General features: G+C 71.0%; 50 protein-coding genes and 1 pseudogene (1 of these 51 running past the window's edge). 32 read left to right on the top strand and 19 right to left on the bottom strand.

Features of this window, described 5'->3' with window-relative positions; all coding sequences use genetic code 11:
• The 3 genes in view from thiD to AXW62_RS11945 are tightly spaced (each overlapping or abutting the next) and all read left to right on the top strand, a layout consistent with a single transcriptional unit that may run on beyond the window.
• On the top strand, positions 1-725 hold the 3' portion of the coding sequence (gene thiD / locus AXW62_RS11955) for a bifunctional hydroxymethylpyrimidine kinase/phosphomethylpyrimidine kinase (protein WP_060944486.1). The gene continues 202 nt to the left of window position 1, outside the view; the window shows 725 of its 927 coding nt (coding positions 203-927); the start codon falls outside the window, past its left edge; it ends in the stop codon at positions 723-725.
• Positions 722-1855, top strand: coding sequence for an NAD(P)/FAD-dependent oxidoreductase (locus AXW62_RS11950; protein ID WP_060944485.1), 1134 nt, complete (start codon positions 722-724; stop codon positions 1853-1855). Before thiD ends, AXW62_RS11950 begins: the two co-directional genes overlap by 4 nt.
• Complete coding sequence (locus AXW62_RS11945; protein WP_060944484.1) at positions 1852-2577, top strand: TenA family protein; 726 nt, start codon at positions 1852-1854, stop codon at positions 2575-2577. The genes AXW62_RS11950 and AXW62_RS11945 overlap by 4 nt, the downstream gene beginning before the upstream one ends.
• Here AXW62_RS11945 and AXW62_RS11940 read toward each other — a convergent pair.
• From AXW62_RS11940 to AXW62_RS11930, 3 genes are all read right to left on the bottom strand, one after another.
• Positions 2538-3875, bottom strand: coding sequence for an amidohydrolase family protein (locus tag AXW62_RS11940; RefSeq protein ID WP_060944483.1), 1338 nt, complete (start codon positions 3873-3875; stop codon positions 2538-2540). The genes AXW62_RS11945 and AXW62_RS11940 overlap by 40 nt on opposite strands.
• Before the next feature lie 317 nt (positions 3876-4192).
• On the bottom strand, positions 4193-4576 hold the full coding sequence (locus tag AXW62_RS11935) for a hypothetical protein (RefSeq protein ID WP_060944482.1): 384 nt from the start codon (positions 4574-4576) through the stop codon (positions 4193-4195).
• A 408-nt stretch (positions 4577-4984) separates the two neighbouring features.
• Positions 4985-5323, bottom strand: a complete 339-nt coding sequence (locus tag AXW62_RS11930; protein WP_030822610.1) for a helix-turn-helix domain-containing protein — start codon at positions 5321-5323, stop codon at positions 4985-4987.
• Positions 5324-5954: 631 nt separating this feature from the next.
• Between AXW62_RS11930 and AXW62_RS11925 the strand changes: the two genes are divergently transcribed.
• Complete coding sequence (locus tag AXW62_RS11925) at positions 5955-6329, top strand: GvpU-like protein (protein ID WP_060944481.1); 375 nt, start codon at positions 5955-5957, stop codon at positions 6327-6329.
• A 302-nt stretch (positions 6330-6631) separates the two neighbouring features.
• Here AXW62_RS11925 and AXW62_RS11920 read toward each other — a convergent pair whose 3' ends face one another.
• The 3 genes from AXW62_RS11920 to AXW62_RS11910 all read right to left on the bottom strand — a co-directional run bounded on the left by AXW62_RS11920 (position 6632) and on the right by AXW62_RS11910 (position 9416).
• Positions 6632-6940 (bottom strand): SCO5918 family protein, encoded by a 309-nt coding sequence (locus AXW62_RS11920; RefSeq protein ID WP_030822616.1) that lies wholly within the window; start codon positions 6938-6940, stop codon positions 6632-6634.
• A gap of 456 nt (positions 6941-7396) precedes the next feature.
• A complete protein-coding gene (locus tag AXW62_RS11915; RefSeq protein WP_079115577.1) occupies positions 7397-8947 on the bottom strand; it encodes a DEAD/DEAH box helicase in 1551 nt (516 codons plus the stop codon).
• A 265-nt stretch (positions 8948-9212) separates the two neighbouring features.
• A complete protein-coding gene (locus AXW62_RS11910; protein WP_030822622.1) occupies positions 9213-9416 on the bottom strand; it encodes a cold-shock protein in 204 nt (67 codons plus the stop codon).
• A gap of 457 nt (positions 9417-9873) precedes the next feature.
• Between AXW62_RS11910 and tatA the strand changes: the two genes are divergently transcribed.
• From tatA to AXW62_RS11895, 3 genes are all read left to right on the top strand, one after another.
• The gene (gene tatA, locus AXW62_RS11905) at positions 9874-10176 is read left to right on the top strand and encodes a Sec-independent protein translocase subunit TatA (RefSeq protein ID WP_060944511.1); all 303 of its coding nucleotides are present in this window, start codon (positions 9874-9876) and stop codon (positions 10174-10176) included.
• Positions 10177-10328: 152 nt separating this feature from the next.
• Positions 10329-10904: a TerD family protein gene (locus tag AXW62_RS11900; RefSeq protein ID WP_060944479.1), complete on the top strand. Its 576-nt coding sequence runs from the start codon at positions 10329-10331 to the stop codon at positions 10902-10904.
• Between the two features lie 413 nt (positions 10905-11317).
• Positions 11318-12844: an LCP family protein gene (locus AXW62_RS11895; RefSeq protein WP_060944478.1), complete on the top strand. Its 1527-nt coding sequence runs from the start codon at positions 11318-11320 to the stop codon at positions 12842-12844.
• Between the two features lie 54 nt (positions 12845-12898).
• Here the strand turns inward: AXW62_RS11895 and mgtA are convergent, their stop codons facing one another.
• Together mgtA and AXW62_RS11885 are read right to left on the bottom strand one after the other, a co-directional pair.
• Entirely contained in the window at positions 12899-15544 is a 2646-nt protein-coding gene (mgtA, locus tag AXW62_RS11890; RefSeq protein WP_060944477.1) for a magnesium-translocating P-type ATPase, read from the bottom strand.
• Positions 15537-15902 carry an ArsR/SmtB family transcription factor gene (locus tag AXW62_RS11885; protein ID WP_060944476.1) on the bottom strand — a complete coding sequence of 122 codons (366 nt, stop codon included), beginning with the start codon at positions 15900-15902 and terminating at the stop codon, positions 15537-15539. Before AXW62_RS11885 ends, mgtA begins: the two co-directional genes overlap by 8 nt.
• Positions 15903-16168: 266 nt before the next feature.
• Between AXW62_RS11885 and AXW62_RS11880 the strand changes: the two genes are divergently transcribed.
• The 6 genes and pseudogenes from AXW62_RS11880 to AXW62_RS11855 all read left to right on the top strand — a co-directional run bounded on the left by AXW62_RS11880 (position 16169) and on the right by AXW62_RS11855 (position 23780).
• Positions 16169-16795, top strand: a complete 627-nt coding sequence (locus AXW62_RS11880) for an NAD(P)-binding domain-containing protein (protein ID WP_060944475.1) — start codon at positions 16169-16171, stop codon at positions 16793-16795.
• A gap of 310 nt (positions 16796-17105) precedes the next feature.
• Complete coding sequence (locus tag AXW62_RS11875) at positions 17106-17858, top strand: GntR family transcriptional regulator (RefSeq protein WP_060944474.1); 753 nt, start codon at positions 17106-17108, stop codon at positions 17856-17858.
• A 234-nt stretch (positions 17859-18092) separates the two neighbouring features.
• Entirely contained in the window at positions 18093-19796 is a 1704-nt protein-coding gene (locus AXW62_RS11870) for an APC family permease (protein ID WP_174556382.1), read from the top strand.
• 146 nt (positions 19797-19942) lie between these two features.
• Positions 19943-20128 (top strand): SPOR domain-containing protein, encoded by a 186-nt coding sequence (locus tag AXW62_RS11865; protein ID WP_030822649.1) that lies wholly within the window; start codon positions 19943-19945, stop codon positions 20126-20128.
• 86 nt (positions 20129-20214) lie between these two features.
• Positions 20215-20604, top strand: a pseudogene (locus AXW62_RS11860) ((deoxy)nucleoside triphosphate pyrophosphohydrolase); the annotation flags it as partial.
• Positions 20605-21059: 455 nt separating this feature from the next.
• Positions 21060-23780, top strand: coding sequence for a SpoIIE family protein phosphatase (locus tag AXW62_RS11855; protein WP_079105500.1), 2721 nt, complete (start codon positions 21060-21062; stop codon positions 23778-23780).
• A gap of 401 nt (positions 23781-24181) precedes the next feature.
• Here AXW62_RS11855 and AXW62_RS11850 read toward each other — a convergent pair whose 3' ends face one another.
• The 4 genes from AXW62_RS11850 to AXW62_RS11835 form a co-directional block, all read right to left on the bottom strand.
• The gene (locus AXW62_RS11850; RefSeq protein WP_060944471.1) at positions 24182-24952 is read right to left on the bottom strand and encodes a succinate dehydrogenase/fumarate reductase iron-sulfur subunit; all 771 of its coding nucleotides are present in this window, start codon (positions 24950-24952) and stop codon (positions 24182-24184) included.
• Positions 24949-26904 (bottom strand): fumarate reductase/succinate dehydrogenase flavoprotein subunit, encoded by a 1956-nt coding sequence (locus AXW62_RS11845; protein ID WP_060944470.1) that lies wholly within the window; start codon positions 26902-26904, stop codon positions 24949-24951. The genes AXW62_RS11850 and AXW62_RS11845 overlap by 4 nt, the downstream gene beginning before the upstream one ends.
• Positions 26905-26919: 15 nt before the next feature.
• Positions 26920-27765, bottom strand: coding sequence for a succinate dehydrogenase subunit SdhC (sdhC, locus tag AXW62_RS11840; RefSeq protein ID WP_060944469.1), 846 nt, complete (start codon positions 27763-27765; stop codon positions 26920-26922).
• Between the two features lie 75 nt (positions 27766-27840).
• Positions 27841-28125, bottom strand: a complete 285-nt coding sequence (locus AXW62_RS11835) for an Rv0250c family protein (RefSeq protein ID WP_060944468.1) — start codon at positions 28123-28125, stop codon at positions 27841-27843.
• A 307-nt stretch (positions 28126-28432) separates the two neighbouring features.
• Between AXW62_RS11835 and AXW62_RS11830 the strand changes: the two genes are divergently transcribed.
• The 7 genes from AXW62_RS11830 (at position 28433) to AXW62_RS11800 (ending at position 39108) form a co-directional block, all read left to right on the top strand.
• Positions 28433-30460: an ABC transporter family substrate-binding protein gene (locus AXW62_RS11830; protein WP_060944467.1), complete on the top strand. Its 2028-nt coding sequence runs from the start codon at positions 28433-28435 to the stop codon at positions 30458-30460.
• 301 nt (positions 30461-30761) lie between these two features.
• Entirely contained in the window at positions 30762-32657 is a 1896-nt protein-coding gene (gene typA / locus AXW62_RS11825) for a translational GTPase TypA (RefSeq protein WP_060944466.1), read from the top strand.
• Between the two features lie 538 nt (positions 32658-33195).
• Complete coding sequence (locus tag AXW62_RS11820; protein WP_060944465.1) at positions 33196-34839, top strand: peptide ABC transporter substrate-binding protein; 1644 nt, start codon at positions 33196-33198, stop codon at positions 34837-34839.
• Positions 34840-34988: 149 nt separating this feature from the next.
• Positions 34989-35915 carry an ABC transporter permease gene (locus tag AXW62_RS11815; protein ID WP_060944464.1) on the top strand — a complete coding sequence of 309 codons (927 nt, stop codon included), beginning with the start codon at positions 34989-34991 and terminating at the stop codon, positions 35913-35915.
• Positions 35908-36888: an ABC transporter permease gene (locus tag AXW62_RS11810; protein ID WP_060944463.1), complete on the top strand. Its 981-nt coding sequence runs from the start codon at positions 35908-35910 to the stop codon at positions 36886-36888. The genes AXW62_RS11815 and AXW62_RS11810 overlap by 8 nt, the downstream gene beginning before the upstream one ends.
• Positions 36889-36899: 11 nt before the next feature.
• Positions 36900-37958 (top strand): ABC transporter ATP-binding protein, encoded by a 1059-nt coding sequence (locus AXW62_RS11805; protein WP_060944462.1) that lies wholly within the window; start codon positions 36900-36902, stop codon positions 37956-37958.
• The gene (locus AXW62_RS11800; protein WP_030822690.1) at positions 37951-39108 is read left to right on the top strand and encodes an ABC transporter ATP-binding protein; all 1158 of its coding nucleotides are present in this window, start codon (positions 37951-37953) and stop codon (positions 39106-39108) included. The genes AXW62_RS11805 and AXW62_RS11800 overlap by 8 nt, the downstream gene beginning before the upstream one ends.
• 152 nt (positions 39109-39260) lie before the next feature.
• Here the strand turns inward: AXW62_RS11800 and AXW62_RS11795 are convergent, their stop codons facing one another.
• Positions 39261-39695, bottom strand: coding sequence for an ATP-binding protein (locus AXW62_RS11795; RefSeq protein WP_030822696.1), 435 nt, complete (start codon positions 39693-39695; stop codon positions 39261-39263).
• Between the two features lie 102 nt (positions 39696-39797).
• Here AXW62_RS11795 and AXW62_RS11790 point away from each other — a divergent pair, with 102 nt between their 5' ends.
• The 3 genes from AXW62_RS11790 to AXW62_RS11780 all read left to right on the top strand — a co-directional run bounded on the left by AXW62_RS11790 (position 39798) and on the right by AXW62_RS11780 (position 41259).
• On the top strand, positions 39798-40745 hold the full coding sequence (locus AXW62_RS11790; protein WP_252368574.1) for a helix-turn-helix domain-containing protein: 948 nt from the start codon (positions 39798-39800) through the stop codon (positions 40743-40745).
• A 12-nt stretch (positions 40746-40757) separates the two neighbouring features.
• Positions 40758-40958: a DUF397 domain-containing protein gene (locus tag AXW62_RS11785; protein WP_060944461.1), complete on the top strand. Its 201-nt coding sequence runs from the start codon at positions 40758-40760 to the stop codon at positions 40956-40958.
• Between the two features lie 100 nt (positions 40959-41058).
• Positions 41059-41259, top strand: coding sequence for a DUF397 domain-containing protein (locus AXW62_RS11780; RefSeq protein ID WP_060944460.1), 201 nt, complete (start codon positions 41059-41061; stop codon positions 41257-41259).
• Between the two features lie 106 nt (positions 41260-41365).
• Here the strand turns inward: AXW62_RS11780 and AXW62_RS11775 are convergent, their stop codons facing one another.
• Positions 41366-41656: a hypothetical protein gene (locus tag AXW62_RS11775; protein WP_060944459.1), complete on the bottom strand. Its 291-nt coding sequence runs from the start codon at positions 41654-41656 to the stop codon at positions 41366-41368.
• 288 nt (positions 41657-41944) lie between these two features.
• Here AXW62_RS11775 and AXW62_RS11770 point away from each other — a divergent pair, with 288 nt between their 5' ends.
• The 8 genes from AXW62_RS11770 (at position 41945) to AXW62_RS11735 (ending at position 49493) form a co-directional block, all read left to right on the top strand.
• On the top strand, positions 41945-42220 hold the full coding sequence (locus AXW62_RS11770; protein ID WP_143712703.1) for a hypothetical protein: 276 nt from the start codon (positions 41945-41947) through the stop codon (positions 42218-42220).
• A 37-nt stretch (positions 42221-42257) separates the two neighbouring features.
• A complete protein-coding gene (locus tag AXW62_RS11765; protein ID WP_060944457.1) occupies positions 42258-42659 on the top strand; it encodes a type II toxin-antitoxin system VapC family toxin in 402 nt (133 codons plus the stop codon).
• Positions 42660-42841: 182 nt separating this feature from the next.
• On the top strand, positions 42842-44479 hold the full coding sequence (locus AXW62_RS11760; protein WP_060944456.1) for a peptide ABC transporter substrate-binding protein: 1638 nt from the start codon (positions 42842-42844) through the stop codon (positions 44477-44479).
• Positions 44480-44482: 3 nt separating this feature from the next.
• Positions 44483-45406 (top strand): ABC transporter permease, encoded by a 924-nt coding sequence (locus tag AXW62_RS11755; protein ID WP_060944455.1) that lies wholly within the window; start codon positions 44483-44485, stop codon positions 45404-45406.
• Complete coding sequence (locus tag AXW62_RS11750; RefSeq protein WP_060944454.1) at positions 45399-46424, top strand: ABC transporter permease; 1026 nt, start codon at positions 45399-45401, stop codon at positions 46422-46424. Before AXW62_RS11755 ends, AXW62_RS11750 begins: the two co-directional genes overlap by 8 nt.
• 13 nt (positions 46425-46437) lie before the next feature.
• Positions 46438-47547 (top strand): ABC transporter ATP-binding protein, encoded by a 1110-nt coding sequence (locus AXW62_RS11745; protein WP_060944453.1) that lies wholly within the window; start codon positions 46438-46440, stop codon positions 47545-47547.
• Between the two features lie 82 nt (positions 47548-47629).
• Entirely contained in the window at positions 47630-48679 is a 1050-nt protein-coding gene (locus AXW62_RS11740; RefSeq protein ID WP_060944509.1) for an ABC transporter ATP-binding protein, read from the top strand.
• Positions 48680-48710: 31 nt separating this feature from the next.
• Complete coding sequence (locus tag AXW62_RS11735) at positions 48711-49493, top strand: GNAT family N-acetyltransferase (RefSeq protein ID WP_060944452.1); 783 nt, start codon at positions 48711-48713, stop codon at positions 49491-49493.
• Between the two features lie 106 nt (positions 49494-49599).
• On the opposite strand, the gene AXW62_RS11730 is transcribed toward AXW62_RS11735, so the two are convergent.
• The 5 genes from AXW62_RS11730 to AXW62_RS11710 all read right to left on the bottom strand — a co-directional run bounded on the left by AXW62_RS11730 (position 49600) and on the right by AXW62_RS11710 (position 55793).
• Positions 49600-50733, bottom strand: a complete 1134-nt coding sequence (locus AXW62_RS11730; protein ID WP_060944451.1) for an ABC transporter ATP-binding protein — start codon at positions 50731-50733, stop codon at positions 49600-49602.
• Positions 50734-50743: 10 nt separating this feature from the next.
• A complete protein-coding gene (locus AXW62_RS11725; RefSeq protein ID WP_060944450.1) occupies positions 50744-51829 on the bottom strand; it encodes an ABC transporter ATP-binding protein in 1086 nt (361 codons plus the stop codon).
• A 19-nt stretch (positions 51830-51848) separates the two neighbouring features.
• Positions 51849-52826: an ABC transporter permease gene (locus tag AXW62_RS11720; RefSeq protein ID WP_030822748.1), complete on the bottom strand. Its 978-nt coding sequence runs from the start codon at positions 52824-52826 to the stop codon at positions 51849-51851.
• 98 nt (positions 52827-52924) lie between these two features.
• Positions 52925-54715, bottom strand: coding sequence for an ABC transporter substrate-binding protein (locus AXW62_RS11715; RefSeq protein ID WP_060944508.1), 1791 nt, complete (start codon positions 54713-54715; stop codon positions 52925-52927).
• A gap of 73 nt (positions 54716-54788) precedes the next feature.
• Entirely contained in the window at positions 54789-55793 is a 1005-nt protein-coding gene (locus AXW62_RS11710; protein ID WP_060944449.1) for an ABC transporter permease, read from the bottom strand.
• Between the two features lie 594 nt (positions 55794-56387).
• Between AXW62_RS11710 and AXW62_RS11705 the strand changes: the two genes are divergently transcribed.
• Positions 56388-57671: hypothetical protein (locus AXW62_RS11705; protein ID WP_060944448.1), on the top strand; the 1284-nt coding region annotated here is incomplete at its 3' end.

The following is a 57671-nucleotide window of genomic DNA, read 5'->3' as shown; positions in this document are numbered from 1 at the left end:
CCCAGCTCGACACGGTGCTGACCGACATCGGAGCGGACGGCGTCAAGGTCGGCACCACCTGGAGTGCGGCGCTGATGCATCTGGTCGCCGACCGGCTGGCCGGGATGTCCGCGCCGCTCGTCGTCGACCCGGTGCTCGTCACGGCGGCCGGCTCGGGCCTGAGCGGCGGCAACGATGCCGTCGACGCCCTCTGCGAGCGGCTGCTGCCGATGGCGGCGGTGACCACCCCCAACTTCGCCGAGGCGCGTCGGCTGACCGGCCTCACCGACGAGACGGACCCGGCGGTGCTGGCCGGGGCGCTGGTCCGCCGGGGGGCCCGCGCCGTGGTCATCACGGACGTCCCCGGCGGCGGCGACTGGCTGTTCGACGGCCGACGCCACCGGGCCGTGCCCGGGCCACGCCACGCCACCGGGTGCGAACACGGCGCGGGGTGCGCCCACTCGGCACTGCTCACCGCGTTCCTGGCGCGCGGCGTCCCGCTGCCCCGGGCCGCTGAACTGGCCCACCGGGCGGTCGCGGCCGGGGTGGCGAACGGGGCCGTGGACATCGGGCGGGACCGGCACCCGGTGGACCTGCTGACCGCCACCGCCACTGACACTGAAACCGCCACCGGCGCCGCCACTGACACCGGCGCCGCCACTGACACCGGCGCCGCCACTGACACCGGCGCCGCCGTGGCAGTCGGCGCGGCCGTCGTCGGAGGGGACCGGGGGAGACCGGCATGAGCGACGTGACGGTGGTCGGAGCGGGTGTCGTCGGCCTGTCCGCGGCGTGGCTGCTGGCCCGGCGTGGCGCGTCCGTCACGGTGGTCGACGCCGGTCCGGTGGGCGGCGGCGCCTCGCACGCCGCCCAGGGCGAGCTGGTACCGCCCGCGACGGTGCTCGCCCCCCTGTGGCGGCGGAGCCTGAAGCTGTATGCCGAGTTGTCCCGGCAGACCGGCATGTGGTGGGACGAGGAGCCCGTCGGAACCCTGGTGCTGGCCGCCGACGACCCCGGCGAGCTGGCGATGCGTCAGGCGGCCGAGGAGGGCCGGATGCTGACCGGCGCGGCGCTGCGGGCAGCGGAGCCGGCCCTCGGGGACGGCCTCGCGGCCGGGCGGCTGATGGCCGAGGGCCGGCGGCTGGAGCCGGCCGCGGTCCTGGATCACCTCGCCACCGCCGCCCGCCGCGCCGGTGCCGTGATCAACGCCGGGTGCGGCGCGGTCCGCCTGGCGCGGGACGGCGCCGGATGGTCGGTGCGGTGCCCCGACGGCACCCGGTTTGACTCGCCGTACGTGCTCCTGGCGGCCGGCCTCGGCACCCGCGACCTGCTGGCGCCGCTCGGCCACCGGGTGCCGCTGGCCGGTGTCCGCGGCACCGTCGTGGTCACCGAACCCGCTCCGTTCGCGCTGCGCCACGTGCTGGCCGAGGCGGTGATCGGGCGGCCCGGCTCGGTGGCGCTGCTGGCGCACCAGATGCCGTCCGGGCAGCTGGTCGTCGGCGGTTCCTGGCACCCGGCGGAACACCCCGGACCGGCCGGGCTCCCGGAGGCGATCATGCGCCGGGCGGCGCGTCTGGTGCCCGCGGCGGGGGCGCTGCGTGTGGTGGCCCAGCGTTCCGGAGTACGCCCGTGCCTGCCCGACCGGCTGCCGGTGGCCGACCGCGTCGAGCCCGGCCTGTACGGCTGCTTCGGGCATGCCGGGGAGGGGTTCATCGCCGGGCCGGGCTCCGCCGAGCTGGTCGCCGACCTGATCACCGAGGGCGCGGCCGAAGCGATGACGGGCCGTCAGGAGACATCCTCGCGCACGCCGTTCGCCTTCGGCCGATGGAGCAGTGACGACGGCGCCGGAGCGCGCCGCGAAGGGAGCAGCACGTGACCTTTCTCGACGACTGCCGGACCCGGTGCGCGGATGTCTGGGACGCCTACCGCCACCACCCCTGGATCGAAGCGATGGCCGCGGGCCGCCTCGGCACCGAGCAGTTCGTGTTCTTCCAGCTCGATGACGGCCCGCACGTCGCCGAATTCAATCGCGCGCTCGCGCTCGGCATCGCCAAGGCACCGGTCGGCCACCCGTGGGCGAAGGCCGCCGCGCATGTGCTCGACGACCTGTCCACGGTCAGCGAACTGGGCGAGAAACGCGCCTTGGTGGCCGAGCTGGGCTACCCCGACGACACTCCGCACGACCGCTGGACCTGCTCACCGGCGCGCGAGGGGTACGTCAACCACCTGGTGCGGGTGGCCTACGAGGGGACGTTCCCGCAGATCGCGGTGAGTGTCTACCCGTGCTCGCTGTTCACCGAGGTGATCGGCGAGCGGTTCCGCGGGGTGGAGATCCCCGGTCCCCCCGCGTACCGGCGCTGGGCCGACATGTACGTGCGGCGTACCCGGACCGAGATGTGCGCCGCGCACGCGGCCGTGGTGGAGGAGGCCGCGGCGCCCGGCGACGAGGCAGACCGGGAGGCACTGCTACGGCTGTACCGGCGCAGCCTCGAACACCAGGTGCGGGTCTTCGACGCGGCATGGACCCTGGAGGGTGCCTGGCCGGGGGGCGGTGCGGCTCACGCTTCGGTGGCGGCCTCCCGGACCGCGGCCGGCTGACGGCCGAAGTCGACCGCGCCCGCGGCGAAGTCCCCGGTCAGCTCCGACCGGGACGGCTGGGAGCGGGCAACCTCCCGGCCACCGCGGAAGACGTGCAGCCGGGCCGGGAGGAGCCGCAGCGCCTCGATGGGGTCGGCGGCGTCCAGCACCACGAAGTCCGCCGGCGCGCCTTCCCTGATGCCGTACCGGTCGCCGAGCCGCAGCAGCCGCGCCCCGCTGTCCGTGACCAGCGAGACCACCTCCCGCAGCTGGTCGTGTCCGGTGCGGTGGCCGAGCAGCGCGCCGAGCTGGGCGACCGCCAGCAGATCGCCGGTGCCCAGCGGCAGCCAGGGGTCCATGACCGAGTCCTGGCCGAGACCCACCGTCACGCCCGCGTCCAGCAGCGGACCGATGGGCGCCATGCCACGCCGTACGGGGGGCGCGTCGCCGCGGCCCTGGAGCACCACGTTCACGAAGGGGTTGGCCACCACGCCCACCCCGGCGTCGGCCAGCAGCGCCGCGGTACGGGCCAGCACCGCCGGCTCGTAGCCCGCCATCGCCGTGCAGTGGCTGACCACGACGCGGCCCTGCCGGCCGCGTGCGACCGTCTCACGGGCCACCAGCTCCGCGTACCGGGAGTCGGGGTCGTCGGTCTCGTCGCAGTGCATGTCGATGTCCGCGTCGAAGTCCTCCGCCACCTCGAACAGCGTGCGCACATGGGCCTGTCCCAGCTCTGGGGTGCGCTCGTAGTGCGGGATGCCGCCCACCACGTCACAGCCGAGCGCCATGGCCTCCCGGACCCGCGCCACCCGGTCCGCGCCCTGAGCGAGCCCGTCCCCGTACAGGCCGTCCTGCGGGAAGGCCACCAACTGCACGTCGCAGACGCCGCGCACTTCCTCGCGCAGGTCCAGCAGCGCCCGGAGCGCGTCGAGCCCGGGGGTGGAGACGTCGACGTGGCACCGCACGTGCAGGGTGCCGTGCGCCACCATCCAGCGCAGCACCTCGCGGGCGTTGGCGTGGACCTCCCGCCCGGTCAGGGTGGCCTTGCGCGCCGCCCAGACGTCGATGCCCTCCCATAAGGTGCCCGAACGGTTGGGGTGGCGCGGGTCCAGGGTGAGCGCGGAGTCCAGGTGCATGTGGGCGTCGACCAAGGGCGGGATCACCAGACGGCCGGCCAGATCGAGGGAGCGCGCCGCCGCTGTATCGGCCTCCGGGCCGATGCGGGCGAACCGCCCGCCGCGAACCAGGATGTGGACCGGATCCGGGTGGTCGCGCAACTGCGCGTCGCGCAGGACCAGTTCGTCCGTCGGCTCCACCATGACCTCCCCGGTGCCTACCTGTTCTGCGCACGATACTGCACCGTGCGGCCGATGCCGGACCGCGTCGTTCGGTGACGACGCGGCAGCGGCTGCGGCGATGGAGGTGACGCGCCACGACCTTCCTGGCGGGCTCCGGCCGGGCGGCCGGGCGGTCTGGTACGCACGCCAGCACGCCAGCACGCCAGCACGTCGGCACGCCAGCACGCCAGCACGCCAGCACGTCGGCACGTCGGCACGTCGGCACGTCGGCGCGCCAGCGCGCCAGCATGTCGGCATGTCGGCACGTCGGGCGGACGCGGGCAACGGCCGACCGCGGATCAAGCCGCCTGGGAGTCCTGCCGTAGCACCAGCAGGCCGCCGATCTCCAGGACGTCGTCCAGCAGGTGCCGGACGCGCTCGATTTCGTCGCCGGTGCAGTCGAGCAGGACCTTCACCTCGACGTCGCGCTTGTTCGGGTCCGCGGTGAGGAAGACGCCGACCACGCCCGCACCCTCGGCGCTGCCCCGGAAGACGTCCACGCCCTCCCCGTCGCCGCCCGTCGTGCCGTCCAAATAGCCGTAGTCCACCGGGTACACCGCCTGGGGCGCCCGCGGGTGCCGACTGTCTTTCGGGCGGTCCACGACGAGGCGGGCGGAGGCGCAGATGCGGTCGAGGTTGGTGAAGAACCGCTGTCCTGGCGGCAACTGGGTGTGTGTGGTCATGGCCGGGATCTTGGCACACCGCCCCGAGGCCGGGGGCCGCGGGGCTCAGTCCTCATTCCTCTGCGGAATTCCTCCTCCGGCACGGGGCGACAACGCGATGCGCTCCTCCTCGGAGAGCACCATCTCGACAGCTTGCGGACCTCGATGCGTCAATGCGTCGATGCGTGACGGCGGACATGCGAAACGTCACGTGGGCGGCCTGCTCGCCTCGCCGTCGGCGCATACGGGATCTCCCCACTGACGGACGCGTGGCCCCGCTGGTTTTCGTGAGGTGAGCCATACCCGCGGAGGCGTTCCACGGAGGCCCGGAGAAGCCCCCGACACGGCGAAGCCCCCGATACGGCGAAGCGCTCCGGCCTCCGGCCTCCGGCCTCCGGCCCTCAGCCGACCGGCTGTGCCCGGGGCGGCTCACGGGGCGTCTTCGTGCCGTTCGGCCGCGGCGCGGCGGAATTCCGCGTTGATGCGCTGAGCTTCTTCGAGCTGGTCCTCGAGGATGACGATGCGGCAGGCGGCCTCGATCGGCATGCCCTGGTCGACGAGTTCGCGGGCGCGGGCGGCGATCCGCAGCTGGTAGCGGGAGTACCGGCGGTGTCCGCCCTCCGAGCGGAGCGGGGTGATGAGGCGTGCCTCACCGATGGCGCGGAGAAAGCCGGGCGTGGTCCCCAGCATCTCTGCTGCCCGTCCCATGGTGTAGGCGGGGTAGTCGTCGTCGTCCAAGCGACCACTGAGCGGATTGTCTGCCGTCATTCTCACCTCGTTGAGCAACGCGTCGAGGGGCCCTGGTGCCGTATGCACCAGGGCCCCGAAGGAAATTCAACACCATCTGTCGGCCCTACTGCTGTGCCGACCTTCTGTTGTCCGCTACGCCGCCCGGGAAGGGCGGCATAGCGGGGAACGTGGATGCGTGACCGAGGACCACCTTCCCTTTCAGGGGTCTTGCGGTACCCGGGCCGGTTCTCCCTGCCCGGGCGATCCTGATGGCGTCTGCTTCCTCCGTTCTTTGCCGCGTTGTCCACTCCTGGTCGCCCGGTGCGGCTGTCAGTCTCGTCGCCCTCATGTGAACAGCCTGGCTTCGCGACTCCACAGCCGCACCGACCTGCGAACTTCATCAACTGCTACCCGCCAGTTCGTGTCTGCCGGGTGTCGTTTGACTCTGGCTACGAGAGAAACCTTAGCCATGCGACCGTCCAATGTCTACTCTGGCGAGCATAGATTTTGACCTGCATCGGCTTGAGAGAACCTGCGGTCCATGACGGCGGGCGTGGGTGATGGTCGTCCGGCCGGTTGAGGAGCCCGACCTCGTCAGGAGGCGTCGGCAGGTTCGGCCCTGCGTCCAGTGGGGTCCAGTCGGCCGGATCGGCGAATAAAATCGGTTCTCATGTCGAACGCTGACGAACTGCTCGTTGACGTGGCCGCCATGGTGGAGTCCGAACAGAGCAATCAGATGTCCCTGACCGTGGTCACCGGCGGCGCTGTCATCACCGGACGGTTGGCTCCCGAGGCCGTGTGGAGGCAGCGCGTGTCCGAGATCCTGGAGGACTCGGACCGCCTCGGCCCCTTCTCCGGCGTCTTCACCGCCGACGGGACGCAGGACCGGTCCGAACGCCGCGAGCCGCCCACCCATCTGCACTTCCACGTCGCCCGGATTCTGCAGGGCAGCATGGGTATCCCCGAGACGGGCGGGATGTACCGCGTCGCGATCAAGGACGTCAGCGCCTGGACCGTCGGCGACTTCAGTTACTCCGACGCATGAGTCACGGACCCCGGTCCCGCCGGGAGGTGCTGCCTCCGCATGAGTCACGGACCCCGGTCCGGCCGGGAGGTGCTGCCTTCGCATGAGTCACGGACCCCGGTCCGGCCGGGAGGTGCTGCCTCCGCATGAGTCACGGACCCCGGTCCGGCCGGGAGGTGCTGCCTCCGCATGAGTCACGGACCCCGGTCCGGCCGGGAGGTGCTGCCTCGCTGACCGGACGCTGAACACGATGAGGGCTCGACCGGCGCGTGCCGGTCGAGCCCTCGATGCCGTCGTGGTATCGGCTTCCGCCTGTCCGCCGGTTACCTGGGCGCGGGGGTGCCGAGCTGAGCCGACGCCTCCTCGAGCGGAGTGAGACCGGAGGTGGCTGAGGCGTCGGGAAGGGCACGGCACGTGAAGCCGAGGCGGGTCATGGCCCTGGTGACTTCGCCGGCGGTGAAGTCACGACGGTCCTGCCCGGTGATGACCGCGCCCACCTGCTTCACGGGGTACTGGCGACGGCCGATGATCACGGACTCGCCCGTGACGAGTTCGGGCGTGACGCCCTTCATCGATGCCAGGACTCCACTCCTGGTCAGGTCGAACGGGAAACGGGCGATGACGCAGCGCATGGGTGCCTCACAGGTGAAGGGAAGGGAGAAGGGTTTGTGACCGGACGGGACGGACCGGCGTGACAGCGTGAGAACGCCCACGGCGAGCCGTGCTCGTCGACGATGGGCACGGCCCCGGGCTTGCCCGTACCGCATCGCCCGCCCCACTCCGGCGATCGTGGTCGTGGTCATGGACGGGATGAACGGTCCGCCGGCGCCGGGGATGTCCCGCGGGCGGACCCGGTCCGGGTGTGCGGGGCCGACGCGGGCGACGGGGAGCCGGGCCTTGGGCGATCAGGTCCCCGCACCGGCCGTCCTCGTCACCGACGAGCAGGTATCCGGAGCGGGCACGGACCATGACGGACGAGGCCACCTCTTCGGTCATGTCGCCGCAGACCGGTGGGCCGGACGCGTCCATCGCGCCGCCCCCGGCCCCGGCGGCGGAACGCGCCGGGCGCGGCGGCGCCGGAAGCGGCGTCAAGCGGTGCCTCCCGGGGAACGGGCAAGGTCGCGAGGGTTCCGGGCCGCCGCGGTGCGCACGGACCGCCGCTGGGCGGTGCGGCGCGCCGCGCCGCCGGTCCGGCGGCCCTCGGCGGCACGGCCGCGCCGGTCACGAGCATCGGGGGCACCGCGCTCGGGACGGCGCCCGGCCACCGGTGCCGTGATGACGACCGGAACGCCCGACGGAGTGCGCGCACCGGTGATGCGGCTCAGTTCGGCCTCACCCGAGCGGACCTGGGTGGTCCGAGGGCGGATTCCGGCGTCCGACATGAGACGGACCGTGCCGCGGCGCTGGCCGGGCGTCACCAGGGTGACGACGAGCCCGGACTCACCGGCACGGGCCGTGCGGCCTCCCCGGTGAAGGTAGTCCTTGTGGTCACCGGGCGGGTCCACGTTGACCACCAGGCCGAGGCGGTCGACATGGATACCGCGTGCCGCGACATTGGTCGCCACCAGGACCGTCACCTGCCCCGTCTTGAACTGGGCCAGCGTCCGGGTTCGCTGCGGCTGCGACTTTCCACCGTGCAGGGCGGCGGCCCGTACACCGCTCGCCAGCAGGTGGCGGGTGAGCTGGTCGACGGCGTGCTTGGTGTCCAGGAACATGATGACCCGGCCCTCTCGCGCCGCGATCTCCGTTGTCACCTGACGCTTGTCCGCACCGTGCACATGCAGCACGTGGTGCTCCATCGTGGCGACCGCGGCCGCGGACGGGTCAACGGAGTGGACCACCGGGTCAGTCAGGTACCGGCGGACCAGAAGGTCGATGTTGCGGTCCAGGGTGGCGGAGAACAGCATCCGCTGCCCGTCCGGGCGTACCTGCTCCAGCAGCGCTGTGACCTGCGGCATGAAGCCCATGTCGGTCATCTGGTCGGCTTCGTCCAGGACGGTGATGCCGACCTGGTCCAGGCGGCAGTCGCCCCGCTCGACGAGGTCCTTCAGCCGGCCCGGCGTCGCGACGACGACCTCGGCCCCGCCGCGCAGCGCACTGGCCTGCTTGCCGATCGACATCCCGCCGACCACCGTGGCCAGCCGCAGCCGCACGGAGCGGGCGTACGGCGTGAGCGCTTCGGTGACCTGCTGTGCCAGTTCCCGGGTGGGCACCAGCACCAGCGCCAGCGGCTGCCGGGGCTCGGCTCGCCGGCCGGCCGTACGGGCCAGCAGCGCCAGGCCGAAGGCGAGGGTCTTACCGGATCCGGTGCGCCCGCGGCCGAGTACGTGACGACCCGCGAGGGAGTCCGGCAGGGTCGCCGCCTGGATCGGAAACGGTACGGTCACGCCTTCGGCGACGAGCGCGGCCAGCAACTGCCGGGGCATCTCGAGGTCGGCGAACGCCTCGACGGCGGGGCGCGCGGGGCTGACCGACCCTGGCGGGGCGAACTCCCCCCGCGTTTCCCCGTAACCGGCCGAACGGCTCGGAGTGTCGGAGCGTCGGGAAATCGTTGCCCCCGAGCGGCTGCCGCCCTTTCGGGAGCCGGAACCGCCGGTACGGGCACGGCTGAAACGGTCGTTGCTACGTTTACGGTTCATACGGAACCTTCCTCGAAGCGGCACGCATCAAGGAATTCCAGCGGCGCCGAGCAGCGCAGCGAATCGCAAGAACGGGCCAGGAAATACGAAAGAGGATTCGGCCGGGGAATACTCGCGGGTTGTGGCGCCGAACCGGGCGGCCCGATCCGGGGCGGAGAGCCGGGGCGTCGGGTACCGCGTGAGGGATGGCCGTGCCCTGCGGCGCGACGGAGCCGGGGCCCGCACCCACAGTACGGGCCCCGGCTGCGAACTGCGCGCGTCGCCGTCAGGCGGGAACGATGTTCTCGGCCGTCAGGCCCTTCTGTCCCTGAGCGATGTCGAAGCTCACCTTCTGGCCTTCCAGGAGCTCGCGGAAACCTCGGGCGGCGATGTTCGAGTAGTGGGCGAACACGTCAGCGCCGCCACCGTCCTGCTCGATGAAGCCGAAACCCTTTTCCGCGTTGAACCACTTCACGGTGCCAGTAGCCATGTGTCAATCTCCTTCGGGGCAGTGTCCGGAACCTCGCATGTGCGGACTCCGCGTCGCTGCGATGATTACCCTGCCCGGAAATGACCGGAGATACAGAAGAACTCCCCTAGGCGTGGCAGGCCAGGGAGCCCTGAAGTTCTCGGGAACCACAATCGCAACTGCGATCAACAGTAGCACGGCATATTGGGCTGGGCATGGTAACTGATGACGCTTTCGTTGTTGTTCCAGAAATGCTCAGCGCGCGCCGAGTTGATTTCTCGCCTCGCGATCACAGATATTCGTCCGCCTGGAGCGCTTGGGTCGACCCGCTGATGGTCGGCCTGGCCGTGTCCGGTATGCCGGTGTGCGCCGTCCGCCTTCGTTCCATCGCGGCGCCGTTGGGTTGTATGGTTGCGCAATATCGCAAGCATGCAAGTGTGGCACTCAATGGCTGACACAGAGGGATGGGGTGAGTGTGGTGCTCCGCAACGGACTGGAACCGTGGCACCTGCTGATCGTGGCGATCGTGTTCATCTTGCTGTTCGGGGCCAAGAGGCTGCCCGACACGGCCCGGTCCCTGGGCAAGTCCCTGCGCATCCTCAAGAGCGAGACCAAGGCCATGAAGGAGGAGGACGGGCGGGCGGCCGCGGCCTCGTCGGCGTCCGCACCGGCCGGTTCTGCCGACCCGGCCGAACCGGCCCCGCTCCACGTCACCCGGGCGGCTCCCGGTGAGACCTCCGGGGCGCGCCCGGTCCGGGAGGGTGGCGCCACCGGGCGATGAGCTCCCCGCTTCCGCCGTACCTGCCGTAGCCGTCCGGTGGGCAGCACACTTTAGGTATTGCGCAACTAAATGAACTAGGGTGACTGCCCGTCGGTGGGAGCCGGTTGAGCGCCGGGCGCCCAGGAAGAAACCAGCGGTGGAGGAGGAGAACAGTGGGAGTTTCCCTGTCCAAGGGCGGCAACGTGTCGCTGAGCAAGGAGGCGCCGGGGCTGACGGCGGTGCTGATCGGTCTCGGCTGGGACGTCCGCACCACGACCGGCGCGGACCACGACCTGGACGCATCGGCACTGCTGTGCGACGAGTCCGGGAAGGTCGCCTCCGACCAGCACTTCGTCTTCTACAACAACCTCAAGAGCCCGGACGGCTCGGTCGAGCACACCGGCGACAACCTGACCGGCGAGGGGGAGGGCGACGACGAGGTCGTCAAGGTGAACCTCGCCGCGGTGCCCGGCGATATCCCCAAGGTGGTGTTCCCGGTGTCCATCCATGACGCCGAGGCCCGCGGGCAGAGCTTCGGCCAGGTCCGCAACGCCTACATCCGCGTCGTGAACCAGGCGAACGGCCAGGAGATCGCCCGCTACGACCTGTCGGAGGACGCCTCGACGGAGACCGCGATGGTCTTCGGCGAGCTGTACCGGCACGGCGGGGAGTGGAAGTTCCGCGCGGTGGGCCAGGGGTACGCCTCCGGTCTGCGCGGCATCGCGCTCGACTACGGCGTCAACGTCTGACGGCGGCCGGTTCCCGGCGCCGGTGACCTCGCGCGCCCGGCGCCGGATCGCGGTGGGTCCGCCGCGGCGAGAGCCGCTGCCACGGCGCGTCCGCGGCCCGTTCCCACCCCGGGGGAACCCGGCGATGCCGCTGGGTTCCCCCGTTCGCCGGGCCGCTCGGGCCCGGCGGACCGCAGGACCCGCGGGGCTTTCCGCCGCCATGCCCCGGCCCCCTCGGCGGGGCCGCGGCCTGCTCCTCGGCCCCGGCCGGTGTCGCACAACTCGCCGCGTGACGCCCACGGGCGGGCGGCGAACGAGGTGCCGGGCGGGGCGTGGACCGTCTCATAATTCAATTGCTACATTGCGCAATTGAACAACCAAAGGCCGGGGTCAGCAGTCCCCTGTGGAGAGACGGACGCACGAGGGGTGTACGGATGACCAGCAGCCACAGGAAGGCGGCGGCCGGCCGCCGCGCCCCGGCACGGCCGGCCGGCCGGGGCCGGGACGGCTCCCGCGTCCAGCGGCGCAAGCGGAGCCGGGTGCGGATCGCGCTGGCCGTCGTGGCGTCGCTGCTGGTGCTCGTGGCGGCGGGCGCGGTGTGGGTGTACCTGCAGCTGAACGCCAACATCAGCACCTTCGACGCGGACGGCGTCTCCGGGGACCGGCCGGAGGACTTCTCCGGGGGCCAGAACGTCCTCATCATCGGCTCGGACGCGCGCACCGGCGGCAACAGCGACCTGGGCGGTGGCGACAAGGGCGACATCGGGCGTTCCGACACCGCGCTGCTGCTGCACGTGTACGCCGACCGCAAGCACGCCGTGGCCGTGTCCATCCCCCGCGACACCCTCGTGGACATCCCGCCCTGCAAGCTGCCCGACGGGAGCTGGACCACCACGCAGCACAACACGATGTTCAACGCCGCGTACTCCGTCGGACAGACCGCCAAGGGCAATCCGGCCTGTACCCAGAACACCGTGGAGCACCTCACCGGGCTGCGCGTCCACCACACGATGGTGATCGACTTCAAGGGCTTCGCGGCCCTCACCGACGTGGTGGGCGGCGTCGAGGTGTGCGTGCCGCAGGACGTCTACCAGAAGGACCTCAACCCGCACCGCGCGGACCGGGGCGAGCGCATCTTCGCCAAGGGCGAGCAGAAGGTCGCCGGACAGAAGGCCCTGGACTACGTCCGCATCCGGCACGGCATCGGCGACGGCTCCGACATAGGCCGCATCAAACGCCAGCAAGCCTTCATCGCCAGTCTGATCAAGAAGGTCAAGAGCGACGGCCTCACCCCCACCAAGCTGCTGCCCCTCGCGAACGCCGCCACCAAGTCCATGACGGTCGACCCCGGCCTGGGCTCCGCCAACAAGCTGATCTCCTTCGCGATGTCGATGAAGGGGATCGACCTGCACAACACCACGTTCATCACCATCCCCTGGCGGTACCAGGGCGAGCGGGTCGCCATCGTCGAGCCGGAGGCCGACGCCCTGTGGGCCGCCCTGAAGGCCGACCGGACCCTGGACGGCGAGGACGCCGGCGAGAAGAACGGCCACAAGAAGCCCGAGCCGGCACAGAGCGCGGGGCCGGTCTCCGGCGACGGGATCGCGGTGGCCATCCACAACGGCACCACCACCGGCGGCGTCGCCTCCCGCGCCGCCACCGCGCTCACCGAACACGGCTTCACGGTCACCGGCACCGGCAACGCGCCGAGCCAGGACCACTCCACGACCACCATCACCTACGGCCCCGGCCAGCGGAGCCAGGCCAAAACGGTCGCCCGGCTCTTCGCCGGGGCCGAACTCGAGCCGGCGTCCACCGACGGCATCACCGTCACCCTCGGCCAGTCGTACGCGGACGCCCCCTCGGCCGTGCCGTCGCCCGAACCGGACACGCTTCCGTCGGTGGCCCACGACGCCCGTTCCGCCGACGACGACGCCTGCTCCAACCTCTCCTACGGCTGACCCGCCAACGCGTCACCAGCGGGGCCGGTGCGGGGCCCGTTCGGGCGAACCGGATCAGCGCGGGAGGCGCTGCCGCCGTTCGCAGCGCCGCATGGCCGCCGCCAGCGCGACCGCGTACAGCGTCAGCACGGCGGCCAGCTCCGCGTAGTACGTGAGCGGCAGTGCCGTCATGCCGAGCAGTGGCCCGAGCGGGGACAGGGGCAGCAGGACGCCGACGGCGCCGAGGACGGCGGCCGCGCAGCCCACCGCGCTCGGTCCGCCCGTGGCGCCGCGGCGGCCGGTGTGCAGCAGGACCATGACCAGCGCCTGGGTGAGCAGGTTCTCGGTGAACCAGCCGGAGTGGAAGACCGCCTCGTCGTCGGTGCTGCCGGGGCCGTACACGGCGAGGGCGAGCAGGGCGAACGTGGCCAGGTCGGCCAGGGCGTTGAGGGCGCCGAAGCCGGTGATGAAGCGCAGCAGGCCGCGCGGGCGCAGCACGGCGGGACGGCGCAGCGCGGCCGGGTGGGGGCGGTCGTAGGCGAAGGCGAGCTGGGAGGCGTCGAAGCACAGGTTCTGCACCAGGACCTGGGCGGGCAGCATCGGCAGGAAGGGCAGCAGGACGCCCGCGGCGAGCATCGCGATGACGTTGCCGAGGTTGGAGGAGAGGGCGACGCGCAGATACGCCGTGATGTTGCCGCCGGCGTGCCGTCCCGCCGTGACGGCGTGGCCGATGGCCGTGAGGTCCTTGCCCCCGTCGGCGTGGATCTCCCGCCCGGTGAGGACCACGTCGGCGCCGTCCCGGGCCACGGCCACCGCCTCGCGCGGGCACATGCCGATGTCGGCGGCGCGCAGGGCGGGCAGGTCGTTGGCGCCGTCGCCGAGGAAGCCCGCCGTGTGTCCGCCGGCGCGCAGGGCGGTGACGATACGGGCCTTGTGGTCCGGCGAGCAGCGGGCGAAGACGGTGGTGCGGCGGGCGGCGGCGACCAGTTCGGCGTCGGTGAGCGCGTCGACGCGGTCCGCGGTCAGGACGCCGTCGACGGCGAGCCCCAGATCGTGGCAGGCGCGGGTGGCGGTGCCCGGGTGGTCACCGGTGAGGATCTTGACGTCCACGCCGTGGTCGGCGAGGTCGCGCAGGGCGGCGGCCGCGGTGGCGTTGACCTCGTCCCGCAGGGTGACGAACCCCCGGAAGGCGAGACCGCGTTCGTCGGCGGGGGTGTAGGCGCGGTGGCGGGCGGCGCGGTCGGCGGTGGCGACCGCCAGCAGGCGCAGACCGTCGCCGGCCCGGCGGTCGGCGAGCGCGTGCAGCCTCGCCCGCTCCTCGTCGGTGAGGGCACACCGTTCCAGGACGGCCTCGACGGCCCCCTTGACGACGAGGGTGTGCGTGCCGAGCCGGCCCGGGGTGCGGACGACGGCGGTGGCCAGGCGGCGTACCGGGTCGAACGGCAGCGCCGCCACCGGCTCGTACGCCATGACCTCCGCCTCGTCCACGGCGTCCAGCAGCGCCTCGTCGAGGATGTCCGGCGCGGGCAGATCGGCCAGTTGCAGGGTCCACCAGGCGTTGACGGCGGCCCAGTGCAGCACCTCGGCGTCGTCCTGACCGTCCGCGTCCAGGGCGCGGTGCACGGTGGCCCGGTCCTCGGTGAGGGTGCCGGTCTTGTCCAGACACAGCACGTCCATGGCGCCCAGGTCGTGCAGCGCGGGCAGGCGTTTGATGATCACCCCGTGGCCGCGGGCGAGGAGCGCGGCGCCGCGGGCGAGGCACGTGGTGACGACGACCGGCAGCATCTCGGGGGTCAGCGCGACCGCCACCGCCACCGCGAACGGCAGGGTCTCCAGCCCGCGTCCGTTCACGGCGGCGTTGGCCATGAGGACCAGCGGCGGGGTCAGCAGCATGAAGCGGACGAGAATCCACGACACGCCGTGCACCGAACGGTCGAAGGCGCTGGGGCCGCGCCGCCGGCCGCCCGTGTGCGTGCGCGCGAACTCCGTACGGGCCCCGGTGGCCTGCACCACGGCCGTGCCACTGCCCGAGGCCACGCTGCTGCCCTGGAAACACAGCTGCGGCTGCCCGAACACATGCTGGTCGTACCGGGCGTCGGGCACGTCGACCGCGTGCTTGTCGACGGGCTGCGACTCTCCGGTCAGCGCAGCCTGGTGCACCCGTAGTCCACTGGCGCGCAGCAGCCGGACGTCCGCGGGCACCAGGTCCCCGGGGCCGAGATGGATCACATCGCCCGGCACCAGCTGGTCGACCGGGATCTCGCGCACCACCGGAGCGGCGTCCCGCGCGTCGGCCCGGCGCAGCACACTCGCCGTGGTGGCGACCAGGTCGCGCAGATGGGCCATGGACCGGTCGGCCCGCAACTCGCCGGATATGCGCAGCCCGCAGCTGACCACCACCAGGAAGGTGATCACGGCCGCGGTCGCCCAGGACGCCACCGCCGCCGACACCAGACCGAGCACGAGCAGCACCGTGGTGAACGGATCGCGCAGGCCACGCAGCAGCCGCCGGGGCCAGGGAGTGACCTGCTGGGCGGGCAGCACGTTCTCGCCCCAGCGGGCCAGCCGCTCCTCCGCCGCCTGCTCGGTCAGCCCGCGCGGCCCACTGTCGAGGGCGCGCAGCACTTGCAGCGCGGTCGGCGCCGCACTCCCGCCGCTTCCCGCGGGCGGTGCCGCGGCGGCCGGGTGGCCACGCCCCGCGGCCACGGCATGCTCAGGCACCGGTCCCGTGCACCAGACGCACCGGCCCCGCGGCCTCGTTCCGCTCGCGGTCGGCGAGCTGGCCGACCATCAGGCGCACCACCGTCACGATGTCGGGGTCATCGACGAAGTACACCTGGCGGCGGCCTTCCCGCCGGGAGCGGACCAGCCCCGCCAGCCTGAGCTTGGTCAGATGCTGACTGATCGCGGGCAGCGCCCCGCCCACCCGGTCGGCGAGGTGCGTCACATCGCTCTCGCCCTGGGCGAGGGCCCACATGATGTGCAGCCGCGCCGCCGACGCCAGCAGCCCGAACGCCGCCGCCGCCTCGGCGAGGACATCGGCGGAAGGATCTTCGGACTCGCGCGCTTCCTTTGCCATCGCCGACCTCCGTCGCCCCGGACCACCCGTTCACAAGGCTCACCAGTCTAGGCGTCGTGGTATCCGCCGGATCCGGCCCGCGGTTCGGCGCGGGCCCCGGCGCGGTCCCGGGTCCGCCGCCGCTGAGCGCGGCGCCGCCGACCGGCCGCCCGACCCCTGGGCATGCATGACCCGCGGGCCACGGGTAACCCGGCCGGGAGCCCACCGCGAAGAAGACCGCGAAGAAGACCGCGGAGAGGACCGCGGAGAAGGAGGGGAGCAACGCCGTGCGCATCGGAATCATCGGAGCGGGCCGCATCGGCTCGACGCTGGCCCGCCACTTCGCCTCGATCGGCTACGAGGTGGCGATCGCCAACTCCCGCGGCCCGGACACCCTGGCCGACCTGGTGGCCGAGATCGGCGGCCCGGTCCGCGCGGTGACCGCCGAGGAGGCGGCCCGGTGGGGTGCGGCGGTGGTCGTGTCCATCCCCTACGGCCGCTACCGGGAACTGCCGACCGAGCCGCTGCGCGGCAAGGTCGTCATCGACACCTGCAACTACTACCCCGAGCGGGACGGGCACGATCCGGACCTCGACGACGACGCCACCACCTCGAGCGAGAAGATCCAGGCCCACACCGGCGCCAACCTGGTCAAGGCGTTCAACGCGATCTACTGGGAGAACCTCCGCGACCACGCCCGCCCCAAGGGCGCCGCCGACCGGGTGGCCATCCCGCTGTCCGGCAACGACGAGGAGGCCAAGGCCGCGGTGGCCGGGCTGATCCGCGACATCGGCTTCGATCCCGTGGACGCCGGGCACCTGGGCGAGGGCGGCCGCAAGCACCAGCCGGGCAGCCGCGTCTACGCCACCGAGATGTCGTCCGCCGAGACCAGCGCCCTGCTGCACGCCGTCTGAGACCGGGACCGGGACCCACGGGCGCGGCGTTCCCCACGACGACGGCCGACGTCACGCACAGGGGCCGGGCCAACCGCCAACGCTCCGTGGCCCGGCCCCTCGCCACGGCCCGCGTCAGCTGGTCCGGTGGGGCAGGCGGTGATCCGGGCGGTCCCGGAGCCATGGGTACGGCACCCGCCTTTGGCCAAGTGAGCCAAGTTAAACGTCTCTGAGCTGCAGTTCACTACATCTAGTGAAGCCCTGGCCTCCAGTTGCAATCGACAACAACGAGTTGTCAAGCTGTTGCTGACTGTCAACCCAGGGAGTGCACGTGGCCTTTGGTGACCAGCCCGCCTATCTCCGCGTCGCCGACGATCTGCGGAAGAAGATCGCCGCGGGTGAGCTGCCGCCGCATGCGCGCCTCCCCTCCCAGGCCAGGATCCGGGAGGAGTACGGGGTTTCGGACACCGTCGCCCTCGAGGCCCGGAAGGTGCTGATGGCGGAGGGGCTGGTCGAGGGGCGTTCCGGGTCGGGTACGTATGTGCGGGCGCAGCCCGTGCCGCGGCGGGTCGTCCGCGGCGGTTTCCACGCCTCCGGTGAGACCACGCCGTTCCGGCAGGAGCAGGCCGACGACCGGATCACCGGCACCTGGGACGCCGACAGCGAGCAGGAGGAGGCCGGGCCGGAGATCGCCGGGCGGCTGGGGATCGAGCCGGGGGAGCGGGTGATGTGCACCCGCTATGTGTTCCGGTCGCACGGCGAGGCGGTGATGCTCTCCACCTCCTGGGAGCCGCTCGCGGTCACCGGGCGCACGCCGGTGATGCTGCCCGAGGAGGGGCCGCTGGCCGGGCGCGGGGTGGTCGACCGGATGGCCGCCCTCGACCTGGTGGTGGACAACGTGGCGGAGGAGGTCGGCGCCCGGCCCGGCCGGGCGGAGGAGGTGCTGGCGCTCGGCGCGGTGCCGGGCCACTGGGTGCTGGTCACCTCGCGTACGTACTTCGCGGGCCGGCGTCCGGTCGAGACCGCCGATGTGGTGGTGCTCGCCGAGCGGTATCGGGTCGCCTACCGGTTGCCCGTGAGGTGATCACCGCACGGGGCGGCCGTGCGCGACGGCCCGCGGCGGCGCCGCGCCCGCCGTGCGCGCGGCACGGTGCGCGCGGCGCTGTGCGTCCGGCGCGCGCTGTGCCTTCGTGCGGCACCCTGCGTACGGGCTCGGTTACCCCTGCGTAAGTGCGGTTCCCGTCCGCCGTGTTGCGAACGTCACATCAAAGCGGGGGAAAGGGGTTACTGGAAGGGGGTCATCCGTTTCGCTCTTACGATGGATCGGTTTGTGTCCGGTCGTCAGGGGGGCGAAAGGAGTGCCAGGAACTTGAGCACGGAGCAGGGTTCCCACTCGCATTATCGAAGGTCACTCGGACCGGTGGCCCTCACCGCTGTGGGTCTCGGGTCGATCATCGGCTCCGGCTGGCTCTTCGGCGCCGAGCGCGCCGCGGCGCTCGCCGGGCCCGCCGCCATCCTGGCCTGGGTGATCGGCGCCGCCGTCGCCCTGACCATCGCCCTGACCTACTCCGAGCTGGGATCGATGTTCCCCAAGGCGGGGGGCATGGTCCGGTACGGCCAGTACTCCCACGGCTCGCTCGCCGGCTATCTGGCCGCCTGGGCCAACTGGATCGCCATCGTCTCCGTGATCCCCGGCGAGGCCACCGCCTCCGTGCAGTACATGAGCTCCTGGGACTTCGGCTGGGCCAAGGCGCTGTACGACGGGAAGGAGCTGACCGGCAGCGGTGTGGCGTGCGCGTCCGTGCTGCTGATCTTCTACTTCTTCCTCAACTGGTTCGCGATCACCCTCTTCGCGAAGACCAACACCGCGATCACCGTCTTCAAGGTGGTGGTGCCGACCTTGACCGCCGGAGCGCTGCTGCTGTCGCACTTCGACACCGGCAATGTCAGCGACAACGGCGGCTTCACCCCCAACGGCTGGAACGCGGTGTTCACCGCGGTCGCCGTCTCCGGCATCGTCTGGGCCTACAACGGCTTCCAGTCGCCGCTCAACATGGCGGGCGAGGCCCGCAACCCGGGGAAGTCGCTGCCCAAGGCCGTCATCAGCTCGATCCTCATCGCGCTGGTGATCTACGTCGCGCTGCAGATCGCCTTCCTGACCGCCGTCCCCGCCGCCGATCTGAAGCACGGCGGCTGGGACGGGCTCTCCTACAACTCCCCGCTCGCCGACCTGTCCCTGGCCTGGGGCCTGAACTGGCTGGCGATGCTGCTGTACGCGGACGCCTTCATCTCCCCGTCCGGTACCGGCATGATCTACGCGGCCACCACCTCCCGCATGATCCAGGGCGTCCAGGAGAACGGCCATCTGCCGGGGATCTTCGGCCGGGTCGACCCCAAGACCGGTATCCCGCGTCCGGCGCTGGTGCTCAATCTGGTGATCGCCTTCGCCTTCCTCGCGGTCTTCCGCGGCTGGGGCTCACTGGCCGAGATCGTCTCCGTCGCGACCGTGATCTCGTACATCACCGGTCCGGTCGCCGTGGTGTCGCTGCGCCGCCTCTCCCCGGATCTGCCGCGGCCGGTGAAGCTGCGCGCGATGCCGGTGATCGCGCCGATCGCGATGGTCTTCGGCTCGCTCGTGCTGTACTGGGCCCGCTGGCCGCTCACCGGCAAGGTCATCTTCATCATGGCGATCGGGCTGCCGGTCTGGGCCTGGTACGAGCTGCGCAAGCCGTGGGAGCAGCTTCGGCCGCATCTGGTCGCCGGTGCCTGGATGGTCGCCTATCTGCTGGTCATGGCGGTGGTGTCATGGGCCGGTGGCAAGGAGTTCGGCGGCCGGGGCTATCTGCCGGAGGGCTGGGACCTCCTGGTCGTGGCCCTGATCGGGCTGGCCTTCTACGTCTGGGGCGTGCGCAGCGCATGGCGCAATCCGACGCTGCTGGAGGCCGAGCGCGAGCTGGGCGCCGTCCCGGACGGTGACGCGGACGGGGGCGGCGAGCGGCCGACGGCCGAAGCGCGCATCTGAGACATGGCTGGATGAGTGCCTCGTGGTAAGAACCCGTATCCGCTGCGTGAAGGTAGGGCGTAGGCTCGGGCATATGCGGAACGGGATTTCCTTAACGGTGTCGCGGGGGCGTACGCCCGGGTGCGGCACAGCGGAGGGGCGGGGAGATGAGTGACGGGAACGCTGTGCTGCCCTGGCTCGTGATCCGCCAGGACAGCAACGGCAACCGCTACCGCGTCGGGCGCTATGCCACGAGGACGGAGGCCCAGGAGGTGGCCGACCGGCTCGAGGGCCAGGGCCAGGAGCAGCTGTACGTGGTCGAGCGGACCGCCGCGTCCCGTCAGTCCGGCTAGCCCACAGGAATACGCAGGTCATCAGAGCCCCGGGGCACACCGCCCCGGGGCCCTGGCGTCCCTCGGCAGGGGCTAGGGTGCGGCGCATGAGCGTGCGTGTGGTGGTGGGCGGAGCGGTGTTCGACCAGGGGCGGCTGCTGGCCGCGCGGCGCAGCGCCCCGCCCGACCTCGCGGGCCGCTGGGAGCTGCCCGGCGGCAAGGCCGAGCCCGGGGAGACACCGCAGCAGACACTCGTCCGTGAACTGCGTGAGGAACTCGGGATCGAGGTCGAGCCGCTCGAACCGCTGCCGGGGGAGTGGGCCCTGAAGCCGGGCTATGTGCTGCGGGTGTGGACCGCGGCCCTGCGCTCCGGTGACCCGCGCCCGCTGGAGGACCACGACGAACTGCGCTGGCTGCCCCCGGACCGGGTGGACGAGGTGGACTGGCTGGACGAGGACCGTCCGGCGGTGGCGGAGGCGGCCCGCCGGCTGCGCGCGGGCGCGACCACGCAGGCCGCCGGGGGCGCCGGGACCGTCGGGGACGCTGGAGGTGCCGGGGCCGTCGGAGGTGCTGGAGGTGCCGGGGCTGCCGGGGACGAGCAGGCCGCCGGACGGGCCGAGGACGCCGCCGAAGGCGCCGCCAGGGATGCCGGAGGTGCCGCCAGGGATGTCGGAGGTGCCCGTCGGCGCACCCCCTGACGGCCGTCGGGGCCGCCCCGTGCGGAGCCGTCCGAGGCCGTGCACTGGGGAATCCATGGGATTCGGGCCGCCTCCGTCCGGTTAGGAGTGAGGTGGGGCGCTGATCATGAGCGCTTCACCACAAGCCGGGACGGAAACCGATGGCGGGCTGAGATAGTGCTGTGATCGTGAAGACCGTACTCCGGATGGCCGAAGTGCTGGATACTCGGCTATCTGTAGCCGGTCGGAGCACCTGAGCCGGAGGGGACGGGCGCATGAGCGAGAAGCCAGCGGGGGCTGAGATGCCCGAGGAGACGGTTGGTTCGCGGGTGTCGCCAGTGCCGCAGAGGTCGTCCGTGCCGGATATGCCGCCCATGTCCTCGATATCGGCGGTCTGGCAGAGCAGCCCGCCCGGCTCGATCTACGACTTCATCCGGGTCGCCTCCTTCGCCCTGGGTCCCGACGGCCGGATCGCGCAGTGGAGCGAGCGGGCCTCGGAGCTGCTCGGGCTGACGGCCCGGCAGGCCATCGGCAAGGATCCGGTGGAGGCGTTCGTACCGCCCGAGTTCCAGGAGTCCGGCCATCGCGCGGTCGCCAACATCCTGGACGGCCGGGAGTGGACCGGGCTGGTCCCCTACCGCAACCCCCAGGCGTCCAGTGGCCATGGCATCGCCGAGGTCTATGTGATGCCCGCTCAGGACGAGCACGGGGAGCGGGCCGCGCTCTGTATCGCGGTCGACGTCAGCGCGTTGCGCGGGCTGGAAACCGATCTGGCTTCTTCACAGGCCGTTTTCGGTCAATCTCCACTTGGCTTTTTCCTCTTCGGCACCGATCTGCGGATACTCCGCGTCAACGAGCGTTTTGCGAAGGTTTTCGGCCGCCCCACCGAGGAGTACCGCGGTATCACCCCGCACGACCTGCTGCCCCGCGGCGAGGCCGACCGGCTGGCCGCCGCGCTGCGCCAGGTCCTGGACAGCGGGCAGACGCTGACCGACATGCCCATCGTGGGGCAGCCCCCGGGCAGCTCCGACCGCCGCCGCTGGTCGGTGTCGCTCTACCGGCTGCACAGCGGCTCCGGCCGCCCGATCGGGGTGGCCGGACTCGCCACCGACGTCACCGGCCGCCGCCGCGCCGAACAGGAGGCCGCGGGCGTACGGCGCAATCTGGCGCTGCTGAACGAGGCCGGGGCCCGAATAGGCACCTCGCTCGATCTGGAGACCACCGCCCGGGAACTGCTGGACGTGGCCGTGCCGCAGTTCTGCGACCTGGCCTCCGTCGACCTCTACCAGGGTCTGCTCTCCGGCGACGAGACCCCGCCCGGCCTCGCCGACGGCAGCGCCGAGCTGCGCCGCGTCGCCTTCGCCAGCGCGGTCTCCGACGGCCCGGTCCCCTTCGGCGACGTCTGCCGCGCCGACACCGCCGACGACCCCAAGCCCATCCAGGTCGGCGAGGTGCACCGCTACCCCTTCAACTCCCTGTGCGCCCACGCCCTGCGCACCGCCCAGGTCCGGGTGGTGCCCGGACGGGACGGCAGCGAGGGCCTGGAGCTCGGCGCCCTGCTGCAGTCCACCCTGGTCGTGCCGATGGTCGCCCGTGACACGGTCGTGGGCCTGGCCCAGTTCTCCCGGGCCAAGGGCAGCGAGCCCTTCGGCGAACGGGACCGCGCGCTCGCCGTCGAGCTGGCCGCCCGCGCGGCCGTCAGCATCGACAACGCCCGGCTGTACCGCAGAGAACACGAACGCGCGCTGATCCTCCAGCGCAGCCTGCTCCCGCCCGGCGACCCGGAGGCCGCCGGGCTCGACATCGCCTGCCGCTATCTGCCCGGGAACGCGGCGACCGAGGTGGGCGGCGACTGGTTCGACGTGATCGAGCTGCCCGGCCACCGCACCGCGCTGGTGGTCGGCGACGTCATGGGGCGGGGGCTGCGCGCCGCCGTCGCCATGGGCGAACTGCGCACCGCCGTCCGCACCCTCGCCCTGCTCGATCTGGAGCCCGCCGAGGTGCTCTCCGCGCTCGACGAGATCGCCCGCGGCCTCGGCACCCCGGGCGGCTCGCACGCCGGCGCGCGGCCGGGCTCGCGCGCCCTGGCACGCGGCGGCCGGGCCGCCGACGACTCCTCCGACCTGACCGAGGTCTACCTGGCCACCTGCGTCTACGCGGTCTACGACCCGGTCACCCGCCGCTGTACGTTCGCCAACGCCGGGCATCCGCCCCCCGTCCTGGTGGAACCGGGGGAGGGCGCCCTGCTGATGGAGGTCCCGCCCGGAATGCCGCTCGGCGTCGGCGGCGAGCCGTTCGAGGAGATCGAGGTCGAGCTGCCGGACGGCGCGCTGCTGGCCCTCTACACCGACGGTCTGGTCGAGTCCCGCGACCACACCCTCGACGAGGGGCTCCACGCCCTGCGCGCGGCCCTCACCCCCTCCGACGGCGCCGACGGCGGTGGTGGTCGCGGCGGTGGGAAGGCTGCGGCCGGATCCCTCGAGGACGTCTGCGACCACGTCCTGAGCACCCTCGACACCCACCACGGCGAGGACGACATCGCCCTGCTGATGGCCCGGGTGCACGGGCTGGCGGCGGAGTCGGTCGGCGACTGGCACCTGCCCAGCGCCCCGCAGTCCGTGGGCCGGGCCCGCGAACTGGCCCGTGAGCAGTTGGAGTCCTGGGGTCTGGACGAGCTGGTGGACACCACCGAACTCCTGGTCAGCGAGCTGGTGACGAACGCCCTGCGGTACGGCGAGGGCGAGATCCGGCTCCGGCTGCTGCTGGACCGCACGCTGGTGTGCGAGGTCTGGGACGGCGGTCTGGTCCAGCCCCGGCGGCGGCGCGCCCGGGACACCGACGAGGGCGGGCGCGGGCTCCAGCTGGTCGGGCTGCTCAGCGCGGGCTGGGGGAGCCGGCGGACCCCGCTCGGCAAGACCGTCTGGTTCGAGCTGGCCCTCCCGGACGGCCAGTCCTCGGGGGCGGACTCGGTGGAGGCGCTGCTCAGCCTGTGGTGACGGGCTGCGGTCCGTTTACGGCACGGCTGCGGGCCCGCGACAGCTACTGCTCCGTCGGCTCTTTCCCCTCCCCGAAACCGGGGCTCCGCCCCGGCCCCCGGACCGGGGTTCCGCCCCCGACTCTCGGAACGGGCTGTGCCTCCGAGTTCGGAGCGGGGCTTCGCCCCAGACCCCGGAGCGGGGCTTCGCCCCAGGCTCCGGACCCGGGCTTCGCCCTTTCCCGCAGCATCGATATGCGGCTCCGCCGCGTGGCAGGGCTCTGCCCCTGGACCCCGGGGTCTGGGGCGGAGCCCCGCACGCGGCGGAGCCGCATATCGTCAGGTGTCGGGAAGGGACGGGGAGGGGAGCAGCCCGCCGCAGGCGTCACACCCCGTCGGACACCCCTAAGCGCCCCAGCGGAGCTACTGCCCCCGGCGGCGGATCTTGTTGCCGAGCCAGACCAGCGGGTCGTACTTACGGTCCACCGCCCGCTCCTTGAGCGGGATCAGCGCATTGTCGGTGATCTTGATCTGTTCGGGGCAGACCTCCGTACAGCACTTGGTGATGTTGCAGTAGCCCAGACCGTGCTCCTCCTGGGCGGCGCGCTTGCGGTCCAGCCCGGCCTCGGCCGCCCCGTCCAGCGGATGCATGTCCAGCTCCGCGACCCGCATCAGGAATCGCGGCCCGGCGAACGCCTCCTTGTTCTCCTCGAAGTCGCGCACCACATGGCAGGTGTCCTGGCACAGGAAGCATTCGATGCACTTGCGGAACTCCTGCGACCGCCCCACGTCCTCCTGCCACATCCGGTACTCGCCCGGCCCCAGCCCCTCCGGCGGCACGAAGGACGGCACCTCACGGGCCTTGGCGTAGTTGAAGGACACATCCGTCACCAGGTCCCGCACCACCGGGAAGGCCCGCAGCGGGGTGATGGTGATCGTCTCGTCCCGGTCGTACACCGACATCCGGGTCATGCACAGCAGCCGGGGCCGGCCGTTGACCTCGGCGCTGCACGAACCGCACTTGCCCGCCTTGCAGTTCCAGCGGACCGCCAGATCGGGAGCCTGGGTCGCCTGCAGCCGGTGGACGATGTCGAGGACGACCTCGCCCTCGTTGACCTCGACGCGGAAGTCGCGCAGACCGCCGCCGTCCCGGTCGCCCCGCCACACCCGGAAGTGGGCCTCATACGCGTTCACTGGGTCAGCTCCTCGTCCGTCAGGTACTTCACCAGCTCGTCCTTCTCGAACAGGTTGAGCAGATCGGGCCGGATGGGCGGCATCTCCCGCCGCTCGAGCCGGATCTGGCCGTGCCCGGTGTCGGGTGCCGCCAGGCCGCCCGAGGGGTCGGAGAGCCGGCACAGCAGAAGGACCCGCCGCCATTCGCGGTCCATCTCCGGCCAGTCGTCGCGGGTGTGCCCGCCGCGGCTCTCGGTCCGCTCCAGCGCGGCCCGTGCCACGCACTCGCTGACCAGCAGCATGTTGCGCAGATCGATCGCCAGGTGCCAGCCGGGGTTGAACTGCCGGTGCCCCTCGACCCCGGCGCGGCGCGCCCGGACCCGCAGATCGGCCAGCCGGTGCAGCGCCTCCTCCATCTCCCCGGCCCTTCTGATGATCCCCACCAGGTCGTTCATCGACTGCTGAAGCTCCTGGTGGAGGGTGTACGGGTTCTCCGGCGGCCCGGCCGGCCCCGCCGTCTCCGGCGGTTCGCCGGCCTCGGCGCTGAACGGCCGCAGCGCCTCGGCCGCCGCCAGGTCCAGCTGCGCCTCGTCCGGCACCGGGCGGGCGCCGGAGGCCGCGACCCGCCGCGCGTAGCGGGCCGCGTGGAGCCCGGCGCGGCGCCCGAAGACCAGCAGATCGGAGAGGGAGTTGCCGCCGAGCCGGTTGGAGCCGTGCATTCCGCCCGCGACCTCGCCCGCGGCGAACAGTCCGGGCACCCCGGTCGCGGCCGCGGTCTCCGGGTCCACGTCCACCCCGCCCATCACGTAGTGGCAGGTCGGGCCCACCTCCATGGGCTCGGCGGTGATGTCGACGTCCGCCAGCTCCATGAACTGGTGGTACATCGAGGGCAGCCGCCGCTTGACGGTCTCGGGGGACATCCGGGTGGAGACGTCGAGGAAGACCCCGCCGTGCGGGGAGCCGCGGCCCGCCTTCACCTCGGTGTTGATGGCGCGGGCCACCTCGTCGCGGGGGAGCAGCTCGGGCGGGCGGCGGTTGTGGTCCGGATCCTCGTACCAGCGGTCGGCCTCGTCCTCGGACTGGGCGTACTTGTCCCGGAACACGTCCGGGATGTAGTCGAACATGAACCGCTTGCCCTCGCTGTTGCGCAGCACCCCGCCGTCGCCGCGCACCGACTCGGTGACCAGGAGCCCCTTGACCGAGGGCGGCCAGACCATACCGGTCGGATGGAACTGCACGAACTCCATGTTGATCAGCGGGGCGCCGGCGAGCAGCGCCAGCGCGTGGCCGTCGCCGGTGTACTCCCAGGAGTTGGTGGTCACCTTGAAGGACTTGCCGATGCCGCCGGTGGCCAGCACCACGGCCGGGGCCTGGAGGGCGAAGAAGCGGCCGGACTCGCGCTCGTAGCCGAAGACACCGGCGACCCGGTCGCCGTCCTTGATGATCCGGGTGACCGTGCACTCCTGGAAGACCTTCAGCCGGGACTCGTAGTCGCCGGTCGCGGCCTTGTCCTCCTGCTGGAGGGAGACGACCTTCTGCTGGAGGGTGCGGATCAGCTCCAGCCCGGTGCGGTCCCCGACATGGGCGAGGCGGGGGTACTCATGGCCGCCGAAGTTCCGCTGGGAGATCTTCCCCTCCGGGGTGCGGTCGAAGAGCGCGCCCCAGGTCTCCAGCTCCCAGACCCGGTCCGGAGCCTCCTGGGCGTGCAGCTCGGCCATCCGCCAGTGGTTGAGGAACTTGCCCCCGCGCATGGTGTCGCGGAAGTGCACCTGCCAGTTGTCGCGTTCGTTGACGTTGCCCATGCAGGCGGCGATGCCGCCCTCGGCCATCACCGTATGGGCCTTGCCGAACAGCGATTTGCAGATGACGGCGCAGCGCATGCCCTGTTCGCGGGCCTCGATCGCGGCCCGCAGCCCGGCGCCGCCCGCGCCGATCACGACCACGTCCCACGCCTGCCGCTCGACTTGCGTCATCGATGAGCACCTCTCCTAGAAAAAGCGGGGATCGTCGAAGGCACCGCTCGCCAGCAGATAGACGTAGAAGTCCGCGACGGCGACGCTGATCAGAGAGGCCCAGGCGAGCTGCATATGGCGCATGTTGAGTTCGCTGACCCAGCCCCAGAGCCGGTAGCGCACCGGATGCCGGGAGAAGTTCTTCAGCCGGCCGCCGACGATATGGCGGCAGGAGTGGCAGGAGAGGGTGTACGCCCAGATCAGCGCGATGTTGACGAGCAGCACCAGCGTGCCCAGACCCATATGGCCCCAGCGGCCGTGCTCGTCCCGGAAGCCGAGCACGGTGTCATAGGTGAGGATCCCCGCGACGATCACCGCGAAGTAGAAGAAGTAGCGGTGGACGTTCTGCAGGATCAGCGGGAAGCGGGTCTCGCCGGTGTACCTGGCGCGCGGCTCGGCGACGGCGCACGCGGGCGGTGAGGCCCAGAAGCCCCGGTAATACGCCTTGCGGTAGTAGTAGCAGGTGAGCCGGAAGCCCAGCGGGAAGATCAGGATCAGCAGCGCGGGGGACAGGCCCCACCACGCGCCGAAGATCTCCCAGTTGGCACCGCCCTTCATCGGCACGCAGTTCTGCGCGATACAGGGCGAGTAGAAGGGGGAGACGTACGGCTCGGCGTAGTAGTCGTCCCCCGCGAAGGCCCGCCAGGTGGAGTAGACGACGAACGCGAACAGCCCGGCGGCGGTGACCGCGGGGGCCAGCCACCAGCGGTCGGTGCGCAGGTGGCGGGCGGGAATGGCGGCGCGTGCGGTGCTGTGCACCCCGTGCGGGGCCATCTTGCGGCGGGCGGGCGTGGCGGCTTGGGGATCGGTGCCTGTGGCCAAGGGGAACTCCGCGGTGGAGTGGTGTGGGGGGACGACGGGGGCGCGCCCCGAGGACGGGGGCGCGCCGGGCCGTCCCTAGGGCGCGTGGCGATCGCGTGCGCCGAGGCCCTCGTCGTCGACGTCCGACCACAGCGCACTGTTGTACGGCACGTCGGGAACCGGAACCATCTCGGGGCGTGATCGCTCCTCGGGAGCCGTCTCGCGCAGCAGGGCGAGGCTTTCGCGCAGGTGGTCCGCGTCGGTGCGGACCCGGCGTATCTCCAGCCCGCCGGCGCCGACCCGCTGCTCCAGCCGGGACACGGAGCGGACCAGGTCATCGAGACAGCGTTGGACGGCCGTCAAGTCGTCGTTCAAGGACATGACTTGCCCTCACTTCCGCGGTTGCGGTTGGCGACGCTCATGCGACAGCGAGTGTTGCGCGGCACGGTCGTGGTTGTGAAGGGATCTGTCGGGATTGGCGGAGCCACCGGCGCGATTCCGCCGCCGCGCACCGGAGTGCGCGCCCGTCGTATTGATCCGGTCGGGTGATCCTTTCCCCTCATGGCCGTCTCCGTGACCGTTTCGGCGTGCTGCCCCATGAACCGTCGCTTTGAGTGAGGAGTATATGCGATCAGCGTCACACTATGCCAAATGCGCATATATCCGTCACCCTGCGGAGGTACGAGCCATGCCCATCGCCAAGCGCCGCCGCGCCATGCTGCTCGCTGCGGGAGTGATGCTGCCGCTGCCCGTACTGACCGGTTGCAGCTCGGAGGACGACGGCCCGCCGCCGCCCGCCGCCTGGGACATCGCCTCCGCGCCGCGCACCGGGACCACCGGTTCCGGAACCCTGCGCTGGGCCCTGGACGCGACGCCCGCCACCTTCAACGCCTTCCAGAAGTCCGCCGACACGGGCACCCAGCGGATCGCGGGCGCCGTGCTGCCCTCCCTCTACACCCTCGACGCCCGGGGCAAGCCGCAGCGCAACGGCGACTATCTGACCGGTGCCGACGTCACCTCCTCCGAGCCCAGACAGGTCGTGGTCTACAAGCTCAACCCCAAGGCGGTGTGGAGCGACGGGCGCCCGATCGGCGCGGAGGACTTCCAGGCCCAGTGGAAGGCGCTGAGGGGGACCGACGCGGCGTACGGGAGGGCACGCAACGCCGGATACGACCGGATCGCCAAGATCGAACCCGGCGACAAGGAGCACGAGGTCAAGGTCACCTTCGCCAAGCGGTACACCGACTGGCGGTCGCTGTTCACCCCGCTGTACCCGAAGAGCGTGATGGCCAACCCGGCGGTCTTCGCCGCACCGGCCCGCAAGGGGCTCGCGGTCGGGGCCGGGCCCTTCATGGTGCGCCAGGTCACCGACACCTCGGTCACCCTCGTCCGCAACCCCCGCTGGTGGGGCGACCGGGCGCGACTGAGCCGGGTGCTCTTCCGGACGGTGCCGGCCGAGAAGCGGGCCGAGGCCCTGATCGCGGGGCAGCTGGACCTGGCCGAGGTGGACGGGGCCACCGCCCGGCGCATCCGGGCCGCCACCCCGGACAAGCAGGCCGCGGGCGCCGCCCGCGGCTCCTCGGCCCCGGGCAAGGCGGGGGCGCCGGAGCCGTCCGCCTCCGGCACCGCTGAGACCGCCGGCGCCAACGGGGCCTCGGGCACCTCCGGCGCCTCGGTCACGGACAAGAACCGGTCGCGGACCCGGGCGCTGAGCAGGTTCACCGTGCGCAAGGCCCTGGAGCCCGCCTACACCCAGCTCGCCCTCAACGGCACCAAGGGCCCGCTCGCCGATGACCGGGTGCGCCGCGCGGTGGCCCGCGCGATCGACCGCAAGGCCCTCGCGAAGCTGGTGCTGAAGCCGATGGGGCTGCCGTCCGAGCCGCTCGGCAACCATCTGCTGATGGCGGGCCAGCCGGGTTACCAGGATCACAGCGGCGCCCTCGGCGATCCGGACGCGAACGCCGCGCAATCGCTGCTGGCCGACGCGGGCTGGCGGGCGGGCGAGGCCGGCCGGCAGAAGGCGCTCGGCGGGAAGACGGACGACCGGGGCGGACGGCAGAGCGCCCCGACCGCCACCGCTTCCGCCACGGACACCGCCACCGAATCCGGCACTGGGCGCCCCTCCGGGGCCGCCCCCGCCGCCGGTGACGCCGGACGGCGGGGGCGGGCCGGGAAGGCCGCGCTCGTCAGGAAGCAGGGACGGCCGCTGGTGCTGCGCTTCGTCCTCCCGGACGACCGGAGCGGCGCCCAGCTGCGCACGGTCGGCGAGCGCATCGCGCGGATGCTGGAGAAGATCGGCGTCGGGACCGAGATCACCAAGGTTCCGGGCGAGAGCTACTTCCGGGACCACATCGTCACCGGCGACTACGACCTGGCCCTCTACTCCTGGCCCGCCTCCGCCTACCCGGCCACCGACGCCCGCCCGATCTACGCCAAGCCCCAGCCGGCGGCGGACGGCTCCCTGATGGTGGAGCAGAACTACACCCGGGTGGGCACCGACCAGATCGACCAGTTCTTCGACCAGGCGCTGTCCGAGCTGGACGGCGGCGCCTCCCGCTCCCTGGTCAGCCGCGCGGACGCCCGGATCTGGGCGGCGGCCGGATCGATTCCGCTCTACCAGCGGCCCCAGCTGGTCGCGGTGCGCAAGGGCCTGGTGAACGCGGGCGCCTTCGGCTTCGCCACCCCCCGCTACCAGGACATCGGCTTCCGCCGCTAGCCGGGACCTGGGCGGGACGGCGGCCCGGCGGCGGGCTGACGGCGGCCCGGCGGCGGACCGGCGGAAAGGACCGGTGGCGGCCCGGCGGCGGACCAGAGGAAAGGACCGGCGGCGGCCCGGCGTCCGGCCGACCGGCACCCGGAACGACCAGCGCGGACAGGGCGCGGGGACGGGCTGCGGCATCCGTCCCCGCGCCGTCCCCGTACCATGGGGGTGAGGCCGAGGCGTGATCAGCCCGGCGGAAGGCGCGCCGCACAAGGAGCGCGCCGCCACCCACGAAACCGGGAGAAGCGCGCTCGTTATGCCCACGCGCCACGACATCCGTAACGTCGCCATCGTCGCCCACGTCGACCACGGCAAGACGACCCTCGTCGACGCCATGCTCAAGCAGGCGGGCGCGTTCGCCGCCCACCAGCAGGTGGACGACCGGGTCATGGACTCGAACGACCTGGAGCGCGAGAAGGGCATCACCATTCTCGCGAAGAACACCGCCGTGAAGTACCACCCGGCGGACGGCGGCGAGCCCGTCACCATCAACATCATCGACACCCCCGGCCACGCCGACTTCGGCGGTGAGGTCGAGCGCGGTCTGTCCATGGTCGACGCGGTCGTCCTGCTGGTGGACGCCTCCGAGGGGCCGCTGCCGCAGACCCGCTTCGTGCTGCGCAAGGCGCTCCAGGCCAAGCTGCCGGTGATCCTGTGCATCAACAAGACGGACCGTCCGGACTCCCGGATCGACGAGGTCGTCAACGAGGCGTACGACCTCTTCCTGGACCTGGACGCGACCGAGGAGCAGATCGAGTTCCCGATCGTCTACGCCTGCGCCCGTGACGGCGTGGCCTCGCTGACCAAGCCGGAGGACGGCACCGTCCCGGCCGACAGCGACAGCCTCGAGCCGTTCTTCTCCACCCTCCTGCAGACCGTCCCGGCGCCCGAGTACGACGCGACCGCGCCGCTCCAGGCCCATGTCACCAACCTGGACGCGGACAACTTCCTCGGCCGTATCGCGCTGCTCAGGGTCGAGCAGGGCGAGCTGAAGAAGGGGCAGACGGTCGCGTGGATCAAGCGCGACGGCACCGTCTCCAACGTCCGGATCACCGAGCTGCTGATGACCGAGGCGCTCACCCGCAAGCCCGCCGAGGTGGCCGGGCCCGGTGACATCTGCGCGGTCGCGGGCATCCCCGACATCATGATCGGTGAGACCCTGGCCGACCCGGAGAACCCGGTCGCGCTGCCGCTGATCACCGTCGACGAGCCCGCCATCTCCATGACCATCGGCACCAACACCTCCCCGCTGGTCGGCCGCGGCCCCGGCGGCAAGGGCGCGGACAAGTCGGCGGTCAAGGACCGGAAGGTCACCGCGCGGCTGGTCAAGGACCGCCTCGACCGCGAGCTGATCGGCAACGTCTCGCTGCGCGTGCTGCCCACCGACCGCCCGGACGCCTGGGAGGTGCAGGGGCGGGGCGAGCTGGCGCTGGCGATCCTGGTGGAGACCATGCGCCGGGAGGGCTTCGAGCTGACCGTCGGCAAGCCGCAGGTGGTCACCCGCGAGATCGACGGCAAGGTCCACGAGCCGATCGAGCGCATCACCATCGACGTGCCCGAGGAGCACATGGGCGCGGTCACCCAGCTCATGGGCACCCGCAAGGGCCGGATGGACAACATGTCCAACCACGGCTCCGGCTGGGTCCGCATGGAGTTCATCGTCCCCTCCCGCGGTCTGATCGGCTTCCGCACCGAGTTCCTGACCGCGACCCGCGGCACCGGTATCGCGCACTCCATCCACGAGGGCCACGAGCCGTGGTTCGGCGAGCTGAAGACGCGGAACAACGGCTCGCTGGTCGCCGACCGGGCGGGCGCGGTGACCGCCTTCGCGATGACCAACCTCCAGGAGCGCGGCACGCTGTTCGTCTCGCCGGGCACCGAGGTGTACGAGGGCATGATCGTCGGCGAGAACTCCCGCTCCGACGACATGGACGTCAACATCACCAAGGAGAAGAAGCTCACCAACATGCGGTCCTCCACCGCGGATGTGACCGAGTCGCTGGTCCCGCCGCGGCTGCTCTCGCTCGAGCAGTCCCTGGAGTTCTGCCGCGACGACGAGTGCGTCGAGGTGACGCCGGAGACGGTGCGGATCCGCAAGGTGGTGCTGGACCAGAAGGAGCGCGCCCGCACCGCCGCCCGCGCCAAGCGCTGACGCGTACGTCCGCGCGCCGGGCGAGGACGCCTGCCGCGCCGGGCGCGGACGCCCCGCGCGGGCGCCCCGTGTGCACCTGGACACCGGTCACGGAGCGTAGCCGCTCCACCGTGCGTCCGTGAGCTGTCCATGGCCCGGATCCACCGCCTTCCCGGCGGGGGTCCGGGCCGTTTGCCATGTCAGGAAGGTGCCAGTCAAGCGGTTATCCGGATTCGCGTGTCCGGATATCGGTGTTCGGGCTCCGCATGATGTGTTAACAGTCCGTTTCGCGTGTGTCTGTCTGGGGCAGTTTTGTCCGGATTTCGAGGCTCCGCGCGTAGATGCTGTGACCAAAGCGAGACCCATAAGGTGTGGTTTAAGGGCCGGACGTGCTCAATCATGGGGTCCATTGAGCTCGGGTCAATGGGTCACACGCTGTGGGGAGCGCGGACCTACGAGCGCATCTGGGGGGTTCCGGTCCCTTTCGCTGTCAGGGGTGTCAGCGTGTCTCCGGGCGCCCCCTCTCGTAGTGACAGTGGACTCCTGAGGAGGCAAACCCATGCGCGGTGCCAAGAGCGCCAAGTGGGTCGCGTTGGCAGCAGTTGTGGCGCTGGCCGCGACCGCCTGTGGTGGCAGCGACAGCGACAGCGGCAGCAATGACATGAACAAGGGCGAGGCGGACCCGAACGGGATCATCACCGCCCAGCTCGGCGAGCCGCAGAACCCGCTGCAGCCGGCGAACGCCAAGGAGAGCCAGGGCAGCCGTGTGCTCCGGCAGATCTTCGCCGGGCTGGTGGACTACCAGCCGGGCACCGGCAAGCTGGTGTACGTCAACGCCGAGTCCGTCACACCCAACAAGGACTCCTCCGTCTGGACCGTCAAGCTCAAGCCGGGCTGGAAGTTCCACAACGGCGAGACCGTGACCGCCAAGTCCTACGTGGACTCCTGGAACTGGTCGGCCAACGTCGAGAACAACCAGACCAACTCCAGCTGGTTCCAGGACATCAAGGGCTACTCGGACGTCCACCCGGACAAGGGCAAGCCGAAGGCCGACAAGATGTCCGGCCTCAAGGTCGTCAACGACAACGAGTTCAAGATCGAGCTGACCGGCCCGGTCTCGTACTTCGCCTACAAGCTGGGCTACGACGTGTGGTCCCCGCTGCCCACCGGCTTCTTCAAGGACCCCAAGGGCTTCGGTGAGAAGCCGGTCGGCAACGGTCCCTACAAGTTCGTCTCCTGGGACCACAAGAAGCTGATCAAGGTCCGGAAGTTCGACGGCTACCAGGGCCCGAACAAGGCCAAGAACGGCGGCATCGACTTCAAGAACTACACCACCGCCGACGCGGCCTACTCGGACCTGCGCTCGAACAACCTCGACTGGATCGAGCAGGTGCCGACCACCGCGCTCACCAACTACAAGAGCGACCTGGGCAGCCGCGCGATCGACGAGGAGTACTCGGCGGTCCAGTCGATCGTCCCGGCCTTCTACACCAAGCAGTTCAAGGACATCGACCCCAAGGTCATCCAGGGTCTGTCGATGGCGATCGACCGTGACACGATCACCAAGACCGTGCTCCACGGCTCCCGCACCCCGGCCGACAGCTATGTCGCCCGCGGCGTCCTCGGCTACAAGGCCGGCGCGCTGAAGGAGCAGGTCACCTACGACCCGGCCAAGGCCAAGGCGCTCATCAAGGAGGGCGGCGGGGTCCCGGGCAACAAGATCTCCATCCAGTACAACGCCGACCAGGACCACAAGCCCTGGGTGGACGCGGTCTGCAACAGCATCCGCAAGGCCACCGGCGTCGAATGCGTCGGCGACTCCAAGCCCGACTTCCAGGCCGACCTGAACGCGCGTGACAAGCACCAGGTCAAGTCGATGTACCGGGGTGGCTGGGTGCTCGACTACCCGGTCAACTCGAACTTCATGAGGGACCTCTACGGCTCCAAGGCGGCCGGCAACACCAGCGGCTACGCCAACAAGCAGTTCGACGAGCTCGCCAACAAGGCCGACAAGGCCGCCACCCTGGACGAGACCGTGAAGCTCTACCAGCAGGCGGAGCAGGTCCTCGCCAAGGACATGCCGGCGATCCCGCTGTGGTTCTACAAGGTCAACAGCGGCCAGTCCAACAAGATCCTGGGCAAGATCCCCTACGGCCAGGACGGCGACCCCATCTTCACCGACGTCCAGGTGAAGAAGAAGTAATCATCGGGACCGCCGGCCGGTGCCGCCGCCTCCCCCCACCGGGGAGCGGCGGTACCGGCCCGCAGGCGTGAGGCCCGCAGCTCATCCCCCCACCCGCGTGGCGCAGACGAGACGTGGCCTTCGCCGCCCCCCAACGGCATGGAGGCATAATGGGGCGCTACGTCGCCAGGCGACTGCTCCAGATGATCCCGGTCTTCATCGGGACCACACTGATTATTTTCCTCATGGTCCACGTCCTCCCCGGTGATCCCATCCGGGCGATGTGGGGAGACAAGGCCGCGGACCCCGCACAGGTCGCGTCGCTGCGCCATGAGTTCGGGCTGGACCAGCCCCTGTGGAAGCAGTACATCGACTACATGGCCGACCTCTTCAAGGGAGACTTCGGCAAGACCTTCGGCGGCCGCCCGGTCTCCGAGGAGATGGGGATGGCCTTCCCGGTGACCCTCCGCCTCGCGGCGGTGGCCCTCACCATCGAAATGATCGTCGGCATCGGGCTCGGCGCCTGGGCCGGACTCCGGGCCGGCCGCGCCGCCGACACCGGTGTGCTGATCTTCACCCTGATCGTCATCTCGATGCCGGTCTTCGTCCTCGGCTACCTGGCCCGGTTCATCTTCGCCGACGAGCTCGGCTGGCTGCCGCCGAACGTGCAGGACTCGATGGACATCCAGCAGCTGCTGCTGCCCGGCTTCGTCCTCGCGATGCTCTCCATGGCGTATGTGGCCCGGCTCACCCGGACCACCTTCGCGGAGAACCTGCGCGCCGACTACATGCGCACCGCGCTCGCCAAGGGCCTGCCGCGCCGCCGCATCATCGGCGTCCACCTGCTGCGCAACTCGCTCATCCCGGTGATCACCTTCCTCGGCACCGACGTCGGCGCGCTGGTCGGCGGCGCGGTGGTCACCGAGGGCATCTTCAACGTCCAGGGCGTCGGCAACCTGCTGTTCAAGGCGCTCGGGCAGCGGGAGGGCACCACGATCGTCGGCGTCGTCACGATCTTCGTCCTCGTCATCCTGCTGATCAATCTGCTCGTCGACCTGCTGTACGCGGTCCTGGACCCGAGGATCCGGTATGCCTGACGTGACCAAATCCCAGTCCGGCACGGCGGTCGACACGGCGGTCGACGCCGTGGCCCCGCCGACCGAGGTGGACACCGCACCCGCCACCGGACCCGCCCCCCAGCAGAACAAGCCGCGCTCGCTGTGGGGCGATGCCTGGTTCGAGCTGCGCCACCGCCCGCTGTTCTGGATCTCGGCGGTGCTGCTGGTGCTGCTGCTGGCCATCGCGGCGTTCCCCGGTCTGTTCACCGGCGCCGACCCGCGAGACGGCGATCTGACCAACCACTTCCTGACCAAGCCGGAGCTGACCCACTTCTTCCAGGCCGACTGGTTCGGCTACGACGGCCAGGGCCGCTCCATCTACGCCCGGGTCATCTACGGCACCCGCGCCTCGATCATGGTCGGCGTCGGCGTGACCGTGGTGGTGACCCTCTTCGGCGGCCTGCTGGGCATGGTGGCCGGGTACTTCGGCGGCTGGATCGACTCGATCGTCTCCCGGATCGTCGACATCTTCTTCGGCCTGCCGTTCCTGCTCGGCTCGATGGTCGTCCTGAACGCGTTCACCGAGCGCAAGGTGTACGTGGTCATCGCGGCCCTCGCCTTCCTGGGCTGGACCACCATCGCCCGGGTGATGCGCAGTTCGGTGATCACCGCCAAGCAGGCGGACTACGTCACCGCGGCGCGGGCGCTCGGCGCCGGGACGAGCCGGATCCTCTTCCGGCACGTGCTGCCGAACGCGCTGGCCCCCACCATCGTGGTGGCCACCATCTCCCTCGGCGCGTACATCTCCGCCGAGGCCACGCTGTCCTTCCTCGGTCTCGGCCTCGCCGACCCCACCATCTCGTGGGGCATCGACATCTCCGACGCCAAGGACGCCATCCGGGACAACCCGCATGTGATGCTGTTCCCGGCCGGAATGCTGAGCCTCACCGTCTTCGCATTCATCACGCTCGGCGACGCGGTGCGCGACGCCCTCGACCCCAAGCTGCGCTGAGGAGGGCGTACGTGACCACCATCGAGAAGACCGCGGACGACGCCGCCCGCCAGGGTGCCGGCGACGACGGCACCCCGCTGCTGGAAGTCCGCGACCTGCATGTGGAGTTCCACACCCGGGACGGTGTCGCCAAGGCCGTCAACGGCGTCAACTACAGCGTCCACGCCGGTGAGACGCTCGCCGTCCTCGGCGAGTCCGGCTCCGGCAAGTCCGTGACCGCCCAGGCGATCATGGGCATCCTCGACATGCCGCCCGGGAGGATCCCGCAGGGCCAGATCCTGTTCCGGGGCGAGGACATGCTCACCATGTCGGGGGAGGAGCGCCGGAAGATCCGCGGCCGGAAGATCGCCATGATCTTCCAGGACGCCCTCTCGGCGCTGAACCCGGTGCTCTCCGTGGGCTATCAGCTCGGCGAGATGTTCCGGGTCCACCAGGGCCTGTCCAAGAAGGAGGCCAAGGCCAAGGCCATCGAGCTGATGGACCGGGTCCGCATCCCGGCGGCCAAGGAGCGGGTGAGCGACTATCCGCACCAGTTCTCCGGCGGTATGCGCCAGCGCATCATGATCGCCATGGCGCTCGCGCTGGAGCCGGACCTGATCATCGCCGACGAGCCGACCACCGCGCTGGACGTCACCGTCCAGGCTCAGGTGATGGACCTGCTCGCGGAGCTCCAGCGCGAGTTCAACATGGGTCTGATCCTGATCACCCATGACCTGGGTGTGGTGGCGGACGTCGCCGACAAGATCGCCGTGATGTACGCGGGACGGATCGTCGAGACCGCCCCGGTGCACGAGCTCTACAAGCGCCCGGCCCACCCGTACACCCGGGGCCTGCTGGACTCGATCCCGCGGCTGGACCGCAAGGGGCAGGAGCTCTACGCGATCAAGGGGCTGCCGCCCAACCTGCTCAAGATCCCCTCGGGCTGTGCCTTCAACCCGCGCTGCCCCAAGGCACAGGACATCTGCCGTACGGAGGTCCCCGCCCTGGTGCCGGTCACCGAGCAGGACGGCACGGAGCTGCCGGGCCGCGGCAGCGCCTGCCACTTCTGGAAGGAGACCCTCCATGGCTGACGCCGAGAAGAACGAGACGGCCGTGGAGCCGGCCGCGGCCGCCACCCCCAACGTCACCGAGGTGGAGACGGTCGACGCGGCCACCGAGGAGGAGGCGGTCGCCGCCCTCGAGGCCAAGGTCGACCGGGGAGAGCCGATCCTCCAGGTGCGCAACCTGGTCAAGCACTTCCCGCTGACCCAGGGCATCCTGTTCAAGCGGCAGATCGGCGCGGTCAAGGCGGTCGACGGCATCTCCTTCGACCTCTACCAGGGCGAGACCCTCGGCATCGTCGGCGAGTCCGGCTGCGGCAAGTCCACCGTCGCCAAGCTGCTGATGACCCTGGAGACCGCCACCGCGGGCGAGGTTTTCTACAAGGGCCAGGACATCACCAAGCTGTCGGGCCGCGCGCTGCGGGCCGTCCGCCGCAACATCCAGATGGTGTTCCAGGACCCGTACACCTCGCTCAATCCCCGCATGACGGTGGGCGACATCATCGGGGAGCCCTTCGAGATCCACCCAGAGGTGGCCCCCAAGGGCGACCGCCGCCGCAGGGTCCAGGAACTCCTGGACGTGGTGGGGCTGAACCCGGAGTACATCAACCGCTACCCCCACCAGTTCTCCGGCGGCCAGCGCCAGCGCATCGGCATCGCCCGCGGGCTCGCCCTCAACCCGGAGATCATCATCTGCGACGAGCCGGTCTCCGCGCTCGACGTCTCCGTCCAGGCACAGGTCATCAACCTGATGGAGGGGCTCCAGGACGAGTTCAACCTGTCCTACATCTTCATCGCCCACGACCTGTCCATCGTCCGGCACATCTCCGACCGGGTCGGCGTGATGTACCTGGGCAAGATGGCCGAGATCGGCTCCGACACCGAGATCTACGACCACCCGACGCACCCCTACACCCAGGCGCTGCTGTCGGCCGTCCCGGTCCCGGACCCGGAGTCGCGCGAGGGCCGCGAGCGCATCATCCTCACCGGCGACGTGCCCTCCCCGGCCAACCCGCCCTCCGGCTGCCGCTTCCGCACCCGCTGCTGGAAGGCCGAGGACAAGTGCGCCAAGGAGATCCCGCTCCTGGCCATCCCCGAGCGCTTCGCCAATACCGACTCCCCGGCGGCGCACGAATCGGCGTGCCACTTCGCGGAGGAGAAGGACGTGGTCCACGCATAGCGCTCCCGAACGACGAGGGCCGCCCGGACCGTGCACCCCACGGTCCGGGCGGCCCTCGCCGTCGTTCAGGCCCCGCCCGACTCGGGCCAATGCCGCACCCCATGCCGCACGGAACCGCTCACGCGCTCACGCCGCGACCTCACGGCGCGCGTTCATCCAGTTTGCCCCACCACGGGCGACGGGGTCAGCGTGAACCATACGGCCTTGCCGGTGACGCCCGCGTCCTTGTCGGTGTAGTCGTGCACGCCCCAGGTGTCGGAGCACGACTCGACGATCGTGAGGCCGCGCCCGCTCTCGTCCTCGGCGGCAGCCGCCCCCGGCTGCGGCAGCCCGCACCCGGAGTCCCATACGGTGACCCGGAAGCCGGACGGCGTGGGCTCCCAGTCCATGCTGACGTACGCGTCGGTGGTGGTGTTCCGGTACGCGTTGGTGACCAGCTCCGACACGAGCAGTTCGGCCGTGTCGACGATGCAGTCGAGCCGCGCCGCCCTGAGAACGTGGCGGATGGTGGCCCGTACGACGCCCACGGCGCGCGGGTCGTGGGGGATGAACAGGCCGTAGGACCAGGGCTCTTCGGGCGTGCGCATGGGGCAGCCTCCAGGTGAGTGCCTTCTGTGACTGGCGCCATACGTAAGGTAGCGACCTGTCGGGTATAGATACAACCCGGTTGGCCGGATGATGGTTACGGAGTGGACGCATCCGTCTGCGTCACGCAACACTCCCCCACGGATGAAAGGGGAATCCGCATGGGGCTCAGGGCCGATCCCACGTATCGGCAGCGCCGGTTCGGCGTCGAGGTGCGCAGGCTGCGTGAGGCGGCCGGACTGACTGTTGGCGAGGCGGCTCGGTTGGTGGGGATGCGCCAGCCGCACTTCAGCAACGTTGAGGCGGGCCGGACGAACCTGTCGGCCGAGCGGCTTCAGAAGCTGGCTCAGGCGCTCGGTAGCACATATACCTACCCCGTTGATGCTCTGCTGGCCCTGGGGCGGGCGTCTGGCAGGGGATGGTGGAGCGACTACCGTACGACCCTTGGCGCGACGCACCTCGACTTGGCAGAGCTGGAGGCAGGAGCCGTTGCTCTGCGCAACTACGAGTTGCTGTTCATCCCGGGGCTGCTCCAGACCTTCGAGTACGCGACCGCCGTGCACAGCGGCGGTTTCTCTCCAACGGTAAGTGAAGTCCGCGACTCAGCAGTGGAGTTCAGGATGCGACGGCAGAAGGTTCTGTCGGGCGAGCGGCCTCCGCAGTTCCACGCCATCATTCACGAGGCGGCGCTGCGTGTTCTCTACGGCGGTCGGGCGGTGATGCGTGATCAGCTGCTCCGGCTGATCGAGTTGTCGCGCTTGCCGAACGTCACGATCCAGATCATCCCCATCGACAACGAGGGAAGCGCGGCCTTCAGCCACCCGTTCATGGTGATCGAACCCGGCGTGGTGGAATTGGGTGCGGTGCTCGTCGACCAGGTGGGCAAGGCGCAGTTCCTCGACGAGCGCCAAGCGCTGGCCGAATATGGGGAGTCGTTCGTGAGGCTGAGTGCGCTGGCCCTGCCTCCGGTCGATGCCGAGGCTGTGCCGGAGGCTCGTACGGCGAAGGATTCCCTCGGCCTCATCCAGCACATCCTCTATCCGCTTCTCTAAGGAGAGAGCCGCATGTCTTCGCTTCCGTGGCGGAAGTCCAGCTTCAGCACGGGCGACGCCCCCAACTGCGTCGAACTCGCCCCCGACTCCGTCGGCAACCCCCACCTGCGCGAGAGCGACGACCCGGAGGTCGTCATATCCACGACCCCCGCCGCGCTCCGCGCGTTGCTGCGGGCCGTGAAGGCGGGGGAGTTGGACCGGCTCGGGGGGTGAACCTGAGCTTGCGGTGGGTTGGGGCGCAGGACTGCCGATGCCACCGCATGCCACTGTGCCAAGCTCACCGTAACCGTATGGGCTCCAGGGAGGTGCACGCGTGTCTCAGCTCACGTGGCGAAAGTCGAGCTTCAGCGAGGGTCACACTGACACCTGCGTGGAACTCGCCGCCGATTCCGCCGGTCTGCCCCACCTGCGCGAGAGCGACGACCCGGAGGTCGTCATATCCACGACCCCCGCCGCGCTCCGCGCGTTGCTGCGGGCCGTGAAGGCGGGGGAGTTGGACCGGCTCGGGGGGTGAACCCGAGCTTGCGGTGGGTTGGGGGCGCAGGGACGCCGATGCCACGGCATGTCACTGCGCCGAACCCACCGAGAAGTCACCGGCCCGGGGCTGAGCGCCGCGACGATCACTTCATCATGTAGCAGACCTTGTGGGCCGAGATCCAGACCTTGTAGGTCTTGCCGTCACGCGTGACCGTCTTGGTCTGGGCCTTCATGTCCTTGCAGTGCTTGCCCGATTTGGAGGGCGACGGTGTGGGCGAGGGCGTGGTCCCGTGCTGGGCGCTGTCCGCCTTCGTGTGCGTCACCGACGCGGTGGGCGTCGCCAGAGCGGTACCCGGGGTGGCAACGGCCGCGCCACCGGCCATCACAGCCGCCGCGGCACCGGTTGCCAGGGCGCGTACGATCGAGTTCCGCATCACGGTCACCTTCTCGGATCGTCTCGAACTGCCTTCGTTTCATTGTTCGCTCGCCCGCGGCGAGGATGCATGTCGATCAGCACGGGGCTCCGGGACGGGGCCGTAGACGGCGGCGGGGGCGGCCGTCTGCACCGGGACGATTGCGGATCCGCGGGAAAGGGGGAGCGGGTCAAGGAGCACTCCTCAGGTGTGCCGGTCCGTCGTCCCACACCCTGCCCGCCCCCTCCTTCGGGTGAACCGCCCGCAGCGGATGCCCGGAATGGGCAGTCCGCCCGTATGATCGCCGGTATGAGCCTCGAACGTGTCACCATCACGATTCCGAGCGAGACCCTGAGCGCCGCCAAGGAAGCGGCGGATCGCGAGGGCATGAGCGTTTCGGCCTGGCTCTCGCGTGCGGCAGAGCGCGCGGCCAAGATCGAGGCAGGGCTGATCGCGGCGGAAGGGGTGCTGGCGGAGATCGATCCGCCCACCCCGGAGGAGCAGGCGTGGGTGGACGCGTTCATGGACACGGTCACCCGGCCCGTCGCGGACGGCGAGTCCGGCGCCGGCGATCACGCGGCTTGATCGCGGCTTGATGGAAAAGCGCTCGGGGGGACGGCCGATGGCGGTACTGCGACCCGTTGTCTATGACGCGGGGATGCTGATCGCCGCCGAGCGGTCCCAGGTCAAGGTCTGGCGGGCCCACCGCGCCTATCTGACGGCGGGTGGTGTGCCCCAGGTGCCCGCGCCTGTGGTCGCGCAGGTGTGGCGGGACGGCGCGCGCCAAGCGCGCCTGGCGCACCTGCTCAAGGGGTGCGATGTGGCGGTCATGGACGAGACGGCGGCCCGGGAGGTCGGGGAACTGCTGGCCCGAGCGGGAACGTCCGATCCGGTGGACGGAGCCGTCGCGGTGCTCGCCGCGTGGCAGGAGGCGACGATCGTCACCTCCGACCCTGACGACATCCGGCAGTTGCTCGACCGACTCGGCAGCCGAGGCAAGCTGGTGACCGTGCAGCAGGTCTGAAGGTCGCTTCCGCGCGCCCGCCGGTCCGTCCCCACACCCTGCCGCCCCCTCATCCGGGTGAAGGGCCCACGGCGGGTGCCCGCCCCCGCCACCCCGGACAGCGGTCACCGACGTGCGCCGCCGCCCCAGCGGATGTCAGATGGGCCTGAGGCGGATCTTGGACCGGATCCTCGGGAGGCGCGATGCGCGGAGCCCCGTATTCGCTGCGTACCAGACGTGCGCTGGCCGCCCTGTGCGGGGCGGCCGTCGCGCTGCCGCTGACCGCCTGCGGCGGCGGTGACGGCGGCGCCGAGGCCGGTGTGGTCCGCTCCTCCTGGGGCGATCCGCCCAATCCGCTGGAGCCGGCCAACACCAATGACGTCCAGGGCGGCAAGGTCCTGGACATGATCTTCCGCGGGCTCAAGCACTACGACCCGGTGACCGGCGAGGCCGAGAACGCCCTCGCGGAGCGGATCGAGAGCGCCGACCAGCGGAACTACACCATCACCCTCAAGAAGGGCCGGCGGTTCGCCAATGGGGAGAAGGTCACCGCCGCGTCCTTCGTGGACGCCTGGAACTACGGCGCCCGGATCGACCACAAGCAGCGCAACGCCTACTTCTTCGAGTACATCGAGGGCTACGACAAGGTCCACCCCGCCTCCGGCGCCCCCACCGCCAAGACGCTCTCCGGGCTGCGGGTGAAGGACGAGCGGACCTTCACCGTCAGGCTCACCCAGAAGTTCTCCACCTGGCCCAAGACCCTCGGCTACAACGCCTACGCACCGCTGCCCCGGGCGTTCTTCGAGGACCACGCCGCCTGGCTGGACAAGCCCATCGGCAACGGCCCGTACCAGGTGCGGTCGTACGTCAGGGGCTCGGTGATGAAGCTGCGCGCCTGGGACGGATACCCGGGGCCCGACAAGGCCCGTAACAAGGGCGTCGATCTGCGCGTCTACACCGACAGCAACACCGCCTACACCGATCTCCAGGCGGGCAATCTCGATCTGGTGGACGACGTCCCGGCGCAGCAGCTGAAGTTCGTCCGCTCCGACCTCGGCGACCGCTACCTCAACCAGCCCGCCGGGATCATCCAGACGCTCACCTTCCCGATGTACGACCGGGCCTGGAGCGGCCCGGCCAGGGCGAAGCTCCGGCGGGGCATCTCGATGGCGATCGACCGCGCGCAGATCACCCAGCGGATCTTCCACGGCACCCGCACCCCCGCGACCGACTGGACCTCCCCCGTCCTGCGCCGCCGGGGCGGCTATCGGCCGGGGCTGTGCGGGGACGCCTGCCGCTACGACCCGGTCCGGGCGCGCAAGCTGATCAAGGCGGCCGGGGGGCTGCCGGGCGGCCGGATGACGATCACGTACAACGCGGACACCGGTTCCCACAAGGACTGGGTGGACGCGGTCTGCAACAGCGTGAACACCGTGCTGCGGAACGACCGGGCGTGTGTCGGCAGACCGGTCGGCACCTTCGCCGACTACCGCAACAAGATGGCCGGCGAGAAGATGACCGGACCGTTCCGGGCCGGCTGGCAGATGGACTACCCGCTGATCCAGAACTTCCTCCAGCCCCTGTACTACACCGGCGCCTCCTCCAACGACGGCCACTTCAGCGACACCGGCTTCGACCGCCTGGTGAACCAGGCCAACGCCGCCTCCGCCGACGGCCCGGCCATCGCCGGTTTCCAGGACGCGGAGAAGATCCTCGCCGAGCAGATGCCCGCCATTCCGCTGTGGTACCAGAACGGCAGCGCGGGCTATTCGCGGCGGCTCAGCGAGGTGGCGCTCAACCAGTTCAGCGTGCCCGTCTACGCGCGGATCAGGGTGAGCTGAGCCATGGGCCGCTATGCGCTGCGGCGGCTGCTGCAGATGATTCCGGTGTTCCTCGGCTCCACCTTCCTGATCTTCTTCATGGTGTACGCGCTCGGCGACCCGGTCGCCGCGCTCTTCGGCGACAAGGCCCCCGACCCCGCCACCGCCGCCCGCATCCGCCGGGACCTCTACCTGGACGAGCCGCTGTGGCGCCAGTACCTGCACTACATGGGGCAGATCTTCAGCGGGCACTTCGGCACCGCGTTCGACGGCCGGCCGGTCACCGAGCTGATGGCGAGCGCGTTCCCCGTCACCCTCCGGCTCACCCTGGTCGCGGTCGCCTTCGAGGTGGCGCTGGGCGTCACCCTGGGCGTCCTCAGCGGGCTGCGCCGGGGCCGGGGTCTTGACACCTCGGTGCTGCTGCTCACCCTGGTCGTGGTCTCCGTGCCGACCTTCGTCAGCGGCACGGTGCTGCAGTACCTGTTCGGCGTGAGCTGGGGCTGGGCCAGGCCCTCGGTCTCCCCGGAGGCGCCGCTGACCGAGCTGCTGCTGCCCGGGGTGGTGCTGGGGCTGGTGTCCCTCGCGTACACCACCCGCCTCACCCGTACCTCCATCGTGGAGAACGCCCGCGCCGACTACGTCCGCACCGCCGTCGCCAAGGGGCTGCCGCGCCACCGGATCGTCATCCGCCATCTGCTGCGCAACTCGCTGATCCCGGTGGTGACGTTCATCGGCACGGACATCGGCGCGCTGATGGGCGGCGCGATCGTCACCGAGCGGATCTTCAACATCCACGGCGTGGGCTACCAGCTCTACCAGGGCATCCTGCGCCAGAACTCGCCGACCGTCGTCGGCTTCGTGACCATCCTGGTGATCGTCTTCCTGCTCGCCAATCTGCTTGTCGACCTCCTCTACGCCGTGCTCGACCCGAGGATTCGGTATGCCTGAGCCCTTTGACACGCGCTACGACACGACCGAGGCGCTCGCACCGGCCGACAGCGGCGGCGGTCCGCTGGGCCGGGCCACCCCCGGCCCCCCGATCCTGGAGGGCGGACCACGGCGCCGCCCCCTCCCCTGGCGCACGGGACCCGGCCGCCGCTCCGGCGGACCGGCCGCCCCGCCCGGCCGGGGACTGTGGTCCGACGCCTGGCACGATCTGCGCCGCAACCCCGTCTTCGTCCTCTCCGCGCTGGTCATCCTCTTCCTCGTGGTCATCGCGATCTGGCCGCAGCTGATCGCGAGCGGCAACCCGTACCACGGCGACCTCGCCAAGGCACAGGACGGCCCGGCCCCCGGCCACCCCTTCGGCTACGACCTCCAGGGCCGCGACGTCTACACCCGCACGGTCTACGGCGCCCGCGCCTCCATCACCGTCGGCATCTGCGCCACCCTCGGCGCCGCCCTGCTGGGCAGCGTGCTGGGCGGGCTCGCCGGGTACTTCGGCGGCTGGTGGGACGCGCTGCTCTCGCGGATCGCCGATGTCTTCTTCGGCATCCCGATCCTGCTGGGCGGCCTCGTCTTCCTGTCCGTGGTCACCAGCGGCTCGGTCTGGCCGGTCGTCGGCTTCATCGTGCTGCTGGGCTGGCCGCAGATCTCCCGGATCGCCCGCGGCTCGGTGGTGACGGTCAAGGAGCACGACTACGTCCAGGCGGCGCGGGCGCTCGGCGCGAGCAGCGGCCGGACCCTGCTGCGCCATATCGCGCCCAACGCCGTGGCCCCCGTGATCGTCGTCGCGACCATCGCGCTGGGCACCTACATCGCGCTGGAGGCCACGCTGTCCTTCCTGGGCGTGGGGCTCAAACCGCCCACCGTCTCCTGGGGGATCGACATCTCCTCCGCGGCCCCCCAGATCCGCAACGCCCCGCACATGCTGCTGTGGCCGGCCGGGGCGCTGTCCCTCACCGTCCTGGCGTTCATCATGCTCGGCGACGCGGTGCGCGACGCCCTCGACCCCAAGCTGCGGTAGGAGGCGACCGGCCGTGACCCGTCTGCTGGACGTACAGGACCTGAGAGTCGAATTCCGCACCCGGGACGGGATCGCCGAGGCCGTCGGCGGGGTCAGCTACGGCGTGGACGCGGGCCGCACCCTCGCCGTGCTGGGCGAGTCGGGGTCCGGCAAGTCCGTGACCGCCCAGGCGATCATGGGCATCCTCGACTCCCCGCCGGGCCGGGTCACCGGCGGCCGGGTGCTGTTCCGGGGGCGGGACCTGCTGACGATGAGCGCGCGGGAGCGCCGCCGGATCCGGGGCGCCGCGATGGCGATGATCTTCCAGGACGCGCTCTCCGCCCTCAACCCGGTGCTCCCCGTGGGCGCCCAGCTCGCCGAGATGTACCAGGTGCACCGCGGGATGTCCGGCAAGGACGCCCGGCGGCGGGCGGTGGAGCTGATGGACCGGGTCCGCATTCCCGCGGCGGGACAGCGGGCCGGGGACTATCCGCACCAGTTCTCCGGCGGTATGCGCCAGCGCATCATGATCGCCATGGCCATGGCGCTGGAGCCGGACCTGATCATCGCGGACGAGCCGACCACGGCCCTGGACGTCACCGTCCAGGCCCAGGTCATGGATCTGCTCGCGGAGCTGCGCCGGGAGTACGCGATGGGGCTGGTCCTCATCACGCATGACCTGGGCGTGGTCGCGGACGTGGCTGACACGATCGCCGTGATGTACGCGGGCCGGATCGTGGAGACCGCACCGGTACGCGACCTCTACCGCCGCCCCGCCCACCCCTACACCCGCGGACTGCTGGACTCCGTGCCGCGCGTGAACGACCGGGGCGCGCGACGGAACGACCGGGGCGCGCGACGGAACGACCCGGGCGAGCCGGCCGGCCGGGGCGACCGGGCCCGGCGGAATCGGCGAGGCCACCACGGCGGGAGGCTCTACGCGATCAAGGGAGCGCCGCCCAGCCCCCTCGCCCTGCCCTCCGGCTGCCCCTTCCACCCCCGCTGCCCGCGCGCCCAGGAGATCTGCCGCGGCGAACGTCCGCCGCTGTACGAGGTGACGGCGGCGGCCGCGTCCCCGGCGTCCGGCGGGCGGACCAGCGCCTGTCACTTCTGGAAGGACGAACTCGATGGCCTCGACGTCTGAGCCCGCTGGGGCCTCTGAGGACTCTGGTGCCTCTGGGACCTCTGGCGCCTCTGTGATCTCTGGAGCTTCTGATGCTTCCGGGATCTCTGGGGCTTCCGGGACCGCTGAGCCCGCCGCACCGGTCCTCGAGGTCCGCGATCTCGCCAAGCACTATCCGCTGACGCGGGGCGTGCTGGTGAAGCGGCGGACCGGAGCGGTCCGGGCGGTCGACACGGTCTCGTTCGCCCTGGGGCGCGGGGAGACGCTCGGCATCGTCGGCGAGTCCGGCTGCGGCAAGTCCACCGTTGCCCGGCTGCTGGTCAGCCTGGAGCGGCCGACCGCCGGGACGATCCACTACCGGGGCGAGGACATCACGCGCCTGTCGGGCCGCGCGCTGCGGGCGGTCCGCCGCAACATCCAGATGGTCTTCCAGGACCCCTACACCTCGCTCAACCCGCGCATGACGGTGGGCGACATCATCGGGGAGCCCTTCGAGATCCACCCCGAGGCCGCCCCCAAGGGTGACCGGCGGCGGGCGGTCCAGGAGCTGCTGGAGGTGGTGGGGCTCAGCCCCGAGCACATCAACCGCTATCCCCACCAGTTCTCCGGCGGCCAGCGCCAGCGCATCGGCATCGCCCGGGGAGTGGCCCTGCGGCCGGAGGTCATCGTCGCGGACGAGCCGGTCTCGGCGCTGGACGTGTCGGTGCGGGCGCAGGTGGTCAACCTGCTGGAGAGCCTGCGGGACGAGTTCGGCCTGTCCTACGTCTTCATCGCCCACGACCTGTCGGTGGTCCGGCACATCTCCGACCGGATCGCCGTGATGTACCTGGGCCGCATCACCGAGACGGGGACGGGCCCGGAGATCTACGGCCACCCCACCCATCCGTACACCCAGGCGCTGCTGTCGGCCGTCCCGGTGCCGGACCCGGAGCCGCGCGAGGGCCGCGAGCGCATCCTCCTGACCGGCGACGTCCCCTCCCCGGCCAACCCGCCCTCCGGCTGCCGCTTCCGCACCCGCTGCTGGAAGGCGCGGGAGCGGTGCGCGGTGGAGACGCCGACGCTGACCGTGCCGCCGGACCTGCCGGGCCCGGCCGCGCACCCGTCGGCGTGCCACTTCGCGGAGGAGCGCGTGGTGGTGCCGGCGCCGTCCTGAGCGACGGGGCACGGCCGTTTATGATCGCGGGGTGCCGCGAGACGACCTTCAGCGTGTCCAGGACTTCCGGCTCTCCTTCGCCCGCCGCCAGGCCGCCGAAGTACGGGAGGTGCCGGGCGGTTTCCTGGTGCTGGACGGCAGATACGCACGCTCCCACGAGCACAACCAGCTGCACATCGTCGGGCCCGCCGACCCCGAGGGGCTGCCCGCCCTCGCCGACGAGGCCATGGCGTTCCTGCCGCACCGCCAGATCACGGTCCATGACCAGGCCCTGGGCCCGCTCTGTGTCCCCGCGCTCGAACGGGCCGGGTACCGCCATGTCACCGAGGTGCTGATGGTCCACACCGGGCCGGTGCCCAGGGCCCCGGCGGCCGATGTGGTGGAGCGGGAGCTGGGACCGGACCCGCACGGGCCGCTGCGGCGGGCGGTGACGGCCCAGCAGCGGCGGTGGATGCCGGACGCGGACGAGCGGACCACGCACGACCTGGTGGAGCGGCGTACGGCCCGGCTGGCCGGGGCCGAGCAGGTGCTCTTCCTGGCCGCCCACGACGACAGCGGCGAGATCACCTCCTGGGCCGATCTGTACCTGGAGCCCGCCGCCGGGATCGCCCAGATCGAGGAGGTGGTGACCGCCGAGCCGTATCTGCGCCGCGGCTACGCCGACGCCGTCGTCAGCTCCGCGCTGCGCCGCGCGGCCGCCGCCGGCTGCGCGCTGCGGTTCCTCGTCGCCGACCAGGACGACTGGCCGCTGCGCTGGTACGGCCGCCGCGGGTTCACCGCCGTCGGCCGTTCGCATGTCTTCTCGCGCTTCTGAGCCGCCGCGTTCCCCGCCGGTCGCCGTCCGCAGCGGTCGCCGTCCGCGCCGGTCGCCTTGTGAACTGCTGCGTTTCTGAGCCGCCGCGGCGGCTCAGCGGGCGAGGTCAGGGCGCCTGGTGCGGCGGTGCGTCCAGGCCCGACTCCGCCGCGATCAGGGCCGGGTCCAGGACGACGTCCTCCTCGCGGGCCTCGATGCTCGGCTCCTCGGGGAAGTGGCAGGCGGTGAGATGCCCCTCGCGGTTGCCGCCCAGGCGGATGAGCGGCGGTTCCTCCTGCGCGCACCTGTCCTGGGCCTTCCAGCAGCGGGTGCGGAAGCGGCAGCCGGAGGGCGGGTTGATGGGGGAGGGCACGTCCCCGGCGAGCCGGATGCGCTCCCGGGAAGCGGCGTCCCCGGCGTCCTCGGCCATCACCATCGTCGCGTCCGGGACGGCCGACAGCAGGGCGTGGGTGTACGGGTGACGGGGGCGGCGGTAGATCGAGTCGCGGTCGCCCACCTCGACGACCTTGCCCAGGTACATCACGGCGACGCGCTGCGAGAAGTGGCGTACCACGGCGAGGTCGTGGGCGATGAACAGGAAGGCGATGCCCAGTTCCCGCTGGAGCTTCTGGAGCAGGTTGACCACCTGCGCCTGGATGGAGACGTCCAGCGCCGAGACGGGCTCGTCGGCGACGATCAGCTTGGGCTCGAGGGCGAGCGCGCGGGCCACCCCGATGCGCTGCCGCTGGCCGCCGGAGAACTCGTGCGGGAAGCGGTTGTAGTGCTCGGGGTTGAGGCCCACGATCTCCAGCAGCTCGCGCACCCGGGCCTCGCGGCCCCCCGGCGGATCGATGCCGTTGATCTCCATCGGGCCGGAGATGATCGTGCCGACGGTCTGCCGGGGGTTCAGCGAGGAGTACGGGTCCTGGAAGATCATTTGGATCTCGGAGCGGATCGGGGCGAGTTCCCTGCGGCCCGCGTGGGTGATGTCCCGGCCCCGGTAGGTGATCTTCCCGCCGGTGGGCTCCAGCAGCCGGGTGAGCAGCCGGCCCGTGGTGGACTTGCCGCAGCCGGACTCGCCGACCAGCCCGAAGCTCTCCCCGGCGTGCACGGTCAGATCGACCCCGTCGACCGCCTGTACCGCCCCGACCTTCCGCTTGAACGGGAAGCCGCCCATGATCGGGAAGTGTTTGGTCAGCCGCTCGGTCACCAGGAGGGGTTCGGGGGTGCCCGGCTCGGTCTCGACCGACTCGATGCTCATCTGTCAGCTCCTAGCCCTGGCCCTGGCCCAGCCGGGGCTTGATCTGCTCGGTGTAGAGGGTCAGTTTCCGCTCGGCCGTCAGGTGGCAGGCGGCGCCCCGGCCGTCCGGGAGCACCGGGCGCTCGGTGGCGCAGCGGTCGCCCGCCACCTGGTCCGGGTAGCGGCACCGCGGATGGAAGGGACAGCCCGGTGGAGGGCTGAGCAGGCTCGGCGGGGAGCCGGGGATGGGGTGCAGCGGCTCGTCCACCGAGGAGGACAGCCGCGGCATGGAGGCCAGCAGCCCCCAGGTGTACGGGTGCTGGGGCGCCCGCAGCACCTCGCGGACGGTACCGCGCTCCACCGCCCGGCCCGCGTACATCACCAGCAGGTCGTCGGCGGTGTTGGCGACCACGCCCAGGTCATGGGTGATGAGGATGATCGCCGAGCCGAACTCCTGCTGGAGGTCCTTCAGCAGATCCAGGATCTGGGCCTGGACGGTGACGTCGAGGGCGGTGGTCGGCTCGTCGGCGATCAGCAGATCGGGGTTGCAGACCAGCGACATCGCGATCATGGCGCGCTGCCGCATCCCGCCGGAGAACTGGTGCGGATAGTCGTCCACCCGCAGGCGCGCGTTGGGGATGCCGACCTTCTGGAGCATCTCGATCGCGCGGGAGCGGGCCTCGCTCTTGGAGGCGCCGGTGTGCTTGCGGTACGGCTCGGCGATCTGGCGGCCCACCGTGTAGTACGGCGACAGGGCGGTCAGCGGGTCCTGGAAGATCATCGCCATGGTGTTGCCGCGCAGCCGTTCCAGGGTGCGCTCGGGCGCCCCGGTCAGCTCCTGCCCGTCCAGCACGATCTCGCCGCCGACGGTGGTGGTGCGCGGGTCGTGCAGGCCCAGCACGGTGAGGTTGGTGACGGACTTGCCGGAGCCCGACTCGCCCACGATGCCGAGCGTCCGGCCGCGTTCGAGCTCGAAGGAGAGGCCGTCGACGGCCTTGACGACGCCGTCCTCGGTGGAGAAGCGGACGTACAGGTCGCGTACGGAGAGGAAGGCGCCGCGGCCGGGGCCGGCCGACGGGGGCGTCGCGCCGTCGTCGGGCTTGGTGAGTGTGGTCATCTCGGCAGCTCCGGGTCTGTCAGGCGAGGCGCACGCGCGGGTCGATGAAGGCGTAGGCGGCGTCGACCAGGATGTTGAACACCACGATGGCCGCGGAGCTGACCAGCATCACCCCCATCAGCATCGGCAGATCGGTGAGCTGGACGGATTCCACCGCCAGCCGTCCGATGCCGTGCAGGGTGAAGGTGTACTCGGTGACCATGGCCCCGCCGAAGAGCGATCCGAGGTCGATGCCGAAGATGGTGACGATGGGGGCGATGGCGCCGCGCCAGGCGTAGCGGAAGAAGACCGTACGGCCGGCGAGCCCCTTGGCCCTCGCCGTGCGGACATGGTCCTCCTGCAGCTGCTCGACCATCTGGGAGCGGGTCATCCGGCTGTAGTTGGCCATGAAGATCAGTGACAGCACCAGCCAGGGCAGCAGCATTCCGCTGAACCACTTCGCCGGATTCTCGGTGAAGGGGTGGTACGCGGGCTGCTCCATGATCCCCAGGCCGCTGACGAACCAGGCCAGACAGAGCACCCCGACGAAGTAGATCTGCATCGAGGCGCCGAGCAGCGACAGCGAGCTGACGATCTTGTCGATCCAGGTGCCGCGCCGCCAGGCCGCGATCATGCCGATGCCGACGCCGAAGACCAGGAACACGGCGGCGCCGCCGATGGCCAGCGAGAGGGTGGTGGGGAAGCGGTCCACGATGGTGCCCCAGACCGGCTCCTGGCTGACGAAGGAGTAGCCGAAGCAGGGGGCGTCGCAGTGCCCCACCGCGAAGTCCCGCCCGGCGACGATCCCCACCATGAACTTCGCGTACTGGACCGGAACCGGCTGGTCCAGCCCCAGATTCTTGTTGATCATGGCGAGCGAGGTGGGATCGCAGTTCTTGCCGCAGGCGAGCCGGGCCGGTTCGGCGGGCAGGGCGAAGAAGAGGAAGAACGTGATCGCGCTGATCAGGATCAGGATCACGATCGCGCCGAGGGACCGGCGGGCGAGGAATCTCAACATGGCGTCGGTGATCTTCCGCTAGGGGCGGGCCGGGCCGCACCGCGCCGGTACGGGGCGCGGTGCGGCCGGGTTCCGGGCGGCCTGGGGGACGGCCGCGGCTACTTGACGAAGACGGCCGTCGGGTCCACGGCGCCGTAGACGGAGTTGAACTTCACCCCGCCCAGCCCTGAGCCCCAGAGGGTGAACAGCCGGTTGTAGAAGGTCGGGACGGCGGGGACCTCCTCGGTGAGGATCTTCTCGCTGAGCTTGATCCACTGTGAGGTGGCCCGGCTGAGGTCGCTGACCTTGGTGATCCGGCCGATCTCGGCGTTGACCGACGGGACGTTCAGGTGCGAGTAGTTCGCGGAGTCGTCGTAGACGTTCTTGCCGTCGTACACCGGCGGGACCACGGTCGAGGCGGACGGCCAGTCGGCACCCCACGAGGACCGGTACAGGTCGAACTTGTTCTTGACCTTCCCGATCTGCGTGTAATAGGTCGACTGGTCGATCTCCTTCTTCTGCACCGTGAACCCGGCCCGCTCCAGGGCCTGCTGCACGACCACCGAGGCGTCCTGGTGGGTGTCGCCGTTGCCGTAGGCGTAGACGAGCTCGTAGCCCTCCTTGCCCGCCTCCTTCAGCAGCTCCCTGGCCTTCTTGGCGTTGCCGCCGGGGTACTTCTTCTTCTGGTACGGGTCGAAGGAGGGGTCGTAGCCCTTGAGCGTGGGGCCGACCAGTCCGCCGCCGACCTCACCGGCCTTGGGGCCGCCGAACTGCTGGAGGTACTGACCGCTGGGGAAGGCCCAGGCGATCGCCTCGCGCACCTTCTTGTCCTTGACCCGATCGGTGTTGATCGAGACGACGTCCACATAGGGCTGCGTCTCGGTCAGCGACCGGGACATCGCCTCCTTGTCCTTGAGGACCGTGGAGATCTGCGAGGGGTCGACCGCGTTGGTGAACGTCATCCCGGTCCGGTCGGCGCCCTTGTTTGCCTGGAGCCGGCGGGTGGAGTCCACCCACTGGTGACCGAAGGAGACGTCGAACATGTCGACGTACTGGTGGCGTATCGGGTCGGTCCTGGGGTCCCACTGGTCGTTCCTGACGAACTGGATGCCCTTGCCCGGCTTGAAGTTCTTGATCTTGTACGGACCGGAGGCCAGCGGGGCCTTGTCGTACTTCTGCTTGGTGTCCTTGCCCGGCGGCACCGCGCCGATGTTGGGCATGGCCACCGCGAACGGCACCTCGGCGCGCGGCTGGTCGAAGTGGAAGACGATCGTCTTGTCGTCCGGGGTGTCCAGCACCGACGACGGCAGATGCTTGCCCTTGTAGGGGCCGTCCGGAAGCGCCTTGCGGTACTTCTGGCCCTCACCGGAGAGCCACTGCTGCAGATAGGTCGGACCGGCGGCCTCGAACGGGGCGTAGAGCCGCTCGACGGCGTGGCGGACGTCCTTGGAGGTGATGGGCGAGCCGTCCTCGAACTTCAGCCCGTCCTTCAGCGTGTACGTCCAGGTCCGGCCGCCGTCCGAGGACTTGCCGGTGTCGGTGGCGAGGTCGCCGACCAGTTTGGCCTTGCCCGTCTTGTCGTCGAACTGGTAGTTCGTCAGCGTCCGGTTGTAGAGCGTCTGCATGATCAGCTCATCGCTGACGTAGATCTGCCCCGGGTCCAGGTGCTCGAAGGCGTCGCGCTGCAGCACCGTGACGGTGCCGCCCTTCTTGGCGCCCGGCAGGTCCTTGGCCGGTCCGGTGGAGTCGGCGGCGGTGCCGAGGGTGATGTCCTGGGACTCCATCCTGGGCTCGCTGGAATCCTTGGGGTCCGAGCCGCCGCCCCCGCTGCTGCACCCCGCGAGCACCAGGGCCCCCGCCGCCAGGGCGACGGCGTAGGTACGCGCTCTGCGGCTCTTCTTCGGCGTCATCGTGGTCACTGCACCTGCCTCATCGGACGGAAGACTTGCCGTTCTCTGCCTCGGGCCCGGGCCGGCCCCCCGGTCACCGCGTGGTCTTCGGGTCCATCGCGTCCCGGACCGAGTCCCCGAGCAGGTTGAAGGCGACCACGAAGACCACCATGGCGATGCCGGGGAAGAACATGTAGGTGATGTCGCCCTCGTAGAAGTTCGCGCCCTTGGCGAACATCCGCCCCCAGTCGGGGGTCGGCTCCACCACGCCGACACCGAGGAAGGACAGCGCCGCCTCCGTGGTCACGAAGTTCGGCAGCATCAGCGTGGACTGCACCAGGATGGGCGTGACGAGATTGGGCAGCAGCTCCCTGCGGACGATGCGCCACGGCGAGGCGCCGGTCACCTTCGCGGCCTCGACGAACTCCCGCTCCCTCAGCGACAGCACCTGCCCGCGCAGCAGCCGGGCCAGCTGCATCCAGCCCAGCAGCCACAACACCATCACCAGGGCCGTCACCCGGAAATAGGTGGGCGTCTCCTTCTGCGGGCTGACGAACAGCGCGGTGAACACGGGCATGAAGGCGACGAAGAACAGCTGCTGCGGGAAGGACAGCAGCAGATCGATCAGGCGGCCGAGGACGTAGTCGGTGCGGCCCCCCATATAGCCCGCGACCACGCCGATCACGATGCCGGTGAGCGTGGACAGCACGGTCGCGGCCAGTCCGATCAGCAGCGAGGTGCGGATGCCGTAGACGAGCTGGGTCAGCACATCGCGGCCCAGCTTGGGTTCGATCCCGAACCAGAACTCGCCGTCGATGCCCCCGTTGGGCTTCATCGGATAGCCGGTGAGGGGATCCAGCAGCTCGGGCCGGTCCAGGCCGTAGGTGGTGTACGGATCCTTGCCGTACACCCAGGAGATCGCCGGAGCCAGCACGGCGACGGCGAAGAAGAAGGCCACCACGCACGCGGAGATGACACCGGTGCGGTCGCGCTTGAAACGCCGCCACATCAGCTGGCGGGGCGCCAGACCGGCGGGCCCCGCGCCCTCCGTGCCCGGGGCGGTCTTCTCGACCACGCCGGCCTGGGATGGACTCGTCATCGCGTGGCGCCCCCCGCACTGGTGTCACACCGTCAACTCGCGTTGTCTATGCGCGTCATGCCGCTGCCCCGCTCGCCATGGTGGTGCGTGCGTATCGGGTTGAGCGGACTTTCGCAATCGGGGAACGGCCCAGTCAAGGGGCCGGGGGAGGTGGATGTGCCGCGCGTTCGAGTCTTGAGCGAACATTTGGCAGATCGAGGTCCGGGCGTGCTTGACAGGGGTCCTCCAGGGGGGACAAAGCGTGATCTTCAGTGCGGAAACGCGTTAACACGCAGGCAACTCCACTGACGCGACACCGATATACGGACGCGTCAGGCTGAACCGCGTACGGCCGTGCGGGTGCCGTAGACCGGCCGGGACGCGCCATGTCGCCCCGGCCGGTCACACCCCGGCGGGCGGTCGCCGGACGGCCATACCCCCGCCGGGCGGTCGTCGGGCGGCCATCCCCCCCCCCGGGGCGGTCGTCGGGCGGCCATCCCCCCCGGGCGGTCGTCGGCCGGTCCCCCCCCGGGCGGTCGTCGGACGGTCACGATCCGTATTTTTCCCCGCCCCGCGACGGTTGCCCGGGGTACGAGGCGGGGGAGACCTACGGCTATGGGGCAGGGACGGATACTCAACAGCGGAGCGCGCGTCTTCGGCGCACTCGTCTGCGCGGTGCTCGGGCTGATCTCACTGGCGTGGATCATCCGCGACCTGGACAAGGCCGATGAGGCGAGCCATCTGTGGTGGACCTGGTCCGGGCTGCCGTTCCGGGCCACCGGAGGGATCTTCGGCTCCTCCCTCCTCGACCTGGTGCTGCTGCTGGTCTACGCGGTCGTCGGGCTCACCGCCCTGCGCTCACCGGCCGCCGGGGGCGCGCTCGGCACGGTCGCGGTGGTGACCGTCGCGGTGCGCCTGCCCAGCCTGTGGAACCTGAACTCCGACTGGCTCCAGGGCATCCCCGACGGTCTGAAGACCCGGGCCAACCTCAGCGCCTGGGCGCAGGTGGTGCTCGCGGGGCTGCTGCTGGTCGTGGTGGCCGCGGCCCGCCGCCCCGCCGGCCTGACCCCGCCCGGCTCCCCGGTGTCGCCTGGCTCCCTGCCCCAGCCCGGCTTCCCGGCCCCGTCCGGCTCCCCGGTCTCGCCCGCCGACCGGCCGCCGGGCCGTCCCTCGCCCGGGGCGGCGGTCACCGGCGCGCTGTTCCTGGGCGCCGCCGGGGTCGTCATCGCCGCCTGGCAGATCTACTGGGCCCAGGCGCGGGGCTGGGAGGTCTACAAGTACGCGCTCACCGGCAAGCACACGCTGCCCACCCTGCTCTCACCGCCCGGCGGCTGGAACGCGTGGACGGCCGTCGCGCTGTGTCTGGCCGCCGCGGGCGCCGCGTTCGCGCGGGCCCCGCTGGCGCGGCCGCTGGGGATGACGGCGGCGGCGCTGGTCATGGTGGGCGGGATCAGCGAGGCGTCGCTCTACGTCAAGCTCGATTACGTGGAGCATCTGAGCGATCTGTCGACGCTGGGCGTGCTCAGCGTGCTCAGCGGCTTCTTCGAGGCGGTCGCGGGGCTGATCGCGCTGACCGCGCTGGCGCGGCGAGGTGTGGACGAGGGCGCCGTGGGCGGAGTGGGCGGCGCCCCGTTCACCGGGCCGCCGGGTATGGGCGCCCCGGCGTACGGCGGCGCGCCCGCCTATGGCGCCTATGGCGGCCATGACGGCTATGGGGACCGTGGGGCTTATGGGGGGCACGGAGCCTACGGGGACCAGGGGGCCTATGGGGGCCACGGGAACTACGGGGACCAGGGGCGCGGCGGAGCCGAGGCCTATGGGGGCCAGGGAGCCTATGGGGACCACGGGTACCACGGGGGCCATGGGAGCGGCGGCGGACCCGGGGCCGGGGCCTACGGG

The organism is Streptomyces hygroscopicus subsp. hygroscopicus (assembly GCF_001553455.1).
Classification (GTDB): domain Bacteria; phylum Actinomycetota; class Actinomycetes; order Streptomycetales; family Streptomycetaceae; genus Streptomyces; species Streptomyces hygroscopicus.
Note: the sequence above shows the minus strand (reverse complement) of the source record. Positions and strands in the feature narration are given on the sequence as shown.

What these genes read in the sequence shown, in the direction of transcription:
- AXW62_RS11940 (WP_060944483.1), bottom strand. Translation starts at nt 3,875, where the DNA reads ATGGTGGAGCCGACGGACGAACTGGTCCTGCGCGACGCGCAGTTGCGC.
- AXW62_RS11795 (WP_030822696.1), bottom strand. Translation starts at nt 39,695, where the DNA reads ATGCGCACGCCCGAAGAGCCCTGGTCCTACGGCCTGTTCATCCCCCAC.
- AXW62_RS11930 (WP_030822610.1), bottom strand. Translation starts at nt 5,323, where the DNA reads ATGACGGCAGACAATCCGCTCAGTGGTCGCTTGGACGACGACGACTAC.
- AXW62_RS11915 (WP_079115577.1), bottom strand. Translation starts at nt 8,947, where the DNA reads ATGAACCGTAAACGTAGCAACGACCGTTTCAGCCGTGCCCGTACCGGC.
- AXW62_RS11885 (WP_060944476.1), bottom strand. Translation starts at nt 15,902, where the DNA reads ATGGCAAAGGAAGCGCGCGAGTCCGAAGATCCTTCCGCCGATGTCCTC.
- AXW62_RS11755 (WP_060944455.1), top strand. Translation starts at nt 44,483, where the DNA reads ATGGGCCGCTATGCGCTGCGGCGGCTGCTGCAGATGATTCCGGTGTTC.
- AXW62_RS11820 (WP_060944465.1), top strand. Translation starts at nt 33,196, where the DNA reads ATGCGCGGTGCCAAGAGCGCCAAGTGGGTCGCGTTGGCAGCAGTTGTG.
- AXW62_RS11725 (WP_060944450.1), bottom strand. Translation starts at nt 51,829, where the DNA reads ATGACCACACTCACCAAGCCCGACGACGGCGCGACGCCCCCGTCGGCC.
- AXW62_RS11830 (WP_060944467.1), top strand. Translation starts at nt 28,433, where the DNA reads ATGCCCATCGCCAAGCGCCGCCGCGCCATGCTGCTCGCTGCGGGAGTG.
- AXW62_RS11765 (WP_060944457.1), top strand. Translation starts at nt 42,258, where the DNA reads ATGGCGGTACTGCGACCCGTTGTCTATGACGCGGGGATGCTGATCGCC.
- typA (WP_060944466.1), top strand. Translation starts at nt 30,762, where the DNA reads ATGCCCACGCGCCACGACATCCGTAACGTCGCCATCGTCGCCCACGTC.
- AXW62_RS11920 (WP_030822616.1), bottom strand. Translation starts at nt 6,940, where the DNA reads ATGCGCTGCGTCATCGCCCGTTTCCCGTTCGACCTGACCAGGAGTGGA.
- AXW62_RS11865 (WP_030822649.1), top strand. Translation starts at nt 19,943, where the DNA reads ATGAGTGACGGGAACGCTGTGCTGCCCTGGCTCGTGATCCGCCAGGAC.
- AXW62_RS11815 (WP_060944464.1), top strand. Translation starts at nt 34,989, where the DNA reads ATGGGGCGCTACGTCGCCAGGCGACTGCTCCAGATGATCCCGGTCTTC.
- AXW62_RS11895 (WP_060944478.1), top strand. Translation starts at nt 11,318, where the DNA reads ATGACCAGCAGCCACAGGAAGGCGGCGGCCGGCCGCCGCGCCCCGGCA.
- AXW62_RS11845 (WP_060944470.1), bottom strand. Translation starts at nt 26,904, where the DNA reads ATGACGCAAGTCGAGCGGCAGGCGTGGGACGTGGTCGTGATCGGCGCG.
- AXW62_RS11750 (WP_060944454.1), top strand. Translation starts at nt 45,399, where the DNA reads ATGCCTGAGCCCTTTGACACGCGCTACGACACGACCGAGGCGCTCGCA.
- AXW62_RS11710 (WP_060944449.1), bottom strand. Translation starts at nt 55,793, where the DNA reads ATGACGAGTCCATCCCAGGCCGGCGTGGTCGAGAAGACCGCCCCGGGC.
- AXW62_RS11770 (WP_143712703.1), top strand. Translation starts at nt 41,945, where the DNA reads ATGAGCCTCGAACGTGTCACCATCACGATTCCGAGCGAGACCCTGAGC.
- AXW62_RS11855 (WP_079105500.1), top strand. Translation starts at nt 21,060, where the DNA reads ATGAGCGAGAAGCCAGCGGGGGCTGAGATGCCCGAGGAGACGGTTGGT.
- AXW62_RS11950 (WP_060944485.1), top strand. Translation starts at nt 722, where the DNA reads ATGAGCGACGTGACGGTGGTCGGAGCGGGTGTCGTCGGCCTGTCCGCG.
- AXW62_RS11800 (WP_030822690.1), top strand. Translation starts at nt 37,951, where the DNA reads ATGGCTGACGCCGAGAAGAACGAGACGGCCGTGGAGCCGGCCGCGGCC.
- AXW62_RS11715 (WP_060944508.1), bottom strand. Translation starts at nt 54,715, where the DNA reads ATGACGCCGAAGAAGAGCCGCAGAGCGCGTACCTACGCCGTCGCCCTG.
- AXW62_RS11925 (WP_060944481.1), top strand. Translation starts at nt 5,955, where the DNA reads ATGTCGAACGCTGACGAACTGCTCGTTGACGTGGCCGCCATGGTGGAG.
- AXW62_RS11730 (WP_060944451.1), bottom strand. Translation starts at nt 50,733, where the DNA reads ATGAGCATCGAGTCGGTCGAGACCGAGCCGGGCACCCCCGAACCCCTC.
- AXW62_RS11775 (WP_060944459.1), bottom strand. Translation starts at nt 41,656, where the DNA reads ATGCGGAACTCGATCGTACGCGCCCTGGCAACCGGTGCCGCGGCGGCT.
- AXW62_RS11785 (WP_060944461.1), top strand. Translation starts at nt 40,758, where the DNA reads ATGTCTTCGCTTCCGTGGCGGAAGTCCAGCTTCAGCACGGGCGACGCC.
- AXW62_RS11935 (WP_060944482.1), bottom strand. Translation starts at nt 4,576, where the DNA reads ATGACCACACACACCCAGTTGCCGCCAGGACAGCGGTTCTTCACCAAC.
- AXW62_RS11760 (WP_060944456.1), top strand. Translation starts at nt 42,842, where the DNA reads ATGCGCGGAGCCCCGTATTCGCTGCGTACCAGACGTGCGCTGGCCGCC.
- AXW62_RS11720 (WP_030822748.1), bottom strand. Translation starts at nt 52,826, where the DNA reads ATGTTGAGATTCCTCGCCCGCCGGTCCCTCGGCGCGATCGTGATCCTG.
- AXW62_RS11870 (WP_174556382.1), top strand. Translation starts at nt 18,093, where the DNA reads ATGGATCGGTTTGTGTCCGGTCGTCAGGGGGGCGAAAGGAGTGCCAGG.
- AXW62_RS11810 (WP_060944463.1), top strand. Translation starts at nt 35,908, where the DNA reads ATGCCTGACGTGACCAAATCCCAGTCCGGCACGGCGGTCGACACGGCG.
- AXW62_RS11910 (WP_030822622.1), bottom strand. Translation starts at nt 9,416, where the DNA reads ATGGCTACTGGCACCGTGAAGTGGTTCAACGCGGAAAAGGGTTTCGGC.
- AXW62_RS11835 (WP_060944468.1), bottom strand. Translation starts at nt 28,125, where the DNA reads ATGTCCTTGAACGACGACTTGACGGCCGTCCAACGCTGTCTCGATGAC.